Here is a 57,494-nt window from a genome sequence, read left to right as displayed (position 1 = left end):
CCCTTGATCTGCCGATCAGCCGAACAACTGACCCCCATCCCGACAGGCAGGCTGCCACCATGGCGTGGTAATCGGATCACGCGCACATCATGGCAGAAATACTTGCCCCCGAATTGTGCCCCCAGGGACATATTGCGGGTCAGGTCCAGAATCTGCGCCTCAAGTTCAATATCCCGAAAGGCGCGGCCATCCGGGCTGCCGGTCGTCGGCAGGTCATCCAGTTCGCGCGCCGAGGCCTGTTTCACTGTCTTCAGACATTGCTCGGCCGACAAGCCGCCAACAACAATGGCCAGGTGGTAGGGCGGGCAAGCGGTGGTGCCCAAAGTCCTGATCTTTTCATCAAAAAAATCCAAAATACGCTCAGGTTCCAGCAACCTGCGAGTTTCCTGAAACAAGAAGGTCTTATTGGCCGATCCGCCGCCCTTGGCCATGAACAGGAAATCAAGGGCGTCGCCGGTATGGGCCTCAATGTCGATTTGTGCGGGTAGATTGGTGCCGGTGTTCTGCTCCTCGAACATAGTCAACGGCGCCATCTGAGAGAACCGCAGATTGCGGGTCTCCCAAGTGTCTCGTACACCTTCACGCACGGCCTCGTGCAGATCGCCCTGAACCAACACGTTCTGCCCCTTCTTGCCATGGATGATGGCCGTGCCCGTGTCCTGACAGCTGGGAAATTCCCTTTCTGCTGAAATCACGGCGTTTTTGAGTAACTCCAATGCCACATACTGATCGTTGGCCGAGGCTTCGGCGTCCTCCAGAATGTCTGCCAACTGCGCAAGGTGACTGGCGCGAAATAGGTGTGACACTTCCGCGAATGCGGTAGACGTAAGCGTTCTGACGCCCTCAGGTGAAACCTTCAGAAAAGCCTGGCCCTCGAAATGAACCGTCTCCAGTCCCTCTGATCCAAGGTATTTGTAACGCGTGTTGGCGATTGTTTTTGAAAGCTGAGTCATGGTGCGAGATTTAGCAGCAACAGTAAAAATGATCAACGATATCTAATGAATGGCATTTTTTGATAACTTTTAATTATTATTTTACTATGTGACTGCGAAGAAAGCGGACGGACTTTCCATCACCTGTTCTTTGGCTGCGGCAATGTTAGTCGAAAGGCCCGGCCACGCGGTCACCGTTTTGGCTTGGCTAACTCTGGTTGAGCACAGACAAACGATCGAGCGCTTTACACGAGGATTTATGAAACGCATTTTGCATATATGAAAAATGCGTCATCACAGTCATTCATTGCGCGTGTGCGCGCCAGTTTGCCAGAGCTTCACCCAAGCGAGCGGAGGTTGGCAGAAGCGATACTTAGTTTTCCGGGCGACTTGGCGGGTTATTCAGCTTCCGAAATCGCCGGTTTGGCAAGCGTTTCGAATGCCACAGTATCCCGGTTCGTCCGCAAGATCGGGTACGCATCCTATGAAGACGCGCGTAAGGCGGTTCGTAATGAAGGACAAACCGGTGCCGCATTGCATCGGCTGGCGGCGGGAGGCACGTCGGAGGGGAATGCTATAGCGCCTCATCTGGAGCAATCTCGACGCAACCTGGAAAAGACGTTCGAAGCATTGGACGATCAGGCCCTGAACGATCTTGTCGAAGCCATGTACGCCGCACCGCGCCTTTGGGTCGCTGGATTTCGGTCCGGTTATCCGTTGGCGAATTACCTTTCGTGGCAAACCTGCCAAGTGCTGCCGCAGGTCAGCCTTGTCCCTAACCCGGGCGAAACTCTGGCCGAAACCGCCGCAAGTTTTGGCCCCCAAGACGTGCTGATGCTGATTGGATTGCGCCGGGCGCCAAGCAACGCGGCGACTCTCGCTGCGGCAGCGCTTGATGCAGGAACCAGAACAGCATTTATTGGCGACGCCCCTGCAATAGAAGCACTTCCGGTGACGTGGCGGTTCACCTGCGTTACCGCATCGAACGGGCCCCTGCTTGATCACACGGGCGTACTGGCGGTTTGTAATTTGATCGCGGCGCGAGCCTTGGAGCGTTCCGGCACCGAGGGCCGAAACCGACTTGCCAAGATCGAAGACATCCACGGTCGGTTCGCCGAACTCTAAACACGCATATCCGGATAGATTGTTTTTCGGTTGTCCAAAAACACTCTCCAACAGGCCTTGCCTGCTCAGTTGAAGCAAATCGCGTGTCATGATGTGAAAATACTATTTCACAATTCACATTATGTGAAAAATTTTTTTCATACTATCAATACGAATCTTCACTGTCTCTCACGAGGAGCCCGACCGATGACACGATACTTTGTAATGACAACAGTTGCTGCTGTTTTCCCATTTTCCGTCGCCGCTGAGGCTGTCCTTCAGATCAATTCGTCTCTTCCGGAGGGCTCTTTTGCGCATGTCTTCCTGCAAGAATACGAACGGCGTGTCGAAGAAGCTGCACCCGGAGAAATCGACGTACAGATCTTCATGTCAAACACGCTTGGCAAGGAAGAAGACGTGCTGCAGGGCCTGTCACTAGGCACGCACCACACCTCATTGTCTGCCTCTGCTGTGAGCCAGATCAATTCGCGCACAGCGATTTTCGATCTGCCATATCTTTTTGAAGACCGTTCCGCCGTGCAAGTTTTTGCGGCGAGCCCCGCTGGTGAAATGCTTGCCGATGGGTTCGATGGTAGCGGCATGGTGCTTGCTGCGATGTGGGACAATGGCTTTCGTCAGATCACCAATAAGGTGCGCCCGATTGTGACGCCCGATGATCTGGAAGGGTTGAAAATCCGCACCCCCACAAACAAGCAACGCGTTGAAATGTTCAACACGCTTGGCGCAAATGCAACACCGCTTTCGTTTGGCGAAGTTTATTCGGCGCTTGATCAGGGCACCATCGACGGACAGGAAAATCCGGCAAACGTGGTAGACACGGCTAAGCTGTACGAAGTGCAAGGCTATATGTCGCTATCAAACCACGTCTACCTGCCGACATTCCTTGTCTTTGGCGAACCCTATCTGGCCAGCCTCGATCCCGCGTTAAAAGAAACGCTGATGACAGTGGCAAATGAAGTTGCATCCTGGACGTTCGAATGGGGTGAAAAAACGGATACCGAAACCATCGCTGCATTGTCGGACAAGCTGGAAGTGAATGAGATCGACTTTTCTGCATTCCAAGCCGCAGCCGCGCCGCTTTATGAAAGCCCTACGTTTGTTGACGTGATTGGCGCGGACATGATCGAAGCGACCAAGACTGCTCTGGGTATCGAGTAGGCTCATGAACCACTTGGCCACGCTTATCCAAATTGGTGACAGATGGATCACCGCAGCGCTCGACGCGCTGGTCGTAGCCATGGCGGGTTTATTGCTTTTGCTTCTGAACTGGGCGGTCTTTGCCCGGTTCATCCTGAACGACAGTGTGTCCTGGGGTGAAGAGCTTCCGGCACACATGTTGGCGGCTCTGACCTTTATCGGCGCGGCCTATCTAACCCGGACAAACGAACATTTGGGCTTTGACGCCGTATTACGCGTTTTTCCAGAAGCCTTGAAACGTGTGGTTACCATGGCCAACCTGATCCTTATGGGCGGCTTCGGAGCACTGCTGGCCTGGTATGGCGGGATTGCCGCAGAGAGTTTTGCGGGCCGGTCGCTGATCTCTATTGATCTGCCAATGATCCTGTTTCGCGGCACAATGGCGGTCGGGGGGGTGCTCATCGTGATCTTTTGCGCCGTACGCCTTGTCGGCATCATGACCGGCAGTATCCACCCTGACGATCTATTACCCGAAAGCGACGCCTGATGTTTCTTGACCCTGGCTGGATCATCCTGATTCTCCTCGTCACCCTTCTGATTGCCGGATTGCCAATCGCTTTCGTGCTTGGCGTCACGGCGGCAACCATGATCTTGCTTGATCCTGCAGTTGCACCGCAGATCATCGGGCTGATCCCCTTTGGAGGGGCCAACAACTATCTGCTGGTGGCAGCGCTGCTTTTCATGATTGCAGGCGAGATTATGAATCAGGGCAAGATCGCCGAGAAACTGATCGCCTTTGCATCGTCCCTTGTCGGACACATCCGGGGCGGGTTGGCACACGTCAATATTCTGACATCGCTCTTCTTTTCAGAAATCTCCGGCACCGCCACCTCAGATGCTGCGGCGATTGGGTCGGTAATGATCCCGCAGATGCGCAAGCGAGGATATCCGGCGGCTTTTGCTGCGGCTGTCACCTCCACATCAGCGACCATGGCGATCATAGTGCCACCATAACTGAACCTCATTCTATATGCTTATGTGGCCAATACATCGATTGCGGAACTGTTCGCTGCGGGCATTGTGCCAGGTTTGCTCGTCTGTGCGCTGCTGATGGGCACAACCTATATGTTGGCAGTCCGGCGCAACTATCCAACGGAAGGTGCGTTTTCCTTCTCACGCGTTGCAGAGACCGGTAAGGACGCGCTCATTCCGCTGACGCTGCCCGTGCTGGTCCTCGTTGGTATTCTGGGCGGGATCTTTACCGCCACCGAGGCCGGCGCCATTGCCGCGTTCTGGTCAATCGTTCTGGCCGCAGTGTTTTACCGGACAGTTCGGATCGGCACGTTGATCGACACGCTGCGAGTCGCGGGCAAACGGTCAGCAATGCTCATGTTTATCGTGGCAACCTCGACACTTCTGGGATGGTATCTAACCAACCAGCGTATTCCGCAGGATATCGCTCATGCTATTTTGGGTATTTCCGAGAATTACTGGGTGGTTCTGGCCGCTATTAACATCTTCTTCCTGCTGGCAGGCACCATCATCCACGGAACACCAGCGATCCTGATGCTGGTCCCGATTTTTCTGCCGCTTGCCGATCAGCTTGGAATCGACAGGGTGCATTTCGGTTTGATCCTCACGATTAACCTAGGGATTGGCCAGCAGACTCCCCCCGTCGCATCGGTCGTGCTGATCACCTGCGCCATTGCGAAGATTTCCATCGCGAAGATCATCCCCTCGATGCTCTGGTTCATTGGCGCGATGATCATTGCCTTGATCCTGATTAACCTATTTCCCTTCATTTCTCTCTGGCTACCGTCGGTGATCCTCTGATGCGGCTGCTGATTGTAAATCCGAATACGTCAGAAGGCGTCACCGCCAAGATCAAAGAGGCCGCAGATGCCGTGGCGTCGCCAGGTGATGTCTTCACAACTATGCCAGCTGCGTTCGGTCCGGAACTCATCGTGACGGATGCCGATACCCGCCTGGCGGTTGATGGCGTGAAAGCCGCCGTTGACGCTCATGATCAGCCATGCGACGGGATCATTCTGGCCTCTTTCGGCGATACAGGCGCCCAAGACATCCGACGCCTTCGACCCAATACGCCAGTCATTGGTATCGCCAGCGCTGCCTTCACCGCTGCCCACGCTTTAGGCGGCAATTTTGGGATCGTAACCTTCGGTGACAGAGTCGCCCCACCGCTTATTCAAAAAGTCAAAGAACTGGGCCTTACCGACGCGCTGATAGGCATCGCGTCCGTCACTGGTGGTGATCAAGGTGATCCCGGAACGGTGCAATCCCGCTTGCATGACGCCTTGAGCGCAAAATGCCGACACCTTGCCGCCCAAGGTGCGTCTTCTATCGTTCTCGGAGGAGGTCCATTGGCCGGTTTCGCCCGCAAAATCGGCCCTTCTGTTCCTGTACCTCTGATAGATGGCACACAAGCTGCAGTAGGATTAATGCGCGCCGTCACTAGCCAAACAGAAAATACGACCGTTCGCGCTTGACGTTAAAGTGCGGCAATTCTTGCACGACTATGCCGAGAACCCGTTCTATTACGCGGTCCACTCAAAATGATGCCCGCAAATGGCGAGCCCGGCGACATAGGTTGCAACGCATTATTCGAAGCTAGCGTCGTCGGCCATATGCCGTGGCTCCGGAATCTGAATCTATATCCAGCCAAGCGCTAATGGTTGAGTTTTTCACTTGCGCTTTTAAGCCGTGATGCGGTCGGTTCGAGCATGAAAATAGAACCGTTGACGTATAGTTTATATTTCGATATTTCGCGAAATATGGTAGAAGTAGTATCGAATCAACTCTCAGCTCTTGGCCACCCGCAGCGCCTGTCAGTGTTTCGCATGCTAATGCGACGTTTTCCTGACAAGGTACCTGCAGGCGAGTTGGCGTCTGAACTCGGCATCAAGGCCAGTACTCTGTCGAGCTATCTCAATGCGCTCCTAAGGGCCGGATTGGTGGCCCAGGAACGTGTCGGCACTTCTCTGCTCTATTCAGTTGATATGAAGAACGTGCAGCACATGCTCGGCTTTTTGCTGAACGATTGCTGCCGCGGTCGCCCTGATATCTGCATGCCCCTGAAGCAAGGAAAAGGCACAATGACGGATCGGAAGTTCAACGTACTTTTCATCTGCGTCGGCAACTCGGCGCGGTCTATTTTTGCCGAGTCGCTGCTGCGAGATATCGCCGGAGACAGGTTCAACGTCTATTCTGCAGGAACACGTCCCTTTTCGGAACTAAACCCGTTTGCGGTGCAGGTCCTGAAAGACAAAGGGCACAACACTGACGTGCTGCGATCCAAGAACGTGGCTGAGTTTTCCGGCCCAGACGCACCCCAGTTGGATTTTGTCTTCACTGTTTGCAACAAGGCTGCAAACGAGGAATGCCCTGCCTGGGACGGTCAGCCAATTAGCGGTCATTGGGGTATGGAAGATCCGGTGAAAGCCGAAGGCACTGATGCTGAAAAAAGCCTCGCATTCCAGAACGCTTACGGTGCGCTCAAGCGGCGTATTCAGGCTTTTACCTCTTTGCCGGTCGAAAGCCTTGACCGGATCGCATTGCAATCCGCCGTGGATGACATCGGCAGGACGCAACTTGAGGACGCGGAATGACGACTTACGCGGTAAACGGTCTGGGCCGGATGGGGAAACTGGCCCTGAAGCCATTGCTTGAAAAAGGTGCAAACATCGCCTGGATCAATGATGCGGTCGGTGATCCCGAAATGCATGCGCATCTGCTGGAGTTCGACACGGTGCATGGTCGCTGGGATGCAGAGTTCGCGCATGACGACAGTAGTGTGTCGATCAATGGCACACGCCTGCCCTTCGTTGGCACCAAGGATCTGACCAATCTTCCATTCGACGGCGTCGATGTCGTTATTGACTGTACCGGCGTCTTTAAGACCGAGGCGAAGCTGACTCCTTATTTCGAAGCGGGTGTAAAAAAGGTTGTTGTCTCAGCCCCGGTCAAGGATGACACCGCCGCCAATATTGTCATGGGCGTCAATGAGGACACTTATGACCCCGACACGCATCATATCGTGACGGCAGCGTCCTGCACTACCAACTGCTTGGCGCCGGTGGTTAAGGTGATCCACGAGAACCTTGGTATTCGTCACGGTTCGATGACTACGATCCATGACGTGACCAACACGCAAACTATCGTTGATCGCCCCGCAAAAGATTTGCGCCGCGCGCGATCGGCGCTGAATTCATTGATCCCCACCACCACAGGTTCAGCAACGGCAATCACGCTTATCTATCCCGAACTGAAAGGCAGGCTGAACGGCCATGCAGTCCGGATTCCCTTGCTGAATGCCTCGCTGACCGATTGCGTGTTTGAGGTTGAGCGTGAAACCACTGTTGAAGAGGTCAACGCTTTCTTCAAAGCCGCCGCCGAAGGCGAGCTGAAGGGTATTCTGGGCTATGAAACCCGGCCTTTGGTATCCACCGATTACACCAATGACGCGCGGTCTTCGATCATTGATGCGCCCTCGACCATGGTGGTGAACGGAACTCAGGTGAAGATCTATGCGTGGTACGATAACGAGATGGGTTATGCTTATCGTCTGGTCGATGTTGCGCTGATGGTTGGGTCCTCGCTGTGACCGAACGGCCAGAGGGACTGTCAGCCTATATCGCAGTCACCGCGGCCTATTGGGCCTTTATGCTGACGGATGGCGCACTGCGGATGCTGGTGCTGTTGCACTTTCATACGCTGGGCTTCTCGCCGATACAGCTGGCTTATCTGTTTGTCCTTTATGAAATCGCAGGGATGGTGACGAACCTTGCGGCGGGCTGGATCGCGGCGCGCTTCGGGCTGACATCGACGCTTTATGCGGGGCTTGGGTTGCAAGTGTTGGCGCTTCTGGCTCTGACACAACTAAACCCCGACTGGGCGGTTGGTGCGTCTGTCGCCTTTGTCATGATCGTGCAAGGGGCGAGCGGAGTGGCCAAAGACCTGGCCAAGATGTCTTCGAAATCCGCTGTAAAACTGCTTGCGCCCGCAGAAGGCGGCGGGTTGTTCCGCTGGGTGGCCGTGCTGACGGGATCCAAGAACGCAGTCAAGGGTCTGGGTTTCTTGCTGGGCGCTGTCATGTTGGCCACGCTTGGATTTCAGGCGGCCATCCTGGTCATGGCGGCCGTGCTTGCGGTAATCCTGTTCGCCGTCGTTCGATTTATGCCGCCGGGCCTGCCCAAAGGGCGTAAGGGCGCGAAGTTTTCCGAGGTGTTCTCAAAATCTGCCAATGTGAACTGGTTGTCGACCGCGCGTGTCTTTCTGTTCGGTGCGCGGGATGTGTGGTTCGTCGTCGGAATCCCGATTTATTTCTACGCGGTCTTGTCCGACGGCACCGAAGTGGGCAACCGCAGCGCGTTTTTCATGATCAGCACATTCATGGCATTCTGGATCATCCTTTACGGAACAGTTCAGGCCAGCGCACCCAAAATCCTGCGCGCCACGAACCGTTCCGAAGAAGACCTGATCCGCGCTGCGCGTAACTGGGCCGTAGCACTGTTCTGCGTTCTTGCGGCTTTGACGCTGGCTGCCTGGCTGTCATCTGGTCCTGAGACCTGGCTGACGATCACGCTGGTCGTTGGTCTGCTGGTGTTCGGGGCGATCTTCGCCGTCAACTCTTCACTGCATTCCTACCTGATCCTCGCCTTCACCAAGTCCGAGCGGGTCACAATGGATGTAGGCTTTTACTATATGGCCAACGCGACAGGCCGCCTTGTCGGAACCGTCCTGTCTGGCTTCACCTATCAGATCGGTGGGCTGCCCCTTGTGCTGGGCACGGCGGCTGTAATGGTTGCCTTAGCTGCGCTCACGTCCGGCAAGTTGCAAGACCAGACTAACGAGGCATATTCATGAGCATCTTCGAACGTTACTTAACCGTCTGGGTCGCCCTCGCCATGGTCGCAGGTGTGCTGATCGGTCTGGCTGCACCCGGTTTGGTCGGGCTTGTGGCTTCAGCCGAGATTGCCAGTGTAAATCTTGTCGTGGCCGTTTTGATTTGGGCCATGGTTTATCCCATGATGGTCGGGGTCGATTTCGGCGCGGTCGCAGGTGTTGCACGCCAGCCGAAAGGCCTAATCGTCACACTAACGGTCAACTGGCTGATCAAACCGTTCACCATGGCCCTTCTGGCAGTATTATTCTTCGACTATGTCTTTGCGCCATGGATTGAGCCCGAAGACGCCGCGCAATATACCGCTGGCTTGATCCTGTTAGGTGCCGCGCCTTGCACCGCAATGGTCTTCGTCTGGTCGCAGCTGACCAAAGGCGACGCCACCTATACGCTGGTTCAGGTTTCGGTCAACGACCTGATCATGGTTGTCGCATTCGCGCCTATCGTCGCCTTTTTGCTGGGGGTCACCGATATCTCGGTCCCGTGGCAGACACTGGTTCTGGCCACCGTGTTATACGTCATCCTTCCCTTGATCGCCGGTCTGGTCACCCGTAAGCGGCTAGGATCGTCAGAGGCCATCGACAGCTTCTCGGCCCGAGTCAAACCTTGGTCCGTAATGGGGCTGATTGCGACGGTGGTGATCCTGTTCGGTCTTCAGGGCCAGACGATTCTGTCCAAACCGATGGTCATCGTCCTGATCGCCGTCCCGATTCTGATACAAAGCTATGGGATCTTTGCCCTGGCATACGGGGCGGCCTATGCGCTGAAGGTCCCGCACCGTATCGCGGCTCCTTGCGCGATGATTGGTACCTCCAACTTTTTTGAACTGGCCGTTGCCGTCGCCATAAGCCTGTTTGGGCTGAATTCAGGCGCAGCTCTGGCGACGGTTGTAGGCGTTCTGGTTGAAGTCCCCGTAATGCTCTCGCTGGTCGCCTTCGCCAACCGAACGCGTGATCGTTTCCAACCTGCCTAAAGTCGCGATCCCTTTGGTATTCACACCTTGAAGTAAATCCGCCGCTTCTGGTCGGACTTAGGTCTTATTGACAAAAGGGGTTCACCGCCAAGAGGTATGATTCAAGCTGCCCCGGTGCCGCAACAAATCAACTGTCACGAAGTTCTTCGTCCAAATGATGGTGAAGGTGACACCTATGCGTTGTTACTCCGCACAACATGCAATACAAATTTCGCACGCAGGGGAGTCCCACCAAGGGGACTGAGAGGCTGACGGGGCATTGCCCGGCGACGCGACCCTTTGAACCTGACCCAGTTGACACTGGCGTAGGAAGCTAGGGTGCGCAGGCCGGAAACCGGGCAGGCGCTCTCCGAACAAGGGGGCTCCACGCCCTCTCGTTTCCCCAAGCCACGACTCATCTGGTGTCTTTTTGAGTTGAATTGCTTGAGGAGCACCATAATGAACGTCCCCAATCCCAAGATCACCACGGGTGAATTACCAGCGTCGCGCAAGATTTACGTGAGTGGCACGCGGCACCCTGATGTGCGCGTCACGATGCGCGAAATCTCGGTCCATCCAACGGCCGGTGAACCGCCGCTGCCGGTCTATGACAGCTCGGGTCCCTACACTGATCCGAATGTGATTACTGATATTCGACAAGGTCTGGCCCCGTTGCGCCGAAAGTGGATCGAGGCGCGCAGCGATGTCGAGGAGTATGACGGGCGCGAGATCAAACCCGAGGATAATGGCTTTGTCGACGGGGATCGGCTGACCCCGGAATTCCCGGTCCGTCCGCGCCCGCTGCGCGCCACGGATGGCAAGGCAGTGACGCAACTGGCCTATGCCCGCGCCGGGATTATCACCCCGGAGATGGAATTTATCGCCATCCGCGAAAACCAACTGCGCGAGGCTGTGGCCGAGCAACGCGAAGGCAATGACTGGGGTGCCAACATACCAGATTATGTGACCCCGGAATTCGTGCGGGACGAGGTTGCCGCAGGCCGCGCGATCATCCCGGCCAACATCAATCATCCCGAAAGCGAACCGATGATCATCGGGCGCAATTTTCTGGTCAAGATCAACGCCAATATGGGTACTTCGGCTGTGACCTCCTCGATGGAAGAGGAGGTGGACAAGATGGTCTGGTCAATCCGTTGGGGCGCGGACACGGTGATGGACCTGTCCACCGGGCGCAACATTCACAATACCCGCGAATGGATCATCCGCAATTCACCCGTCCCGATCGGTACTGTTCCGCTCTATCAGGCGCTGGAAAAGGTGAATGGCATCGCCGAGGACCTGACCTGGGAGGTATTCCGCGACACGCTGATCGAACAGGCGGAACAGGGGGTGGACTATTTCACCATCCATGCGGGCGTTCGGCTCCATATGGTGCCGATGACTGTAAACCGCGTCACCGGTATCGTGTCCCGCGGCGGCTCGATCATGGCCAAGTGGTGCCTGCATCATCACAAGGAAAGCTTCCTCTATGAACATTTCGAAGAGATCTGCGACATCTGCCGTGCCTACGACGTATCATTCAGCCTCGGTGACGGCCTGCGGCCCGGTTCTATTGCAGACGCAAATGACGAGGCACAGTTTGCCGAACTTGAGACGCTGGGCGAACTAACCAGGATCGCTTGGGCCAAGGATTGTCAGGTGATGATCGAAGGCCCCGGCCACGTGGCCATGCACAAGATCAAGGAAAACATGGACAAGCAGTTGGAGTGCTGCCGCGAAGCGCCCTTTTATACGCTTGGCCCCCTGACTACAGACATCGCGCCGGGCTATGATCACATCACCAGCGGCATTGGCGCGGCGATGATCGGCTGGTTCGGCTGCGCGATGCTCTGCTATGTCACGCCCAAGGAGCATCTGGGCCTGCCCGACCGGGATGACGTGAAAACCGGCGTGATCACCTATAAGATTGCCGCCCATGCGGCCGATCTGGCCAAAGGCCTGCCGGGTGCGCAACGTCGCGACGATGCCCTGTCCCGCGCCCGGTTCGAGTTCCGCTGGGAGGATCAGTTCAACCTGTCGCTGGACCCGGACACCGCACGTGAATTCCACGATCAAACCCTGCCCAAACAGGCGCACAAGGTGGCGCATTTCTGTTCCATGTGCGGGCCGAAATTTTGCTCAATGCGGATCAGCCACGACATTCGGTCTGAGGCGCAGAAGGAAGGAATGGAGGCAATGGCCGCGCGGTTCCGTGAAGGTGGTGACCTCTACATACCTGTGGAACCCAAACAGAGCTGACAAATGTCACCGGAGCTGAATTCCGGCTCCGGTGATACCTGCACGATTGCAGCGTATTTTGCTCATGTCGTGCAAACAGACGTTTTCTCACTTATCTCAGCACGGGGTACTTCGCTTGATTGTCGGGCCTATAAGACCTGTTCGCCCTAACCACGGTTGACGCATGTGCGTGATGATATGGCTCCACCAGGTATCTACGGCTGCGATCTTGTGCCCTGTCAGATCAGAAACGTGGACAAACTTGGAAAATAGCTCAGCAGAACTAGAACTGCGGCCACTGCGATCAAAAACGGCCAGAGCGATTTCAGAATCGCACCTGGCGTGGTTCCGCTCATGGAAGATGCAATATAAAGACCTATGCCGACAGGCGGCGTCAAAAGCCCGAGCACGAGGTTCAGGCAGGCTACGACCCCGAACTGATAGGGGCTGATGTCATAAGAGCCGGTCGCGATGGGCAGCAGGATGGGCGTGATCAGGATGATCGCGGCGATACCGTCGATGACCATGCCGATCAACAGAAGCGCCACGTTGACGATCAAAAGGAACATGAAGGGATCCGAAGTGATCGATGTGATCAGATCAGCCAGTTTCTGCGGCAATTCTTCATAGATGATGACCCAACCAAAGACGCTGGCCGCTGCGATCATGAACAGGATCATCGACGCATTTGAGGCTGTCCGCCTGAACATCTCGCCCAATTTTTGCGGGTCAAGATCACGGTAGACCAGCCAGCCGATAAGAAAGGCTATAAGCGAAGCAACGGCGGCGGATTCCGTTGGTGTTGCGATGCCCAGCAGGATGCCCCCGATGATGGACACCGGTACCAGCATCGCTGGCAGAGCCTGAAGCAATGCGCGTACGGCTTCGCTGCGCGACATCCACTCGCCTTTTGGAAACTGCTGCGACCAGCCGATTAGCGTTATCACCAGCGCAAAGCACAGTGCCAGCAGAAGCCCGGGAATGATTCCGGCAATAAACATTTGCCCGATGGGGATCTGGGCCAGAACGCCAAAGATGACAAACATCATCGAAGGCGGAATGACGGGGGCCAGAAGCCCCCCTGCCGCCGTTGTTGCTGCGGCAAACCCCTCATCATAGCCTTCGTCTTTCATGGCGGGCACCATTGCGCGCGACATCACCGCGATCTGAGCAGTGGCCGAGCCGATGATCGCAGCCATGAACATATTGGCCAGCAGGTTGATATAGGCCAACCCTCCGCGAAACCCGCCAACAAAGACACGTGCCAGCGCGACAAGGCGGCGGGTCATGCCACCTTCGTTCATCAATTCACCGGTCAGCATAAACAGCGGAATGGCCAGCAGGCCATAATTTTCCAGCCCTCCGAACATCTTCTGGGCAAAGCTGTCGAAAAGAACCGTGTTGCCGCTTTCCCAGACATACCAGACCGCGGTGATTGCAAGCACAATGGCAACGGGCACGGACAGCAGCAACGCTACCAGAAAAAGTACAGCGCTCATGCTGCGTCCTCTGTCTGTGCCGCTGACAAAAGATGCGTCGTTGAATGCAGCGTCGCGCCAAGGGCAAAGAGCCACATTACCAGCCAAAACAGATATTTCGGCAAGCCTAGCGTCAGCGTTGGTTCAGCATAGATGAAGTTGAAAGTGCTGCCCTGAAACTTCACCGTGTCGAATCCGGCACTGGCAAGATCGGCGGGCAGAAACCATCGCCAGCAGAACCACAGCATCGCCAGCGAAAAGGCGAAGACGATGACATCGACACATTTGCGGATCACACGACGCCATCGATGGGACGCGACATCGGACAGGATCGTAATCGAAACCGAGCTGCGATAGTGCAACGCGGCCGAGGCGCCAAGAAAAGTCATCCAGACCATGGCATAGATCGCCAGTTCGTCGACCCAGAACAACGCTTGCCCAACATTGCGGGTAGCAACATTCAGAAGGATCAATAGCGTCACGCAGACCGCCAGCAAAGCTGCGGCCTGCAACTCGATCCGCGCCCAAGCGGCTGACACACGATACAACATGGCCCCTTCCCCACGAAAAAAGGGCGCGAGCGTACTCGCGCCCAGTTCACTGCCTGTATTGAACCTTACTCGGTTTCTGCTGCCGTTGCGCGCAAAGCTTCAAGCGACGAGGTTTTTTCGGACCAGGTGGCATTCCATTCGTCAATCGCATCGCCAAAGAACGAGGCATCCACTTTGGTGTAGGTCTTGCCCGTGCCTGCGATCTGCTCCAGCCAGCCTGCTTCGTTGGCGACATAGCTGTCGATGGTGCTGTCCACATGTTTGGCCATCAGATCGCCGATCATGGCGCGATCCTCATCTGATAGCCCGGCCCAGACCTTGGCGGACACAAGGCCGACCATCGGGAACATCATATGATCCGACTGCACGATGGTATCAGCGTGATCATAGTATTTCAGGACCCAGATCAGTTCCGCATCCATGTCAATGGCATCGACCTGACCATTGGCCAGTGCATCATAGACTGCGGGAAGGGGCATCGGGGTCGGCGCGGCACCAACAGCGTTGTAGAAATCCAGAATCGGCGTGAAAGGCGTGATTCGCAATTTCAGCCCGGCAAGATCCTCCGCAGAGCCGATTTCCCCACGACTGACGATCTGGCGCAGACCTGCCATGCCATAGCCGACACCGACGACCCCCACCTGCCCGGGCAGCGGTTCAAGCATGGATTTGGCCGTGTCTGAGCGAAGAATGCGGCCCGCATGGCCGATATCATTGGCTAGGTAGGGTGCATAAAACGCTCCAAGCTCGGGCGCCCGGTTCGAAACCTCGGCGACCGTCATGAAGGCCATATCAAGCGCACCGGTTTGCAACTGCTGCAGCATCTCGGCCTCATTGCCCAACTGGCGGGCCGGAAAGACGGAAACACTGTGTGCACCACCCGAGGTGTCGGCCAGCTCAGCGCCGAAGGCTTCGGCGGCCTTGGTCCAGATATGTGGGGGCGGAGTGATCAGCCCCAGTCGAAATTCTTCGGCCTTCACGGCAACGGATGACGCGGCCACGAGGGCTGCCGAGGTAATAATCTTGGCGAAGTGTTTCATCGTTTTCCCTGTCTTTTTTCTGACCTATTATAGCTTTACCCAGCCTTCAGGAGGTTCCTTGCCCGGATGCACGGTACCACAATTCGGGCAGGTTCGGTCCTCTTCCGACGCATAGAATTTCTCGTAAACCGGTGGCAGGTCCTTGACGATGGACTGCAGCTGAAACTCGGCTCGGAATACTTTGTGCTGACATTCAAAGCAGTACCATTCGATTGCATCGAACTGCCCTTGCTGACGCTTAGGTTCGATCACCAGCCCCACCGAGCCCTCCTGCGGACGCTGCGGCGAATGGCGCACATGCGGCGGCAGCAGGAAAATCTCACCCTCGCGGATCGGCACATCATAGAATTCTTCGCCATCATAGAGCTTGAGTAGCATATCACCCTCAAGCTGATAAAAGAACTCCTCGACCGGATCGTCGTGATAGTCGGTGCGCTTGTTGGGGCCACCTACAACCGTGACCATCATGTCAGAGTCTTCGAAAACCATCTTGTTGCCCACCGGGGGCTTAAGCAGATGACGGTGTTCATCAATCCAGGTCTTGAAGTTGAACGCGGACAGTTTTGACATGACCTTCTCCCATCGCGAAAAATTCTGTGTGACAATCTCCATAGCTGCAAAGAAATTGTCCGTAAGTAGGTATCTGATTTACTTATATCAAAGCTTCAGTCCGCATTCGTTGAACCCGTTGCGGATAAGCTCTTTCTCTGCCTCGGTCAGCTCTAACATAGGTGCCCGGACACGCCCGCCATGCTGCCCCAGAAGTTCTTGCCAGTATTTGCCAAAAGCGGTGGGTTTGCTGGCCGGTTTGGTGCGCTTCATCGCATCCCGCACTGGGTTGAGGCTGTCAAAGACGCGCCGCGCCTCTTCTGCTTTGCCTTCAAATGCCAGCCGCGTGTATTCATTCATGCGCTGATCATTGGCCGTCTGCAACTGATAGGGCGGGGATGAACACAGATAGAGCTTCCAATCGAGCTCCAGAATGTTGTCCAGCCATTCGTGTTCAGCTGATGTCGAGACATGGATCTTATCACCAACCATATGGCTCAGGCGCACATACATCTCGCGCGGAACCGAGTATTTGATCGCGACAATGTTGGGTAAATCCGCGATCCGCGCGCATTCCTCGGGCTGCATTAGATAGCCGCTGTCAGGATGGCTCCACATGGCGATGCCGATGTCCAGTTCATCGCAGAAGCGTTTATAATACTGATAGAGCAGCTCCCCACGTTCCTGACAAAAGCTGAGCATCGGCGCATGAACCACAACATAATCCGCGCCACAATCCTGCGCGTGGCGGCCAAGCTCCAGCGCCGTATTTAGGTTCTGATCCGAGATCGACATGATCGTCCCGGCCTGTCCGGCGCACTCCTCAACCGCGATGGTCATATTGCGCTTGCGCTCCTCCAGGCTCATCGCCCAGAATTCCCCCTGCTTGCCCGCGATAAACAGGCCCTGAATGCCAAGGTCGTCGATCCAATGCCGGATATTGGCGCGCAGGCCTTCCTCATCCAGCGAGAGGTCTTCTCTGAACGGGTTCAGAGCGGCCGCCCAGATGCCCGTCATGTTCTCGCGGGCATAAGCCTTCGCTTCGTGTTTTGTATATTGCATGAGCCGCTACCTGTAGAATGTGCTGCCGCTAACAAACTGCATTGCGCGGGCGGCGTCCAAGGTGAAGCCGGTAAGTGGGTATCGAAAAAATGAATATCTGACGCTTTTCAATTCCAGTGCAATTTGGATTAACCTATGACAATGGAATGAAGGTTGGATTGATCGGAAAAGGCGCCATTGCGCGATATGTCCGCGCGGCCCTTGCGGATCGCGGACATGAACTTACCGCCATTTTGCTGCGGCCTGAGCGAGTGGCGCCCGACGCAACACTGGAGGTTGCAACGGTCGAAGCGTTGCCAGATGATCTGGATCTGATGATTGATTGCGCAGGGCACGCGGCGCTGGCGGAGCATGGTCCCCGCATTCTGGCGCGCGGTATCAACATGCTCACAGTATCGCTCGGGGCGCTTGCAGACGCGGCTATCCAATCCGCGCTTACGCAGGCAGCCAAGGAAGGAAATTCAAGACTGTATCTGGCGAGCGGAGCTATCGGTGCTCTGGATTGCCTGAGCGCGGCGAATGTCGGCGGGCTGAGCACTGTAACCTATACCAGTCGCAAGCCACCGCAGGGGTGGCGTGGCTCTCCGGCGGAAGACAAGCTGGATCTTGATGGTTTATCAGAAGGGGCACAGGTGCATTTCGAAGGAAGTGCCCGCGCCGCGGCGCTGGATTACCCCAAGAATGCAAATGTAGCGGCTGCCGTCGCATTGTCCGGGCTTGGCTTTGATGAGACGCATGTTCGCCTGATCGCGGATGCGTCAATTACGCAGAACACTCATGAAGTTACCGCAAAGGGCACGTTTGGAGAGTTTCATTTTCAAATCCATGGCAATTCCCTGCCCGACAACCCCCGGTCTTCGGCCTTGGCCGCGATGAGCGTAGTGGCAAAGCTTGACCAGATCGACCTAAGGATCACCTTGTGATGGAACGCCATGCCCGCATCGTTGAGCGCGCGCTGACTCGGCTTAAGCTACGGCAGTTGCGTTTACTGGTGGCGGTTGGAACGCACGGAAACATCCAGAATGCCGCCCGGTCGCTGGGGATATCTCAGCCCGCCGCCACCAAGATGATCCAGGATCTGGAACTGGATTTCGAGGTCAAACTGTTCGACCGCACTAATCGCGGTGTCGGGCCGACTGTTTTTGGCGAAACTTTGATCCGGCATGGCAAGCTGATTTTCGCGCAGATATCGCAAGCGGCTCAGGAACTTGATGATCTGAGCGAAGGAAATGCCGGCCGCGTAGTCGTTGGTACTCTGCTGGCAGCCTCTGCCAGTCTGTTGCCATCAGCTATTGAAGTTCTTTTGACCGAACGTCCAAAGGTTGCGATCAAAGTGGTGGAAGGCACCAATGAGGTGCTGATGCCGGGATTGCTGTCAGGAGAAATCGATATGGTGGTCGGGCGCCTTCCATCGCACCGTCATCGCGACAAGATCAGGCAGGAAAAACTTTTTGATGATCGCATTCTGGCCGTAGTCGGGCCAACGCATCCTCTGGCGGGCAATGCTGAGGTCAGCTTTGCCCAGACCAAGCCTTTTGGCTGGGTCCTGCCGCCGCTGGAAACCACATTGCGGCGGCAGGTCGATCACTTCTTTACCGGGCAGCAGCAATATGTGCCTACAGTCTCGATCGAAAGCGTGTCTTACCTGACCAACCGCACCCTGTTACAGTCGCGCGATCTGATCGGGCTGATGCCAGCCGAAGTTGTCGCCCACGACATCGAAAATGGTCATTTGGTAGAGCTGGACTGGACAGTCCCCTTCGGTCATGGACCAATCGGCGTTTCGTTGCGTGCCGATGATGACCTGTCCCCGGCGGGGCGGGCGTTCAAGGCGGCGCTCCATCTGGCGGCGCAAATGAGGCAGGGCTGATATTCCTCATTCTGATATCAGTATTCATCCAATTCACTTGAGGCGAATGCCCATGGCGGGTGATCTAATGTTCAGTCAATCAAAAGGCGGCTGTCCATGTATCCAGAAATGAAGCTGTTCATCGCAGGCGAGTGGCGCAAGACACGCTCTGACATACCGGTGGTCAATCCGGCTACCGAAGAGGAAATCGGCCGCCTTCCCTGCGCCGGGCAGAGCGATCTCGACGATGCCCTGGATGCCGCAGCTAAAGGTTTCGCGCTCTGGAGCCGCACGTCGCCACGGGACCGCGCTGATACGATCCTGCGTGCTGCCGCCCTGATGCGAGAACGGCAGGAAGAGATCGCCACCTCGATCACACTGGAGCATGGCAAACCGTTGCAACAGGCTCGACTAGAGGTGATCCGCGGCGCGGAATTCTTCGAATGGGATGCGGGAGAGGCAATGCGGACCTATGGCCGCGTGATCCCCGCCGCCCGTGGTCACAAGTTTTCCGTGCATCACCAACCCGTTGGCGTCGTTGCCGCGTTTTCTCCGTGGAACTTTCCTATGAGCCAGCCTGCACGCAAGATCGCGGGCGCGTTGGCTTCGGGGTGCTCCGTAATTCTGAAGGCTGCCGAGGAAACGCCCGCAGGCGCCATTCACATTGCCAGGGCCTTTGAAGATGCAGGATTGCCGCCCGGTGTATTGAACCTTGTCTTCGGGAATCCGGCCGACATCTCGGGTTACCTGATCCCGCAGGAGCCTGTTCGGCTCGTCGCTTTCACCGGTTCAACCTCTGTGGGCCGCCATCTGACCACGCTGGCCGCGCAGAATGACACTCGGGTGCTGATGGAGCTGGGCGGCCACGCGCCGGTCATCGTCTGCGAGGACACCGATGTGCAAACGGCAGCGACCTCCAGCGCTGTGCGCAAGATGCGCAATGCCGGTCAGGTCTGTACATCTCCCACTCGATTCTTTGCTCATGAGAGCATTTTCGACGACTACGCCGCTGCTTTTGTGAAGCGCGCCCAGGCTACCGTCGTCGGTAATGGCATGGACGATGGAGTGGAAATGGGGCCGACCGCCAACGACCGCCGTATCCCTGCACTGACCGAACTTGTCGAAGACGCCCGCGCAAAAGGGGCCACAATCGCCACAGGTGGCGCGCGTCATGGCGACAAAGGATACTTCTTTCAACCCACCGTGCTGCTGAACGTGCCGGACAATGCCCGCATCATGCAAGAAGAACCCTTTGGCCCCGTCGCAGTTGTCAACCCCGTCAGCTCGTTGGATCACGCCATCGAACAAGCAAACGCGGTTCCCTATGGTCTTGCCGGCTACGCCTTCACCAATCGCGCCGATTATGTCGACCGGCTGGTGGATGAGGTCGAGGTCGGCAACCTTTCAATCAACACGCTGGAGGCCTCCATGCCGGAAACACCCTTCGGTGGCGTCAAGTCCAGTGGGTATGGCCGAGAAGGCGGAACCGAAGGCCTGGACAATTACATGTCGGTCAAAAATATCTGGCACGCAACTTCGATTTGCTAGCCTAGGTTCGGGGCACATATCCAATAGACAACGGCTGGGGCCAGAAAGACCTTCGGACATCTGTCATATCTGGATGCCATACGCTGCCAATCTTTGAGCCTGCCAAACATAATCTCGACGCTTGTCAAGGCGGACAGTTGCCTTACCCTGCTTCCGCCTTCTCTCAACCAATCGGCGTCATGACCGCGGTCTTCAAGCAGACGTTTACCTTGGGCAGACTGATATGAAATGTCTGCACAGGCTAAGCCTCCCCTTCTGAACTGGTCCATCGCTAGGTTTTGGAAACGGAAGACCAAGAATAGCGAACAAGCGACCAAAGTCCGAAGAGATAGTCTCGAAGTTACTGCAGCTTGCCGTCAGGTGCGAGGTGGTACGGCGGGCAATGTGCATCGCGTTGATCGTCGGTACTTTGCTGGCTTCGATTAACCATGGCGATCGGTTGTTTTCAGCGGATGTCGATCCAACCATGGCCCTGAAAATTATGATGACTTACTGCGTGCCCTATTCGGTGTCTACCTATTCTTCGGTACTGGCCATCCGCGAAAACAGTCTCACTAAACAGGTTTGACGCTCAATCCAAGCGCCGAGAATTGTGCTCCAGGCTCAACACGTCGCGGCGGCTATAGTGGCCAGCGGGGTCCAGTTTCAGGCGCGCGCCTAAAATGGCCTCGGCAGAAATATCGGCATAGAGGATCTGCTCTTCGCCGACCACCGGCCCTGCAATCAACGCACCATCCGGCCTGGCAATCATTGAGCCGCCATCGTTGATCACATCCCGCCCTTTTATGACTTGATCGCGTAGAGGAAAACTGTCGGGAATGTCCTGAACCCGCAGCAGGCCCGAGACCGAGACGCAATACACCCGCCCCTCGAGCGCAATGAACTGCGTGATATTCTCAGTCACGTCCAGATCTCCTGGCCAAGTGGCGATATGCACTTGTTCGCCCTGATCGTACAGCGCCTGACGCGCCAGCGGCTGCCAGTTCTCATAGCAGTTCAAACCTCCGAATTTCAGCCCTTGCCAATCATGCACTTGCAGCCCATGCCCATCTCCATCGGCCCAGATCAGCCGTTCATGGAAGGTTGGTTTGAGCTTGCGATGCACACTGACGACGCCCTGTTCGGGATGGATTGCCACCAGTGCAGCATAGACCGAGCCGCCCGAGCCGGTCCGTTCAACGATACCCACATAAACGAACACACCCAATCGCCGGGCTGCGTCCACGAGGGACGTGACTTCGGGGCCGTCGGTCGAAATGGCGGATTTCAGATAGGCAACATGACCGATTTTCAGAAGCGCGTCGTTATGGGCCACCTCAGGCGCGCGCAGCCACACCGGGTAGCCCGACAGGAAAACCTCGGGGAAGACGACGGTCTTCGCCCCGTTCGAAGCGGCCTCTTGCAGCAGGGCAAGCGCCTTTTGGGTGGTGGCGGCCGGGTCCAGAAAGACCGGTGCGGCCTGAACTGCTGCAAGTTTCAAGGTGTTTTTCCTTTTATTTGCCTTAAGCATCGAAGATGGCCATCGTTATAACCGCCTTCGATCACTATAGGGTCAGCCGGGATTTTTCGCGACCTGCGGCAGCGCATCATCCAGCACCGACCATGTCTGAGACGAGTCGCACCAGATCTGAACTGTAGGCTGCACCCACGAACTGTCGTTCAACGTTCCCGCCTTGATCGCAGACAGGTGGTCGAACGCGTCCAGTTCGGTGGACAGAGGCGATCCGTAATTGGTGCAGAAATTACGCCGCACTGGCGAACCCGAGGCCCCATCCACCACATATTGCCCAAGCGACGACCCGCTGAGCGCCACTGAACTGGTCGGCACCAGAACATTCACAGAGAAACCTGTACCAGTCTGTTTTTGGCAATCGGGGCAATGACAAATTGCTGTCATTTTCGGCTCGGACTCAGTGGACCTATAGCTGACTTGCCCGCAGAGGCAGCTTCCTGAAATTTCTGGCATATCTTCGTCTCCATGTTGGGTGTCCCTCGGTCGGTCAAGGCGCATTTGGTGGCCCTGTTTTGTGTCAGGTCGGAGTCTGGTCTTGCGACCGTCGCAGATGGTCTGCCGACTGGTTGAACAGAACCGAATTGTTGGTCGCGTTGGCTGCTTCGGAAAATTGTGCGTCTTTGTGCAGGTCGATCACAGCGCGCACAGCGGGGCGCTGCTTGATGCGGTGACGCCAGGCCGCCACATTGGGGAACTGGTCCAAGGACACCCCTAACGGTTTGGCGATGAAGGCCCAGGGAAACGTCATCATGTCCGCGATGGAATAATCCGACAGGATGAAGTCGCGCCCTTCCAGGCGGTTTTCGAGCACCGCGAGCGAGCGTTCGTATTCACCTTTGTAGCGGTTGTGGGAATAGTCCTGCCCATCTGGCGCGTAGTTTACAAAATGGCTTAGCTGACCTGCCATCGGCCCTTGATTGGCGGCCTGCCAGAACATCCACTCGGTCAGTTCCTTCTGCTCAACCCGGTTACGGGCCCCGAACAGGCCGGTCTTGTCCGACAGGTACAACAAGATAGCCCCGCTTTCGAACACTGGTAGAGAGCGTTCTGCAGTATGATCGACAATCGCCGGAATTCTGCCATTGGGACTGATAGCCAGAAAGTCGGTCCGCAACTTATCGCCTTGCGGCAGCCGCATCAGGATGGTGTTATGCGCCAGCCCAACTTCTGCCAGCATAATGGCGACCTTCCAGCCGTTCGGTGTTGGGGCGTAATAGAAATCAATCATGACGAGCGCGCCATCCGATCCGGCATCAGCGGCACCAGCACCTCATCCGTATGTGCACCCAGTTCTGGTGCCGGGCGGATATTGCTGGCCGGAGTACCGTGGAACACTGCAGGGTTACGCGCTTGGCGCAAACGCCCCGCAGTGGGGTGGTCGTATTCAAACAGCGTGCCGTTCGCCTGTAGTTGAGGATGGGTCCGCATTTCCTTCCGAGTCAGTACCGGGGCGCAAGGCACTCCGGCGGCTTCTAGAGCGGTCAGCAGCATGTCGCGCTCTGCCTGGCTGACGATGGATTGTGTCAGCTCCAGCCGCGCGGAGCGATGAACCTCGCGACTTTCGGCCGTTTTGAAGCGCTCGTCCGTTAGGATTTCCGGATGGCCGGTGGCCTGAGCCAGCGCTTCCCAATGCTTGTCCTGCATGATGGAGATGCTCAGATAGCCGTCCTTCACCTGATAGATCAGATCGTGAAAAGACTGGCTTTCCTCTTTCTCCATCTCGTCTCCCACGAACGTATGCCCGTTCATGTCCGAGGCCCACAGGAACGCAGTCACCGTATCCAGCATTGACAGCGTCACCTTCTGCCCCTTGCCGATCCGCTCTCGCGCCAACAGCGCGGCAGTTATGGCCTGACTGGCCTGCACAGCGGTCAGCTTGTCGGGCAAAATGGTGCGCACCAGACGCGGACGTTCCTCGTCCGAACCCGCCTGCACTGTGGTCAGGGCCGAGACCGCTTGTATCAGTGGATCATACACTGGCTTCCCGGCCAATGGCCCATCAAAGCCAAATCCCGCGATGGACATATGCACCAGCCTGGGGTTTTTTGCGCTCAGCGCCTCGTATCCTAGCCCAAGCCGGTCAGCAACGCCGGGCCGAAAGTTCTGAATGAACACATCTGCCGTTGCCACCAACTGTTTCACCGCCTCCAAATCCGAGGGGTTCTTGAGATCGACAACGATTGAGCGTTTGTTACGATTGTTATTCAGGAATGAGGCTGCGTGCCCGCCGCGTCGCGTCGCCAGTTGCCGGGTATAATCGCCGTCGGCGCGTTCCACCTTGATGACATCCGCGCCCTGATCTGCCAGCATCATCGTAGCCATCGGTCCGGAAATGACGGTGGTCAGATCAATGATGCGTATCCCGGCCAAAGGGCCGCTGAACTGTTGTGTCTCGGCCTGCGCCATGGCGGACTCCGTGATTGTTGCCAGCGTCAGACTAGGCAGCACGGCGCATTCGAGGTACTGCAAACAATTCAGAAGGATATGAATAAAATTCACATGACCTGCGACAACAGCCAGTCCTGCAGGCGCTTGACGTCAGAACTCAACGCCGTGTCGCGATGCACGATGTAATATGCGCTGTCGCTGATCTCGGGCGTTTGGAAAGGTTGTACAAGCGCACCCGTTTCCAGCAACGGATCAACCAAAGGCCTGCGTCCCAAGGCTATTCCCAGCCCGTCTTGTGCCGCCTGAATAGTCAGTTCATAGGTTTCCAGATCATAGAACCGCTCCGGGTCTGGTGGCGTCAGATCCCGCGTGGCGCACCATGTATCCCACTCGCCCTCGACCGTGGTATTGACCAGTATCCGTGCCTTCTGAAAAGCTTCTGAAAGCGTTTCACATTGTAGTGAGTCCCAAAGCACGGGGGACATAACCGGAACGATGGCCTCGGCCAGCAACGGTTTGACGATGTATCCGTCCCACACGCCTGATCCGCGCCGGATTGCCAGATCGATATTTTCCCGCAGCAGATCGACAACGCGCGTGGTGGTGATCAGGTTGATCTCAAGATCCGGGTGTTTTCTATCCAGATCCAGCAGCCGAGGCATCAGCCATCCGGCGGCAAACGAAGGTGTCAGGGTCAGCGACACCCGCTTGCGCCCGGGGGCGGAACGAACCGCTTCGGTCGCGCGCAGAATCTCAAGCATCGGCTGCTTGATCCGGTCGAAATAACGGACCCCTTCAGCCAGCAGATACAGCTTACCCTTGCGGTTTTCGATCAGCCGTACGCCCAGCTCTGCCTCCAACGCCTTGAGCTGATGGCTGATCGACGAAGGCGATATACCTAGGCGTTCGGCTGCGCGCACGGTGTTGCCCACCAATGCCACCTCAAAAAACGCCTTGAGTCCACCAAATGGTGGAAAGCGATCACGGTCGACGGATTTTCGGTCATCAGACATGGTGGTTGCACCCCCTCCTACTGCCCAGCCGTAGCGCAGGACCGGCCCGAAAGATGAGCGCAGGCGCTCAGAACGTCCAGGTTTCGGAATAAGGACGCAACTCGATCTCATTGCTCCAGGCGGAGCGTGGCTGCAGATATGTGTGCCAATAGCTGAGCGCCACGTCATCCGGCTGTGCCAGCTTCTCGGGGTCATAGCGGTCGCCATAGCGTTCATGCATCACCGGTACATCCAGATCACAGTCCAGACGCACATGTACGATATGAATACCGTCCTTGGCATAGGCGCGTGCCAGACTTTGCGACAGCGCCCGTAAACCGAATTTTCCGATTGCATAAAGCGGCATCTTGCCTGATCCCCGGAACGCGGCGGTCGAGCTTGAGAAAAACACGCTGCCCTGGCCCCGCTCCCGCATCGCGGGCATGACCGTTTTTGCCGCTGCAAAAGCACCGACAACTTCAAGCCGCAAGGTTGCCTCTAGCGCCTCATAGGTCATGTCCAGCGGGTCAATGGCGGTAAAGGCATCCCGCACGTTGTAGATCAGCAGATCAATCCGACCCAATTCGCTGGCAGCGACGAACAAGGCATATTCCAATGTCGTGGGGTCAGTGGCGTCAGCGCAGTAATACTTCACCTGCGCCTCGGGCCGCGCTGCCAGAGCGGCGGCTTTGGCAGCGGCGCTTCCCTCTTCGGTGCGCGATATCAGCGCGATATCCATTCCTTCACTACAGAATTTGCGCGCCAAAGCTGTACCCAGACCCTCTCCGGCACCAACGATTGCACAGACAGTCGACATAGCATCTCTCAATTCGCGGTTTTTCGGGGGTTATACATCGTAGAGAACAGCACAGCGGACCTCGATGCTCCAACGGTCCGGGGCGTCGTCTCCGACCGACGGATCGGCAAAGGCACTGTGGAAGCTGAACGTTGAGCCGCCATCCTGTCGAGAGCTATCGGCCCGGGCCCCTTTAGAACGCGACAGTTCCCCCGCTGAATCCCATTGTTTGATCAACAGCGCCTCATCCCGCGTCATTTCGGGATAGAACAGCCATTGGTGCTGATCCGAATATTTGGCATAGTAGTTTTCGCCGATCCGGTCCGCATAGTTGATTTCAAACACCACCAGATCCTCGGGGCAGACCAATGCCGCGTCGCACAACGCCAGTGGGTTGGTCATCACTGGCTCACTGGCGATGCTACGCCACAGATTGATGATGGCGTACCGTCCTGCGCCAATCGCCTGATCCACTGCATCCTTGTCGAGCAACGCCGCCCCGTCCGCCAGCGTGAAGCGGTAGGTATCATTGCTGGTCGGTGGTCGGGTCAGATCACACAACCGTTGCGGGGCGCTGGTCATGGTGTAATCGCCATGAACCATATGTAGCGGCGGCTGCACCTGCTGGCCGCCTGTGATACGTTGCTTGCTGCGATTACCTGAAACCGAACGGACATTGTGATCAAAGGCGGCCACGATCCGTGCGCCAGTGGACTGACGGATGACCTCCTGACACTGCGGATAATAGCGCTCTACCACTTGCTGATTATCCAGAAAATCAAACTCGGGGCCGTCCAGCGGCTGCTGCAACAGCTCAAAACCATTGGGGCCCAGCCGGTGCTGCCCTGCCCCATCAAATGCGCGGGCGTCATGTACGGGTATCTTGCGTTTATCGAAGGTGACACCAACCCAATGATCATCTGATCCGCTGTTGTCGCGCCGCGTGTACACCTTGCCATTTCGCAGCAAGGACGTCTCGGTCGCAGCATCGAGATAAGTGAATTCTCCGATCCGCTCAGTTTGTACAATCACATTCATCCGTCTGTCCCCGCATTTCCCATCCGGCCGCGCCGGAATTTTGTGCGGTAATCGGTGATCTCAGCGGGCAAGGTTTGTCCTAACTATGATCGTCCGCACTTGTGCAGGATAAGAAATCTAGGGTCCGAGAGTCAATCAATGCATAACAAAATTACGCATTGTATATCTGTGAAAGCCCCATATTGCGAAAACAGGGTTCCAAAATCATGCGTGCAAAAGCACAGCTTTCTGGCCGCGCCCGACCAAAGCCCGTGCGCAAAGAAGCTGGCAATGTCATCTGTTCCTGCCGCAACACCTGCGCCTAACCTTTCGATATCCGGCGCAGGAATTAACCATCGAAACTTCTGTTAACAGCTATGCAAGATGATCGACAAACGATCTGACAAAGCCCTAACCGTAAACTAGATTTGGCAACCAGGTCACCACCCATGGGAATAGCATGCAGATCACCAGACCGACGATCTGCAAGAACAGGAAGGGCAGCGCAGCTTTGAAGATATCTGTCATCGGAATCGATGGCGGCGCAACTCCACGCAAGTAGAACAGTGCATAACCGAAGGGCGGAGACAGAAAGCTCATCTGCATGTTCACGAGGTAGAGAACCCCGAACCACAAAACCAGATCATTCGGGTCATCAAAACCAAAGGCTGCGGCACCCAGCGCCTTGATGATCGGCACGAAGATCGGCACGCACAGCAGCAGAATACCAACCCAGTCCAAGAACATGCCCAGCACGACCAGCAATATCTGCATGACGATCAGAATGCCCCACGGACCCAGACCAGCGTTCTGCATCGTCTCCTGCACAAATTGCTGACCACCTTCCAGCACGTAAAGCCCCACAAAGATGGTCGCGCCAAACATGATCCAGATCACCATGGCCGAAGCTTTGAGCGTAGTTACACAGGCCTCACGCACCGTGGGCCAGTCCAGTTTGTTGTGGATCGCAGCTACGATAAAAGCACCGAATGTGCCGATGCCCGCGGCCTCAACCGGCGTGGCAACGCCCGAGAAAATCACCCCCAATACGATGACGATCAATGCGATTGGAGCTGACATCTTGCTTAGCAGGCGCAGTTTTTCGCGATTTGAGATCCGCTCATCTTCGGGGATCGGCGGTCCCAGCACCGGATTGATATAGGACCGGACCACAACATAGAGGATATACATCCCCGAGAGCATCAGCCCGGGCACCACCGCGCCGATGAACAGCTCGCCTACAGATTGCTCAGCAACAACTGCATAGATGATGGCAAGGATCGATGGCGGGATCAAAATGCCCAGAGTGCCCCCAGCCATGATCGAACCCATAGCGATCTTTGGGTCATAGTTGCGCTTCAACATTGCTGGCAGCGCGATGATTCCCATCGTTACAACCGCCGCACCGATCACGCCGACCATCGCCGCCAGCACGGTCGAGGCCAGAATGGTCGCCGCCGCCAGTCCGCCCTTGAGCCCGCCGAGAACCTTGTAGATCACATCGAACATGTCGTTGATGATCCCTGCCCTTTCCAGCATCGCAGCCATGAAGATGAATAGCGGGATCGCCGACAGCTGATAATTCGTCATCAGCGGGAAGATCCGGCTGGGCACGATATTCAGGGCTCGTGCGTCTCCCAAAAGGAACAAGAAGACGCAAGCCAGCCCCCCGGTCACAAAGGCCAGCGGCAAACCGGCCATCAGCAGGGCCAGCAACGACCCGAACATTACGAGCGTCAGCAGCTCGATGGACATTTCCAGACCCATCGGTCAGAACCCCCGTGCAATAGTTCGGATGTCTTTGGACAGTTTCGACACCCCTTGCAAAATCAACAGGATCGCGCCCACAACCATCATCCACTTCATCGGCCAGAGAGGGATTTCCCATTCGTTGAAGCTGATCTCACCCCAGCGGACATTCGGATCCGTCCAGTCGCCAAAAGTCAGCGCCCCGAACATCTCGAAGAAGCCGAGATTGCCGCGCGCCCATTCCGAGACAACTGAATTGCCGGTAGGCACTGCGATTGCGTCCATCGCAAAGATGTACGACGTCACCAGCAACGTGCCGGCAAAGATGAAGAAGAAGATCGATGTGAACAGATCGGCCCAGGCTTTTCTGGGCTTGGACAGCGGCGCATAGAAGATGTCGACACGCACGTGGCTTTCGGTCAGCATCGCATATGAGCCCGCGATCAGGTACTGCATGCCGAACATCAGATACATGGATTCATGCGCCCAGTTGGTCGGTGCATTGAACACATAGCGGACGATCACTTCGTAGTAGTAGACAAAGACCGCAATCACCGCCCAATAGCTGACAAATTCACCTGCATATAAGGACAGTCGATCAATCCAGTTTTCGGCATATTCATGATCGGCCTTCCGCGCACCGGGGTCCATCTCGGCTGCCCGGGCGGCGGTTTCCTCGTCGATTTCCAGCTCTGGTTCGTCGGGGTCCACTGCAGCTTTCTCCCGCGCGCGATTGACAAGCCGGGGAAGCAACAGGGCGTCCACAACGAGGAAAGCCAGAATTGTGTAAAAGGCGTAGCGCGCAACCGAACTCCACATCGCGCGGGTCGCGCCGGCGGTTTCGGCAAGCGGTTGCGCCTCTTGCAAATCGGCGTTTGCTTCGTCCAAACGCTCGCGGCCGGTACTGATAGCTTTTTCCGCCCGGTCCAGCGCCCGCTCGGCACGTCGTTTCTGCAAAGCGGTGCCGTCTTGCGCGGCTTCAGCGGCAGCCCTTAGCTCATCCAGCTCAGCCTCGGCAGTCTCAACCCGGCCAGCTTCACGTTCGATCACACGTTCGGCCTGGCGCACCACGTTTATTGCATTGGAGAATTCGTTCCGCGCCTCACGCTCCTGTCCGTTGGCGTAGAGGATCATGAGGAAGACCGGCAGATAGACGAGCCCCAGCAGATTGCGCAAATAAAAGCGATGCAGACCCAGCATCCCACCAGTCACCAGGATCAAATACCCTAGTGGCAGCCCATAGGTGCGGGTCTGAGGTTGCGTGCGGCGCGCCAGCACCATGGCCAAAGCGGGAAAGGCGACCAAACCCACCCAATACAGCCAGTGCGGCAGCGTAAAATCGACGCTTGGCATGTTACGTTCCGAAGTCCAAAGGAAAGTTAGGTCCGCGCAGAACCTGCGCGGACCGAAGGGTACGTGGCCCGAGAATTACAGGTCCAGAGTCTGACCTTCGATCATCTCCGGTGTCACATAGCCCAGCGAACCGGACATCATGTAATCGAGCTGGATCTTGAACACCCGCGCCGCGTCTTTGTCGCGGTTGGCGTATTTGAACCAGATCGGCACGGCGATCTCGGTCATTAGCTCGACATCGTCCTGCGACAGGCGGGTGATCTCGGTGCCTTCGGCCTCGAATTTTTTCCAGGCTTCCTGATCGGCGGCCTGAATCGCGGCGTGGTGCAGATCGGAATAGACATGGGTTTCCATCTCGACAAATTCCTGCATCTGCGGGCTTAGCTTGTCCCATGCGGCCTTGCCGACGGTGATATCCATGAGGTCGACCGGCTGGTACACCGACATAAAGCCCGGCGGTCCCATTACGATGTAATCGGTCACTTGGCTGAAACCCAATGCATGGTTCACTGCAGGACCAACAAAGTCGGCCACGTCGATGGTGCCCTTTTCCAGTGCCGGGAAAATCTCCGACCCCGGTAGAACCGTGGTTTCAGCACCAAGTTCCGAGAATACTTCGGCAACCATGCCGCCGGGCAGTCGCATCTTGCGGCCTTCGAAATCATCGATCGAACGGATCGGAACTTTCGAGTGGATGATGTTCGGTCCATGATGCACCGGACCGACAAAATGCAGCCCCTGTGCGCCCAGCAATTCGCGAGCAATGTCGATGCCACCGAGGCCATAGTAGAATGTGTCATACTCATGCGGCTGACGCAGCCCCAGCGGGTAAGAGCTGAGGAACACTGCCGCGGGGATGATGCCTTGATAATAGATGGTGAACGGATTGATGGCGTCCAAAACGCCATTTTTCACCGCATCGGCCAGCTGGAAATCACCCACAACATCATTGGCACCAAAGGCTTGAAAAGCAAGTTCCCCGCCGGTTTTTTCTTCGATTGTGGCGCACCAGTCTTTGAAGGTCTGTAGCCCGATCCCCCCGGGCCAAGATGTCTGGATCTTCCAAGTGGTTCCTTCTCCTGCAGCCGTCGCAATGTGAGGGGCCGCCAGAGACGCCGCGCCTGCACCAGCAATCGTCTTGAATGCGCTGCGGCGTGTAATGAGCTTCTTGGTCATGTGTTCCTCCCTTTGATCATCGTCATGCCCGTGCGAGGCCATGCCGATGCAGGCGCAAGATAGTCTGAGTTTTTTAAATTGGTAATATTTTTTTTCCAATTGTTGATTTCCTCACCTTTCCGTGAATTTCCACGTCGCTGCACATTTACCCATGGGACCACAGCCAGCTGTGTCGGAGGCCCCGAAAGAACCCCTAACAACTTCATGCAGAGCGTACCGTTCCAAAGCACGGGGCTGATTTGCGAAAATGGAAAATCTTCAGTTGCGTCGCAATCTCTTGGTTCAGATTAACGCGGTTGCCCGTTGTAGCATTTGCTTAGAATAAATAGTTTCGGACGGGTCATAGTTTCGTTTTTTTAAAGGCTGCCACTTTCAATAGGATTTAGTTTTGTATGCCATGTTCTTCTATCTTCGGCACGCGGTGTCCTATCACGACTCGGAAGAGATCATGTCCGAACGCGGCGTGCGGGTCGACCACGCCACCTTTAATACGAGGATGACGAAGTATTCGCGGCTGATCGCAGTGCGAGCGCAATAGAAGAAGCTATCAACGCTGAAATCTTGGAGTATGAATGAAACCTTGCTACGGCGAATAGATGTATCTCTACTGCGCCATCGTCACGGCGGAACACTATGGCCTGATATTAGGAGACCGGGTCACGAGATCTGTTGCGTATCCTCGTCACACGCACATTGGGTGTCCGGTGCCACACTGACTGTGCTCGACTTTTTGGTGTACTTTAAGCTCTCAAGCTGAACCAAGCCTCGTATTGAGACAGGAAGATTTGACCATTTAGAACCTCAGGGAAATGCGTGCGGTTCAATCTGTCCATGACGGGTCCCTTGACTTCGGACAAGTGTAGACCGACCCCCATGTCGGTCAGCCGATGGTTTATCGCCTCAAGGCTTTCGAGGGCAGAAAAATCGACCTCATTCACTGCAGAAAACATCAGCACCACGTTCCGAACGGCACCACCATCGGTCACGCGGTTCTGAACGAAGGTCTCCAGAAAACGTGCATTTACAAAATACAGGCTTTCATCAACGCGCAGCGTTACAAGCGAAGGCACGGTTTCCACATCATGACGCTGGATGTTCCTGAAATGTTGGGTTCCGGGGACAAGACCGACTTCGGCCACATGCGGGCGGGAGGTTTTGTAAAGGTGCAGCAAAACCGAGATCGCCACTCCGGACGCCACTCCGACTTCAACGCCCAAGCCCAACGTCAGAAGAATAGTTGCGGAAACTGCCGTGAAATCGGCGCAGGAGTAATCCCAAGTCTTTTTCAGGATCGATAGATCCACAAGACTGAGCACGGCAACGATAATCGTCGCCGCCAGTGTGGCTTTGGGCAGGTAGTAGACCAAAGGGGTTAGCGCAACCGCAGCGATGGCAAGGCCGATGGCGGTAAAGGCCCCCGCAGCCGGGGTTTCAGCCCCTGCATCGAAGTTGACCACCGAACGCGCAAAGCCACCCGTAACCGGATACCCTCCGGTGAACGCGGCCCCGAGGTTGGCTGCACCCAAACCGATCAGTTCCTGATCCGGGTCAATACGTTGACGCTTTTTCGCCGCCAGCGTCTGTGCGACTGAGACACTTTCGACAAAGCCGATGATAGAGATGAGGATCGCTGGAATCACAAGCGCTTCGATCAGATCTGATGAAAAGCTGGGCAATGTCAGCGGAGGTAAGCTTTGCGGCACAGCCCCCACAATCTGCACACCCTGCGCGTTCAGATCAAAGCCCCAAACGGCAACCGTTGTAGCAACTACGGCAGCCACGGGCCCGGCTTTAGTCAGAACGTCGGCCAGAACTGGCCCGGCTCCAAGGCGCTGCAGAGATGACTTAAGATGCCTGCGTACCCAGAACAGAAAACCGGTCGTAATCACGCCAATTGCCAATGTAATCCAATTGATCTGGGGCAGATGCGCAAATATTGACCCGACCATTTCAGGCAGCGTGTGCCCATGTGCGTTGACACCCAGTATGTGTTTCACCTGACTGGTCGCGATCAATACCCCCGAGGCCGTGATGAATCCGGCAATCACCGGATGGCTGAGGAAGTTGGCTAGAAAACCCAGACGCAGAACACCCATCAACACAAGAAAAGCGCCGGACAAGAAGGCCAGTGTCAGGGCTGCGACTGCATAGCCTGCCGTGCCCTGTTCAGCGACCTGCCCAATGGCCGTGGCCGTCAACAGCGACACCACCGCCACCGGCCCGACGGCCAGCGCGCGGCTAGTGCCAAAGATGGAGTAAAGCACAATTGGCAGAATGGACGCATAGATGCCGGCTTCGGGAGGCAGCCCCGCCAACAGAGCATAGGCCAGCGATTGCGGAATCAACATGATCGTCACGATCAGCGCCGCGATCAGATCGTTTGAAAACGCGCCGCGCGTATAGCTGCGCGCCCAGCCCAGAACAGGGACATATCGGCGAAGTCGATCTTTCATCTTGCTCTTTCAATCTGGATGGCGGGCGACGCCCACGGCGCCGCCCGCGCGTCGCTACGCATTGAAACGGGGGAAATTACGCAGACAGACCCATCGATTATTCCGTTGCAACATTCAGCTTTTCCGGCCGCGCCATCCATTCCTTGCCGCGCAGCATTGCCTTCCAATAGATCGGCGGCAGCAGGCTTTCTTTCAGAAACCACGCCATGCGAGTGGGCTTTGTCCCGTCGATCAAGAAACGCGGAAAGCTGGGTTTCAAAGCACCACCATAGCCGAACTCGGCCAACACGATCTTTCCACGTTCCACCGTCAGCGGGCATGACCCATAGCCATCGTATTGCGCCACTGCCGAGCGACCCGCGATGTCAGCGACGATATTGCCTGCAACCGTCGGCGCCTGTTTTCGCGCCGCTGCAGCGGTCTTGGCATTCGGAGCGTTCATCACATCACCCAGCGACCAGATGTTGTCATAGCTCTTGTGGCGCAGTGTAGCCTGATCGACATCGACCCAGCCCGCCGCATCCGCCAGTAGTGAGACCCGCACAAAATCAGGTGCGGTCTGTGGCGGGCAGACATGGATCATGTCGAATTCGACCTCGATCGTGCTTGCGTCGCTGTCCGGTCTGGCCACCTCGAACACCGCCTTTTTGGCCGGTCCGTCGATCGCCATCAGATTGTGGAAGAAGTTGAGCGTGGCGTCGTATTTCTCCACGTATTGCTCTAGCGCCGGAACATAGTCCTTGACCCCGAACAGCACCCCGCCCGCGTTCATGAACTGGATGTCAATATCCCCAAGTACACCGCGACGAAACCAGGCGTCGCCTGATAGATACATCGCTTTCTGCGGCGCTCCCGCGCATTTGATCGGCATCGGCGGTTGGGTGAAAATGGCACGGCCCTGTTTCATGTCCTGCACCAGCTGCCAGGTATAGGGCGCAAGATCATAACGATAGTTCGAGGTCACGCCATTGCGCCCCAGTGTGTCCTCAAGACCTTCCACCTTGCCCCAATCCAGCTTCAGACCCGGACAAACTACGAGCCGGTCGTATTTCACCACCCGGCAACCATCGAGCACAACCGCGTTGTTCTGCGGTTCAAACGCGGCGACCGCAGCTTTGATCCAGTGGACGCCTTTTGGAATCAGACTGCCCATGGTTTTCGCCGTTGTCTGCGCATCAAAGATACCACCGCCAACCATGGTCCAGCCGGGTTGATAGTAGTGGATGTCCGCCGGATCGATGACCGCAATGTCCAGATCAGGCTGCCGCGCTTTCAGGCTGGCCGCGACCGAGATGCCACCGGCACCTGCACCCACAATCACAACCTGAAAATGGGCATCACCGGTATTGGTCGGCGTTTTGCCCCCATTGGCAATTCGACGGGCAACACCGTTCATGTCATACCCCGCCGCCTTGGCAGCCATCAGGATTTCCGAGATCGGACGCTTTTTGGCCTCATGAAACGACCACAAGGTGGCCGAGCGTGTCCCGGTCCGGCAATAGGCCAGAACCGGTCGCTGCAGGTCTTCGAGCGCATCGCCAAATGACTGAACGTCCTGATCCTTGACCATGCCCGATTGCACAGGAACATAACGCATCTCGATACCCGCGGCTTCGGCGGCGGCGGCAACCTCTTTGAAGGACGGCTGATCAACTCCTTCACCATCGGGACGGTTACAGATGATCGCGCGAAAGCCCTTCGCCGCGATTGTCTTGACGTCGTCAACGGTGATCTGCGGGCTGACCGCAAACTTGGGCGATATGGTTCGGAATTCCATGTCTTTCCTCCCTCTGGCCGCTTAGAGCGTGTTGACCGGAACCTTGAGCATCGGATTGCCGTCCGAGTCCCTTGGAACTTCCCCGGCCCGCATGTTGACCTGCAGAGAAGGGATAATCAGGTTCGGCATCGCCAGCGTGGCGTCACGTTCGGTACGGAACCTGACGAACTCTTCTTTCGTCTTGCCGCCCCCGACATGGATATTGTGGGCTTTTTCTTCAGCCACGCTGGTTTCCCATGCAAGGTCGCGCCCGTTCGGACCATAGTCGTGGCACATGAACAAACGGGTTTCATCAGGCAGGGCCAGCACCTTTTGGATTGAGTCGTAAAGGACCCCTGCATCGCCCCCCGGAAAATCGGCGCGTGCTGAGCCGCCATCGGGCATGAACAGCGTGTCACCGACAAAAGCGGCGTTGCCCATCACATGCACCATGCATGCCGGGGTATGACCGGGAGTATACATGGCAAAAGCCTGCATCGTCCCGATTGTGTACGTATCGCCATCCTCGAACAGGGCGTCGAATTGCGAGCCGTCGCGTTGAAACTCCGTGCCTTCGTTGAAGACCTTGCCGAACGTGTCCTGCACAACCGTGATATTGGATCCCACACCGATCTTGCCGCCCAGCTTCTGCTGGATATAGGGCGCGGCGGACAGGTGGTCGGCATGCACATGGGTCTCGATGATCCATTCCAGTTGCAGGCCTTTTTCAGTGACCACGCGGATCAGCTCATCCGCGTGGTCAAAAGTGATGCGCCCTGCGGCATAGTCGATGTCCATGACGCTGTCGACGATGGCACAGGCGTTGGAATTCGGATCTTTCACGATATAGCTGATCGTATTCGTCGCCGGATCAAAGAACGCAAAGACGTCAGGTTTTACGGTCATGTTGACGGGATAGGTGGTCATAACTTCTCTCCTCCGAAGGGTCGTCAATTGTTGATTTGCAGATCGGGCGTCAGCGCAGATTGCAGGAACTTGGCAACCGCGATGCCAACAATGAGAGCACCGACAAAGGTAAAGACCTCCCACCGGCCAGTCCCGAGCGCGGGCAGCGCGCCACCGGGGCAGAACCCTGCAATGCCCCAGCCGATGCCGAACAAAGCGGAGCCGCCGAGGAGCTTCGCATCGATCCCAGTGGCCGATGGCAGGTGGAACGCGGGATCAAGCATCGGTGCAGCCCGACCAAACACCAGCTTGTAGCCAATGAACGTCGTCACCAAGGCGCCCCCCATCACGAAGATCAGAGAGGGATCCCAGGCACCAAAAACATCAAAGAAATTTAGAACCTTAGCCGGGTTTGCCATGCCCGAAAGCGAGATGCCGACGCCGAAGATCAGACCCGTCACATAGATTGCGATCAGCTTCATGGCTTATCCTCCAATCACGTGGCGGATGATGAAAACCGTGACAAAGGTGAACAGCATGAACGTCCCCGTCGCGGCAATCGAGCGGAGGCTCAGCCGCGCCATGCCGCACACTCCGTGACCCGAGGTACAACCTGCACCGAAGGTCACGCCCAGCCCGACAATGATCCCTCCCAGAACCAGTGCTGTGGAGGATTCTGGAACCTGGACTGTCGGCATCTGGCCCGACGTCAGCCAGACCACCATCGGGCCGGTCACCATCCCTGCCAGCAATACAGCCCGCCATGCGAAGTCATCGCCTGAAGCGGGCCTCAGCAGCCCGGCGAGAATGCCTGTCGCACCCATCACGCGACCTATCAACAACATCAGCAGAACCGATGCCACGCCAATCAGAACGCCACCTGTCAGCGACATCCACGGGGTAAACATGGTTTCGATCATCAGCAGTCCCGACAGGTCTTGAGGCCAATTATGCTGTAGACCAGGCAGTTGCCCACAAATGCAGTAAGGGTGAAAATCGCGGCGACAATCAGTGCCAGCCAGAACAAAATACCTGCGCCCAACAGGTTTGTAGCCAAAGCTAAGTATGCCAGAGCTGCTGCGATCAGGATCCGCGCCGCCCGGTCGAATTTTCCCATATTGGTGGTCATGTCTCACTCCATCGAGAATCGATGGATGAACATTTGCACAGACCCTCTCAGAGCTTTGGTGACTTGGTCACCAACGGGAAACATGCTGTCCTTTGCAGGCGGGTCAATCTCCGGCATGCTTATCAGCGCGTTCCCAGAGTCCCGGTCAAAGGCTCATTCCGATGCCAGGCTTGCGAAGACCCACAGGAGCTCACGCATCAGATGCTGGGGCTGCGATAATGCGGCCCGGAGTAATCGCCGCAACGGAGGGCAGCGGCTGGCATCGCCGTTTGCGTGCTCAAGATCAACTTTGAAAAAGCATACCAATTTCTTTGGTAAAACGTCATTCAGCGCTATGCGCCTGAGGATTTCACCAGATGTTCCAGCCCTTCTCTTTCGATAAGCCTGACCTCACCTCTTGATTGCTCGACCCAACCACGCCGCTGAAACTCTGAAAGGGTGCGCGAAATAACCTCTCGGGCGGTTCCAAGTTCGGTTCCCAGCACTGCGTGTGTGGCGTGAACAGCATTCCTGTGGTCCGCAAGCTCAAGCAGGCGGGATGCCAGCCGTACATCCATCCGTTTAAATACGATATCGTCGATCAGCGTGAAAAGATCCGTGATCCGACGCGAATAAGCCGTGAACACAAACTCTCGGAACACCGGTGATTTTGCGACAAGATCGTCGAATGTCCTACGCGGGATTGCGACAGCTTTGACATCGGTCTCTGACATGCCCTCGGCAGCATAGTCTTCAAACGCCAGCATACACGCCGTCGTCAGCACGCAGCTTTCACCTGCATGAACTCGGTAAAGAAATACCTCTCTACCAGACTCGGATTTCTGTTGCACTTTGACAGTGCCATCAAGCAGCAACCAGAGGTTATCCGCAGTTTGCCCCGGAGCAAATATCTGAGTGCCCGCAGGTACCGAGATGATTTCACTACCCTCTTCAAGTTCGGCCCGGATATCAGCAGGCAGGCGACTGAGGCCCTTGAACTTGGTAATCCACGTGTCTTCCATATCCCTTTTCCTGTGTCTTTGTTTACGGAAGGCAAAACGCTCCGGTCGGAAAATCATTTCCTTTATGCCAAAATCTTCAGACATCCTTGCGTTTGCAGCATCGGCAGTTGCAGACGGAGGAACAACAACCGCCTCACCAGGCTGCCAATTCTCCGGGATCTCAATCTTTGTGGGCCTCGGACGTTTGAAGCGCCTTCACCAGACGAAGAAGCACATCGACCGAACGACCGTTGGTCATCGGATAGTGGAGCATTGCCCTCAGGACCCCATCGGGGTCAAGGACGAAAGTCGCCCCTACCGCTATATATCAGAGGCGCCGGGCTAGATCAGCCTAAAGCCTGTGCAACTTTCATGTCTAGGCTCAGGACCCATAGCTAGAAAATGACAAGGGCACGAGAGCTGATGGCGGATAGGGCCCCTGTCGTATCGAGTTCCAACACGCCTCCGATCTTTTAGCTTGCCGAACATGATCTCAATCCGGTTGTGCCCTTTGCACCTACGCTTGTCGCGCTTCTCCGGCGTTTTACGCTGTCTGCGACGAGGGATCACGCGCATATCCTATTGTCGTCCAACGCTTCTCTAAGCCAATCCGCATCATAGCCGCGATCTCCGAATAACCGTTCGACTTACGGCAGGCTGTTCAACAACGCCTATGCACCGATGTGATCGCTGATCTGTTCCGCAATCACGAACAGGTTGAGGGGACTTCTCGGGCTATCGCAGATGGCATGCAGCTTGGTATTCATGCCCCTTTTTGGCTCTGTTAATCAGGGGTCCACGCGGTCCCCGTTCGTCGGGAAATTGATCCCCCTGATCGGTTCATGATCCTCCATAATTGACGCTCAAACTGGGCTCAGCGCGGTGGGTTTTCAGATAGGTGGCGTCGATCATCGCGGCCTTCATCTCGTTGGAATCGGCAGATAGCCCCGCCATCATCTGAGCGGAGAAATCTTTATCACTCCAACGGCTCCAGCAGTTTTGTAGAAGCTTATGCAGATCGTATTCTTTGGGCGCACCCCACCAACACAAGCCATTGCGGTTGAAGAAGAAAATCCCGCTCAGAAATCTATGACCATCAACACTTGGTTTGCCGTGGCAACTTGGGGAAATAGGGCTCACGGCACGACATCTGCGCGTCGCCAAGCCAAAACAAGTTGCTCAACTCGCCTCCTGAAGTTCAGTAGCTTGAATTAGCCCGGAACAGAGACTGTAGCCATTTCAATGGGCACTAATCCTACGGGCCGATCATAAACGAGAGTGACTAACTTCACAGCACTGCAAAATGGTCTTTGTTAAACAAGCATGGACAGATTGAGCTTACTCCACGTAAAGTTATTATTGTATTATTATGGTTGAATTTAAAGGGGGAAACCCGTGATGGTCCGAGTATCACTATCGTTCATGATGTGCGGCACGTTAATTTTGGCAGGCTGCGATGGCCTTCCGATCGATAGCAGCCAGACAGAGCCGACTGTTGAGCCGCAACCGGCTGCAGCTGCTGCTCCGGCGGTTGCAACACCCGCAGCGCAATCACCTGCGTCCGCCCCTGTACAGACACCTTCACCCAGTTCTTCGCCCACTGGTGAGGATCGCGATGGCGGCGACGGAGGCGGTGGTGGCGGCGGCGGCGATGGTGGTGGCGCTGGAGGCGGCGGCGGAGGAAGCTGGGGCTGATACGGAGGAGCCACGCATGTTCTGGCGCGAAGTTGCAGGCCGAATACTAGGTGTAATGCTTCCTCTATGCCTGCTCGGCAACGCGACGCTGGCACAAACGCCGGGCGCACCGCGCATTGCGATCGTGATCGGCAATCAGGATTACACCCATGTCGGTGACCTCAGCAATGCACGCAAGGATGCTCAGGACATCGCGGCATTACTGCGCGAGTTCAACTTTAAGGTCTATGACGGGTATGATCTTGAAAAGCGTGAATTCGAAGAACTACTCCGTACCGCCGTCCTCAACATCCCGGATTCTGCCAATGTTCTGTTTTATTATGCCGGGCACGGAATCCAGATCGGGCGCAGGAATTACCTGCTGCCCGTGGATGCCAGGTTCGAAAGCATCTATGACGTTCCTCTTGCGACGATGACACTGGACCGGGTTATCGATACGCTATCCGCCCGTAGTTCCGCACATGTGGCCATCCTTGATTCCTGCCGGGACAATCCTTTCAGCGACATCCGACTGGCGGCCGATCTGGACGCCAACCTGTTCGAAACACGCACCGGCTTTGATGTATTCCGAACGCCGCTGAACTCACTCGTGGCCTATTCGACCTCACCCGGGGCGGTGGCAAGCGATGGAGCCTCGGGCCAGAACAGCCCCTATACAGCAGCCGTTCTGGAGACCGCGCGCGCCGCGCCGTTTGAAAACATTCAGGCTCTGTTTCCGGTCATTCGAGAACGTGTGCACAGTTCGACCAACGGGCAACAGATTCCATGGGAAAGCTCAACGCTGGTTAAACCTTTCTACCTGACGCAATCGCAATCCGAGGCGGTGTCGGAAACACCTCAGGCAGCAATATCTCGGTCGTTGGATCTGACCCAGCAATTCAACAAGAACGTGCCGCTGTCCCAGCTTCTGGAGCAGGCACTGGGCACCGATATTGACGAAGTTCAGTTGGTCGAGCGACCCGAACAGGGTGTTATTGCCATTGGCTCAGGACAGGATAATGGCGCAATCTCCTACGCTCCGGAAATTTCCGACATCCGCGCGGTGGATTTCGTCACACCCGACATCTCGGATACATTCTCGGTCGAGATAGTGACCTCGGGCCAGCAGCGCCAGCGGGTTGATGTATCGCTGAAACTGAACATGAACGCCTGTGATCTTGAGGCGGGCGATGCATTGGATCTGAACGGCGTGGGCGTGTTTCGTCTGCCCAATGAAATCAGAATTTCCGATGGGCTGAAGGCCTGTCAGACAGCTGTTGCGACCGACCCCGACAATGCGCGGTTTCGTTATCAACTTGGTCGCGTTCAGCAAGCCGCCGGTCAACTAAGCGAGGCTTATGCCAACATCTTGGCCGCTGCACAGGCCGGTCATATCCGCGCGAAATATGCCCTTGCAGTTTTGCTGGACTCTGAACGGATAGACCGTGCGGTTACCCGCATCCCCCGTGATCCGCAGATGGCGCTGGAGTTGTTGGAACAGGGTACTGCCGAACAAGATCCTTATGCGATGCATACGCTGGGCAAGAAGTTGCTGCGCGAAGGTACAACGCAAGCGGCCAAACAACGCGGCTTTGAATTGCTCGAACGTTCAGTCGAGCTGGGTCATACCTATTCGATGAACGAACTGGGGCTGTATTTCCTGCGTGAAAACTCCGACCATTATATCCCTGAACGCGGTATGCGTTATTTACGGGCGTCCGAATTGCGTAAGGACATTTACGGGTACGACAACCTCGCTTACGTGGCCCTGAACGGGCTGGGCGGCAATCCGGTGGATCACGACAAGGCGCTGGAGTATTTTCTGGCCGCCACCGAGGGAGGTCACCCAACAGCACCTGCCAGCGTGGCCCGCATGATCTTACGAGGTCAGCTTCCCGGTCGGACTAAAACAGAAGCACTGGGCTGGTATGACATGTCGCTGGCACGTGGCGATGCATGGGGCGGGGCAAACGGCGCTTATATCATTCTAGACGGGCAGGTCCCGGGTAAGGGGCCAGCGGACGCGGCCTTGCGTGCGGCCAAGGCTTCACTTCTGGCAGATACCGACGCCGCAGGACAGGCCAGCGATCAATTGGGGACTCTATCACGTACTGCGCTGGATCGGGGTTTGCAGTTGGCCTTGAATGAACTGGGGCAAAACGTGGCGGTCGATGGCCAGGTCGGACCGGCCACCAAAAAGGCCCTGGAAAACGTCGCAGTAGCACAGGGTGTTCCACTGTCCGCAGCAACATTGAATGATCCCAAAGAACGTCTGCTTTTGGCAGCGCGGGTGTATTGGGCCATCAACCCAGTGCGGTTCGATCTGTTCTAACCAGCCTCAGGGTCGGGCATCAATGATCCGGCTGGCAACGCCGATGATTTCCCCCTCTCGGCCTTCTAAGGCTCCGGCCAAAGCCTCAGCCACCGATGTCACGCTTTCATCGCGGGGGCGGCGGAGATCGAACAAGTCCGAGCGGCTCAGAATTGCGATCACTTCTGTTTTTCCATAGTCGCCTTCATTGATCCGGATCGCCAGGCGCGTATTGTCTTGCTTGAACTCTTCAATCGAATGGAGAACCCGCACCTGTCGTACCCCGTTCTGGATCTCTCCCAGAGAAGCCAGGTTATGTGCGGTCCGGTTCACATTCGGCAACACATGGAACACGGTTCCAGTATTGTCGACCACCATGACCCACAGCGACCCGTCCGAAATCGTTTCAGGCACATGCACTTCGACCATCGGGTTTTCGCCTGTCCGAAATACACCGCTGAGCGAGGGCGCGCCAGTGGCCCCATCTCCCAGCCAAATTGACAGGTTCGCGGAAGGCACATCCGGAAGCACTGCGCGAATAGCACAAAGCTGATCATTCAGGATCGTGGTGTCAAAACGCAGGTTTCTGTCACCCACTACTGGGCCCAGCGCACGCTGGATCGTATCCTGATCAGATCCGTTGGCCAGATCACCGGTGATGGTGATCGTGTCAAACAACGCATATGTGCCGTCAGCAGTGGCTGAGGCGCTAAGCGGCCCGCAATTTCCCAGTCGCGACAGTGACGATTGCAGTGCAGCGCGTGACAGAACGCGGGGACCTGCGACAATATCCCGTTCGACCTCAATGCCCGAGGCGCTGACGAACTGAGCCAGTTGAGCCTCAAGAGCACCCCGCGCCGAACCACTGGACGCGATACCACTCAGATTGGCGTGCGCGTCCGTCACCGACAGCTCCCAGCTTTCCAGATTGGCGGCAAGGCCCATCAATTGGTTCATCAACGTGGGCCACTCAGGGCTGGGCACTCCATCAGCCAGAGTGACGGCCTCTTGCGATGCTGACTGTCCGGTTGCGCGCTCGAATCCGGTTCGGATGACATCGGCCCCCGGCTGATCCGGCGCATGACTGGCCAAAACCATACTGCCGTCAACCAGAGTGGTTACAGTCAGCTCATAGGGGCTGGCGACTGGCAGTGGTGGTTTGAACAGGTCGTCAAAAACTCCACCTGCCCACAGCCCTCCGAGCACGGCAACCAAAGCAACAGGCAAACCAATAAACATGTTTCCACCGGTTCTTCCGCGACCCTTTGTGCCACGTTCAGAAGAAGCACTGGCCGGCTTCAATTTCCCACCAACCCATTCCAACGCTTCAGCCGCATCGCTGGGACGATCGTCAGGCGCGGGAGCAGACAACCAGTCAATCAGGTGCCGCAGGTTTTCACCAAGCCCGGATGTGTCCAATGGTTGTTGTTTGCGCCGGATGACCTCGCCCGGCGTGGCACCAAGAAACGGGATTTCCCCCCGCGCTGTAGCCAGAAGCGATGCCCCCAACGCATACAGATCCGTCCGACGCTCGGCCTGGCCTTCCAGTTGTTCGGGTGCGGCATATTCATATTTTCCTGCAAAATCGTTCCCAACGATTGTACGAGCACCTGTCGTTGTATCCTTGGCGATACCAAAGTCGATAATCGTCGCCCGCTCGGGGTCACCATCGCGCAGGATGATATTGTCCGGGCTCAGATCGCGATGCACGATCCCGTTGCGGTGCACCTGAACCAACCCTTCAAGCACGCGGTGCGCGACAATCAAAAGCTCCCGATCTTCGATCCGGCGCTTCACCATCAGGTCGTTCAGCGAGGTTCCGTCAACAAACTCCATCACCAGAAACACGTGGTTCTGATCTGACATCGAGCACTCGGAATAGCGCACCACTGCATCGTGCACGATAGTACGTATCTCTTCTTCGCGCTTCATTAGTTCGACATAGTCAGCATTGCCGGAGAACTGCGAATTAAGCGCCTTGATCGCCACCTTCCGGTCCACGACCCGGTTGCGGGCCAGGTAAACCTCGCCCGTACCACCCCGGCCGAGCACACCCAGAATTTCATAAGTGTTGTTCAGAACCTGGCCGGTCTGAAAAATATCACCTGGCATCGGATCAATCATCAACGCGCCCCGCTGGAATTAGCCCATTGTCAAAACTATCGATTCAATTCCGGAATTAGCTTATACTTTATGTACTATACCGGTTTGCTTTTTCAGAGAATTTAAATTTTTTCGCAATTGAGGGACAGTGTATGGCACCACGGGGGTCGCAGGAAACAGTGAAACGCAAAGAGCTTGTGGGCAAACTTAATCCGATTTGTTTCGCAGCTTTTTCAGGTGCCGCACAAGCCGCGAAAAGACGCGGTAATCCTTATGTCGAGCTTGTGCATTTCATAACCGAACTGGCAGATTCCGAGCGTTCAGATATGGACATCCTGCTGGATGCTGCGGGTGTTGATCGCCACAAACTGACCGGTGACATGCTGCGTGCAACCGATGCCCTGCCCCATGGTGCCGGATCAGTCGAAGAATTCTCGGATCATATTTTCCGGGCCATTCAAGAAGCATGGAACTTTGGATCGCTTGACTTTGGCGATGACACCGTTCGTTCAGCCTATATTTTGCTGGGCGCCCTGCAGGTTCCCGTGCTGGAGGGGTTGTTGTTCAAGATCAGTCTTGAGTTCGACAAGCTCGACCCGGCGGCGATGGCAGCGCAACTTGACGACCTTCTGGCGGCTTCGCTGGAACGCATTGAACCCGACGGTGCCGCAGAAGCCCCCCGTAAACCGGCGCGCGGTGGCGAGTCGTCGCTTGAAAAATATGCCACCAACCTGACACAGCGCGCCCGGGACGGGGCGATGGATCCGGTTGTCGGGCGTGACGCCGAGATCCGTCAGATCATCGATATTCTGATGCGTCGCAAGCAGAACAACCCGATCCTGACGGGTGAAGCAGGTGTGGGTAAAACCGCCGTGGTCGAAGGATTTGCCCAACGTCTGGCACGGGGCGATGTTCCGCCTCAGTTGCGCAACGTGGACCTGCATATGCTGGACATCGGGTTGATGCAGGCCGGGGCATCGGTCAAAGGCGAATTCGAAAAGCGCCTGAAAGCCGTGATCGACGAAGTTCAAAGCTCAGACACACCCATCATCCTTTTCATAGACGAAGCTCATACGTTGATCGGCGCAGGGGGTGCGGCTGGAACAGGCGATGCTGCCAATTTGCTGAAACCTGCACTGGCAAGGGGAGAACTGCGGACCGTCGCGGCGACAACATGGGCTGAATACAAACAGCATATCGAACCCGACCCCGCCCTGACCCGGCGCTTTCAGGTCGTCAAAATCGATGAACCGTCCGAAGACAAGGCCATATTGATGTGCCGTGGCGTCACCGGAGTGCTGGAGAAGCACCATCAGGTCGAGGTTCTGGACGAAGCGATAGAAGCTTCGGTCAAACTCTCGCACCGTTATATTCCAAGCCGTCAGTTGCCGGACAAGGCGATCTCATTGCTGGATACCGCCTGCGCCCGGGTCGCCGTGTCGCAACATGCCACACCTGCCGAAGTTGACGATGTCGAACGACGTCTGGCCGCGCTGGAGATCGAAGCTGGAATCATCGACCGGGAGGGCGAGATCGGCATCGACATCGACGAGCGCAAGACCGATGTCGATGCCGCAATCGCAGCGGCCAAAAGCCAGCTGGAGGCCGCCAATGCCCGTTGGGAAGCGGAGCAGGCCTTGGTCAAAGACATCCTCGAGCTGCGCGGCCAGTTGCGCGCCTCTGGCGCAGTTCTGGATGAAACCGGCGCCGAAATTGAGGCTGGTGCGGATGAACAAGATAGTGATCCAACCAATCCTGAAACCGAACCCTTTGATCGCGATGCCGCGCTATCTGAACTGCGCCAGAAAATGACCCAGCTAACCGAGGCGCAGGGTGAGACTCCGCTGATCCTGCCATCAGTTGATAAGCAAGCCGTCGCCGCCATTGTTCAGGACTGGACCGGCATTCCCATGGGGCGGATGCTGTCCAGCCAGAGCGAACGAGCGCTGGCGCTGGCAACGACCATGGCGGAACGGGTTGTTGGACAAAACCATGCGATGGAGATGATCGCTAATCGTATTCAGACCGCCACTGCGGGTCTTGGCGCACCGGAAAAGCCGGTCGGCGTTTTCATGCTGTGCGGCCCTTCGGGCGTCGGCAAGACAGAAACCGCGCTGGCACTGGCTGATCTGATGTATGGCGGCGAAGGAAACCTGATCTCGATCAACATGAGCGAATTTCAGGAGGCGCACACTGTCTCGACGCTGAAAGGGGCACCTCCGGGCTATGTTGGCTATGGCAAAGGCGGCATTCTGACCGAAGCCGTGCGCCGCCGCCCATACTCGGTCATTCTACTGGATGAGGTCGAGAAAGCTCATTCGGACGTGCACGAGATTTTCTTTCAGGTCTTTGACAAAGGCATGATGGATGACAGCGAAGGGCGCCGGATCGATTTCAAGAACACGCTAATCCTGCTGACCTCGAATGTTGGCTCGGAAGAGATCATGGCGATGACGGAAGACGGCAGCAAAACGGCCGATATGGAGGAGTTGACCGCGGCGCTGCGCGCTCCGCTGCTGAATGTCTTTCCCGCCGCTTTGCTGGGGCGAGTGGTGACGATCCCCTATTATCCATTGTCAGATTCAATGATCGAGGCCATCGCCGGGCACAAGCTGCGCGGTATCGCCAGACGGCTGGAAGAAGGATACGGCGCTGAGCTGACTGTTGACGCAAGTGCGATGCAGCTCATCAAAGATCGGTGCACTGAAATTGAAAGCGGCGGCCGGATGATCGATGCGATCCTGACGAATACGCTTTTGCCCGAGCTCAGCCGCCAGATCCTGAACTATTCGCTGGAAGGGGCTGAGCTGACTTCGGTAGTTGTTTCCGGTGGCCCGGACGGGTTCGCCTACAAATTTGCATAGGCCCAGCAGATGCAGGTTTTCAATAAAACTAATTTCGCCTATGGCATCACGATGGGAATGGATGTGGCCGGGCGCGAATACTTGTCGCTGGTGGTCAAGGGCACCTTCGGATTTCCCGACCACCCGGATCAGCCACCGCTGCCAATGCCACAGCAGGCTCCGTTGGTGATGGCCGATGAATACAGTGGCGAACCGGGGTATTCGGCAACCACATGGGAAACCGATTTTGCGTTTCGCAAAGGCAAATGTGACGTCGTCCTGAACGGAGCCGCCTATGCGCCGGGCGGTAAACCCGCCCAAAAGGTTCAAGTCGGTTTGAAAGTTGGCGCCATGGCCAAGACGTTCAACGTCATCGGTCATCGGGAATGGCGTGTGATCGGCCCAGCGATCACGACGACTGACCCTATTCCCTTTTCCCGGGCGGCGTTCAGCTATGATACTGCTTTTGGCGGAGCCTGCATGCTGGACCCGGAAGACAAGCTTCCACCCGTCTACCTGCCCAACCCGATAGGACAGGGATTTGCCAGCCTCAAAAACCAGTCACGCCTGAGCGGGCTTCCCCTTCCAAACACCGAAGAAATCGGAGTGCCTGTTACTTCGCCCTATGAAGATTACAAACCAATGGCGCTGGGGCCAATATCGCGCGTTTCACCCGAACGGCAGCGATTTGCCGGAACTTACGACGATAACTGGAAGGACAATGTCTTTCCGTTTTTGCCCGCAGATTTCGATGAACGCTATTATCAGCAGACCGCGACCGATCAGCAGATCGACTATCCTGCCGGCGGCACTCAGGTGGTACTTGTCAACTTGACGCCGCGCGGGAAAGAAGCATTTTACCTGCCCGATACCAGATTGCCGCTGACCATCTGGCGCGATTGGGAAGAAGCACTGGAACAAACTGCCCTACCTGACACGCTGCTGATTGACGCCGAGAAAAGGGTTTTCTCGCTCACCTGGCGTGTCGAGGTGGCTATTCGCCGGGTGATCACCGAATTTACCGAGTTCTGGATTGGACCGCCTACGCGCGCGCAGGTGCGCGCCAAGCAGAAAGGCAAAGTCTACAGGCCAGCCCTTTCCTTGCGCATACCTGAACAGGTTGCGTTATGACCGGCGGCGTCAACATCCTGTCCGCAGGAATGGTCACGGCCGTCGGCTTGAATCGCGCGGCATCTGCGGCGGCCATGCGTGGCGGGCTGGACGGGTTTCAGGAAACCGATTTTCTGGCTGCCGATGGTGAATGGCAATTGGGGGCTCCGGTCCCCCTGCCCCGAAATTGGGTCGGTGAAAAACGTGTCGCACATCTGGCAGCTGGTGCTGTGGTCGACGCGCTTGACGGCTTCCGCGCACAGATCGAAAACCTGACCGTCATTCTCTGTCTGGCCGAAGAAACCAGACGCGGCGCGCCCGTGCGCGACCCCGACAGTTTCGCCCGCAAGCTGATCGAATTTTCGGGCCTGTCGCAACAGACCAGTTTCGAAACCGTGGAATATGGCCGGCCCTCGGGCTTTGCCGCACTGGAACGCGCCAGTCGCATACTCCGTCAGAACCCGGATGATCACGTACTGATTGTCGGCGCAGACAGCCTTTTGACGGGTCCCGCCGTCGCCAGTTTCATCCAAGCCGGTCGTCTTCTCGACGGGAACAATGCCAATGGTTTCATTCCTGGCGAGGCAGCCGCCGCGCTGCTATGTACCGGCGGGGCGCCGACACAGCTTGCGATGACAGGTCTCGGCTTGAACCGCGAATTGGCCTATTTGTACAACGATGAAGAACTGCCGCTCCGCGCCGATGGCATGACCAGCGCCTATCGTCAGGCGCTTGAGAACTCGGGCATTACATTCGACCGGATTGATTATCGCATTTCTGATCTGACCGGTGAGGCTTATTTCTTCAAACAAACCGCGTTGTCGATGCAACGGCTTTTGCGTGAACACCGGGAGTTACAGGAACTTTGGACTCCGACCGAATGCATCGGGAACGTGGGCGCCGCAGCGGTTCCGATAATGATCGCATGGGCGCTGGAAGCTTCGATCAAGCGCTACGCGCCAGGTAATCCGGTGCTCATAGAAGCCTCGGGGGATGATGGAACCTGCGGCGCGGCAGTGTTCTTCGCACCCGAGATTTCAGACAAGGCTAGCGCCGCATGACCGTCTTCGCCAATAATCTGGAAGTGTCCTGCAAGAAGCAATCCAACCAAGTGATTGCCGCGTTTCCCGATGTTTGTTTCACGCCGCCGCAAGCCCCGCCAACACCGCCGGGCGTTCCGATCCCCTATCCTTCCTTCGGGATGGACAGTAATACGGACAAAGGCACCGGAACCGTCAAAATCGGTGACGAAACGATCAACTTGAAAAACAACTCACATTTCACAAAAACCACCGGCACTGAGGCCGGAAGTGCGAGTAAAAAGGGCATCGTCAGTTCAAAGAACACCGGCAAGGCCAAATCGCAGGCCTATTCGATGAATGTGAAAGCCGAGGGCAAGAATATATGCCGGTTCTCGGATATCGAGACCAACAATCATGGCTCACCGCCCAACGCGCCACCCTGGCCGAAGATTGGGCAACCTTGGGTGGTTGACCCGACAAATCCCTGCGCCAAAGATATCCAAAAGATGCAGGAAGGCTGCAAAGACTACAAGAATCTTGATGAAGCTTGCAAAGCAGCGGGACTAAGCCTTTCCCCCGGTGTGGACAACACTACCCGGAGTTCGGACGATACAATTTCACATAAAGCCGGCGGCGCGGTCTTCGTTGGTCTAAAGGCGTCAAAAGATCTGGCGTCAGACGAAAACCGCGTAAACAAAGAACGTATGCGTGACTCTGGTGCGGCGCGCAAAAACCCTTGTCTTGCAGCAATGAAATGCAAACTTGTGGCAAAAAAGGACGCCGACAAGGGAGAATGCTGTGGCAAGCAAACAGGCCACCACCTAGTACCCGAATCCAGTTTTTCGGTGGACGGAACCGCACTGCCTGGAGTCAGCTACAATGAGAAGGCAGCACCATGTGTTTGTGCCGAAGGGGCAACACATAACAAGGGAAGCCATGGATTGATGCATAACGACATGTATTGCGAGATCCTTGACAATGCATTGTCACCAAGTGATCCAAAGAACCCATTGAATTGCCATTCGCTTACTTATGGCCAGATGCGTGATAAATCGATTTCATCAATGAAAAAGGTTTTTCCGGAATCTGATTGTAGCCCCGCCTGCATCAAAGCGCAGCTTGACGCATTTCACGAAGAAGCAGGGGTCACAGAGAATACACCGTTGCGCGCAGACAAAAATCCGGGCCGACCGGCAGTCGAAGCAAGGCGCATGATCGACAATATCCAGTCTTATCTCGACAAGGCAATGAAAATGGCCGGCGGTTGAGGAAGCCACATATGCAACCTATTCTTAACGATTTCTCACTGACTTGTGGAGCTGCCAAGGATGATATCACGCTGGCTTTTTCATGCGTCATTGACGAATTGGCTGGCGATAAGAACGAACCGCACGCAGCCTTGCTGGAAATGCATAACGGTACGGTCAAACCCATCGGAAATCGCGATCACAGCATTGTTTCTGCTTGTTACAGTGAAGGTCACCAATCAGGCCCAGCCTTTTTAGGAGACTGGGGTAAGTTCATTCATTTTGTTAATGGTGAAACAATCGAAGAAGACATCGCTGTCAAACGTGGGCCGTTGCGTAAACTTGCCTGGATCGATGGCAGGTTTTATGCCGCTGGAACATCTATGCAAGTTTTCCGGCGCGACGGCGCCAACAAATGGACCGATATCAGCCCATCCGAAACACTACGCAAAGAATTTGATCAGCAGAACTTCGAATCCATTGATGGTTTTGGTGCTCACGAGCTCTACGCAGCGGGGGAATTTGGTGTGGTCTGGCGTTTTGACGGAACAGATTGGCATCCGGTTCAAAGTCAGACAAACGCTTGTTTCTACGCTGTCTTATGTACGAAGGGTGGGCAGGTTTATACGGCCGGTCAGTACGGGACTGTATTGCGTGGTAGACAGGATGACTTCGAACTTCTTTGCAGCGAACCCGGGATAATCGATATATGGAGCGTAGCGGAGTATCACGGAGACATTTATTTGGCCGGGTTCACTGCGTTGTTCATTCTCGATGTTGAAGATGAACTCACGCTTATTCCGGAACCCCTAAAAATTGCTAACAGTTTTTCAGAGCTTGTTGTTGGCGGAGACACATTGTGGTCGCTAGGTATGAAAGACGTTCTGATATTCGACGAGGAATATTGGTTAAAATTTGATCAGGTGACTATGGCCTAACCCGCTAACTTCTCTGCCAAATACGCCCGCACCCCATCCAGATCCAAATCGGCGACCCAGACATCGGCGGCGTTGGGTTGCAGCATCCTCAAAACGAACAGCTCACCTGGTTCAGGATATTCATCGAACCGTTCCTGCGCCACGCGTAACCCTTCCTCACCTGCAACGCGGAGCCCGTCGATATGAGCGTTCAGACGTTCCACGACCCGGTCGATGCGCTCTTCATCCATATCAGGGTTTTCATCGGGATTGAGCAACGCGTAGTCGTAGATATTCCACAGATGCGCCGCCTCTTCTGCGTGTTGTCGCACTATGTTTTCAAGGATCAGGCTTGTCACCAGTCACCTGTTCAGTTGATGTTGACCGAACCGCCGCGGATACGGTTGGACGCCGTTGCATGGTTGACCAGATAGCTGCCCCTTATGGTGATATGACCATCCGCTTCCATGATGATTGATGCCTTGCCGCAGCGCAGTTCAATCCGCTCCTGACCGGTGACGCACACGCGGTCTCCATCCCGGACAATCTCGGCACCATCGCCCGGCGCAATGATCCGTCCAAGGATCAACGGGCAATCAACCTGCCCTTGTTCGAATTGGAGCGCCACCTCGCATCCGGTGTGATTGTCGTCCAACATCACCAGACTGCGCGCAGCGACCGGGTGATCCAGCGGATTGGCCGGATATGCGACCAAAGGCACGCCGTCCTCGAACCCCTGAAGGACACCGATCATAATTCCATCGATCCGTTCTGTAACACGCATGCAACCCTCCGGCGTAGTTGCTGTTCAGTATCACATGAAGCTGCACCCTTCACCAAAAGCAAATTCGATTTCATGACCCGTCATCCACGATGGCCAAGGCTGCAGACATCTTCTGGTATCTAGTTCACACAAATAATGCCAAATATCGAGATATAGTGATTTTATTGCAAGAATCAGATTGTTTTGCGAGACTTTGAACATTGTTGAACGCAAATTTTAGGCTGCTGTATGGATTTTGGGATCCTTCTTGAGCCGTTGGAAGGTGACAACCCTTCCGGGGTGGAACTGAGGAACGAACCGCGTTTCCACGCGATAGAACGTTTGCTTGAAACAGCGACGAAGACTAATCGTGTGCTGCCCGACGGGACACTCAACCCCTCTGCTGCACCGATCGACTGGTCGTCTATTGAACGCGACGGATTAGACCTGGCCCAGACGGGTCGCGATCTGCGGATGTTGAATATTCTCATCCGTGCCGGTGTCGCCACTGACAGTTTCGAGGGGCTGGCAGCTGGCCTTAAGATGCTGGACGCAACGCTGGAAACCTATTGGGACACTCTGAACCCGGCGCTGCGGGACCGCGATACGCCACAAGCCTGTGTTCAGCCCAGGCAGAATGCAATCAAACAGTTGGAGAATGACGACAATGGGCTTCTGGGTGACTTGAAGTTTTCAGTCGCACTCAGCCCCCGTGGCATCGGCCCCCTGACCGGAGAGGATTTGGCGGCCGCCACGTTGAGCGCGTTTGACGCGCAAGCCAAATATGCCGGTGCAACCGAAGAAGAACTGGCAGGGATCGCGGCCAAGCACGAAGCCCGCGTCGGGCGCGTCAAGGCGGGAACACGTGCGCTGGCGGCAGAAGAACCGGATCGCGCCGAAGCACTGGTTGCAGCCTTGAATCAGGCACAGGAGGCACTTGGCTCCATTTGCGTACGTTTCAACACTCAGGCCGGTTACGAAAAGGATCCGGGGCTGAACCTGAACGAACTAGGGGAATTTCTGGGACAGGTACGAACTACGCTGGAGGTGGCAATGTCAGACATCCGTCAGTCTGACGGCGAACAGGAAATCGTATCCGAGCAACCGCAGGCTGCTCCGGCAACCGCCACGCCCGCCAGCTCTGCGGCACCCGGCGTCGTGAATTCCCGTGCGGATGTCGAACGGTGCCTGGACAGCATTATCGCCTTTTACGAGCGCACTGAACCGTCAAGCCCGATTCCTCATCTGGCCCGACGGCTAAGGCGCATGGTCCCGATGGATTTCATGGACCTGATGGAGGAAGTCGCCCCATCCGGCCTGAAAGAGTTTCGCAACGTTGCAGGCGTGGAGGACGCCAAGGGGAGAAAGTCTTAAAATTTCGAAGGAGTTTTAAATGTCCGAAAGTAAGCAGAAGGTCATTGAGCGTAATCGCGCCCCGAGGGTGCAAATTGCTTATGACGTTGAACATTATGGCAGTCCCACGACGATTGAATTGCCATTTGTGATGGGCGTAATGGCCGATCTGGCGGGGAAATCCGAGACACCTGAAGCCAAAAAACCCGTAGGTGAACGCAACTTTGTCGAAACCGATGCGGGTCGTTTCAACAAATTCATGGAAGCCCTTGGTCCGCGTGTGAAGACCCGTGTTCCAAATACATTGCCATCTGCAGATGGCGGGGAAGCCGACGAAGAACTTTTCGTGGATCTGACCTTTTCCAGCATGGGTGACTTTGCCCCTGACAAGATGGCGGCGCAGGTTCCGGCCCTCAACGAGTTGCTGAAGATGCGCAACCAGCTTGAGGAATTGCTGGGATACATGGACGGCAAGGTCGATGCGGAAAAGCGCATCGCCCAACTTCTGAACAACGAACCGCTTCTGGCGCAGGCCGCCGAAGAAGCCCTGAAAAACGCTGAAAGCGAGGAGGGTTAAGCATGGCTGAGAAAGAAGCACAGGCCGCCGGAGGCGCCGCCGAGGCCGAAGAACTGGATCTGGGTGAATTTTCCGACCTGCTGGAAAAAGATTTCCGCATAAAAGACAGTGAGAGTGACAAGCTCAAGGGGCTGGTTGCCAATCTGGCGATTGCTGCCAAGGATCGCTCAGGTTCGGCCACAATCTCGGGCAATGCGATCAAATCCATCAAGTCACTGATTGCCGGCATCGATGGTCTTCTGACCACACAGATGAATGAAATCCTGCACAATGACGAAGTACGCCAGATGGAAGGTACCTGGCGTGGTCTGCACTATCTGGTGAACAACACCGAGACAGATCAGAAGCTCAAGATCCGGGTGATGAACATCAAGAAAGAGGATCTGGGCGAAACGCTGCAGGACTTCGAAGGCCAGATGTGGGACCAGTCCCCGATCTACAAAAGCATCTATCAGGCCGAGTATTCGCAATTCGGCGGCGAGCCCTTCGGGGCGATCATCGGTGCTTATGAGTTCTCACACAATCCGCAGGACGTCAGTCTGTTGCGCGAGATGTCGGGGATATGTGCCTCGGCCCACGCACCGTTCATTGCCGCCGCTGCGCCGCAGCTGTTCAAGATGGAAAGCTGGCAGGAATTGCCCAACCCGCAGGATCTCGAAGGCATCGTGTCGTCTCCGGATTATGCCAGCTGGCAATCGCTGCGCGAAAGCGAGGATGCACGATACATCGGGTTGACCATGCCACGCGTGCTGGGCCGCCTGCCCTATGGCGCGGACACCATTCCGGTCAAGGGTTTCGATTTCGAAGAAGCCATTGACGGCAAGCATGATCACTATGTCTGGATGAATGCCGCCTTTGCGATGGGCGTGAATATCAACCGCAGCCACAAGCTGTATGGGTGGGGAACCCAGATCCGGGGCGTGGAATCCGGTGGAACCGTGACCAATCTACCGGTTCACAGCTTCCCGACCGACGATGGCTCGATTGCAATGAAATGCCCGACCGAGATCGCCATCGATGACCGGCGCGAGGCTGAACTGGCCAAGCTGGGCATGATGCCGGTACTGCATCGCAAGAACACCGATCTGGCTGCCTTTATCGGGGCTCATTCGCTGCAGGATGACGAAACCCGGGCCGGACGTTTGGTCGATCCGGATGCGCAGGCCAATGAACGGCTGTCTGCCAACCTGCCCTATCTGTTCCCGGTCAGTCGGTTCGCGCATTACCTCAAGGCCATTGCACGCGACAAGGTGGGCACGTTCAAAGAGCGGTCCGATATGCAGGTTTGGCTAAGCGAATGGATCAACCGCTATGTGTTGGCCAATCCGTCCATGGCTGATGACAAAGCCAAGGCCAAACGTCCACTTGCTGCGGCAGAGGTTGAGGTGGACAGTGTCGAAGGACGCCCTGGCTACTACAATGCGCGGTTTTTCCTCAGACCTCATTACCAACTGGAAGGCATCAACGCGAGCTTGAGGCTCGTGTCCGAGCTGCCCTCCGTCAAATCGTAGTTCATTAAGTTAAAGGAGTAATTCCATGTTAACCGGATATATGCTGATCGACGACGTCCCTGGCGAAAGCGTGCGCGCTGATCACGAAGACGAGATCGATGTCCACTCCATCGACTGGATCATCCAGCAGGGCGCAACTGCACAGGTCGGCAGCGGTCGGTCGCTTGCCCGCGCCCAGGTTGGGGCCGTCAAAGTCAACAAGTTCTATGACGCCTCCTCACCCTATCTTGCGCTGGCCTGCATGCAGGGCAAGGACTTCCCAGAGGTGACAATCGCAGTTCGCAAGGATTCCGGCGAAGCGCATCTGGATTATCTGGTGATCAAAATGGAGAATGTCGTAGTTTCAGGTTATGAAATTCTTCCAACACCTCAGGACAGTCTGGTGATTGAAGAACATGTGAGCCTGACATGTGAGAAGATCTCGATCCTCTACACCGTTCAGGCCGACGACCACAGCGCCGGAGATGAGCACGAGATTGAATACGATATCTCAGCCGGTGCGTGACCCAAAAAGGGCCGACTGAACTTATGTCAAACCAAAGGTCTGGGCTGTCTGCCCGTCAAGAACGCGTCCAGCCGTCCCTGTGGGACCGGCTGGTCGATGAATTGCCGGGTGTTCTGGCTGAAACCGACAGTATGCGCCTGGAACTTAGCAAAGAGCTGGGACGCAATGTCGACTTGGAGCAGGTCGTTTTGGGCGGTGCGCGCGCGGTTGAGCAGCTAGTAGACCTTGGCGACGAACAGCGACAGAAACTGCACGTCTACGTTGCCAAGATGCACCAGCGTCAAAGGTTGGAAGACAGCGGCATTGTGGTTGATGCCGACACTCTGCGCGAAGCGGTGCGTCGTGATATCGAGATGCTGTTCAACATCGAACGGATGGAGGCCGATTTTCTGCTGACCGAACTGGAACAGATGACCACACAGACCACCGCCGAAGAACTGACGGATTTTCCGCAGGTCCGAAGCTCGGTGCTGAACTATGGTGTGCCATCATTCTCGGGGCGTCGCGGATCCGATTTTGACAAAGACGCTTTAGAGCGTGAGATCAGGCAGGTCCTGCACATCTATGAGCCACGGCTGAAGAAAAACACCGTTCGAGTAAAGGTCGATTTCAATGACAAGACTGGTATGCGGATCACCATCGACGGCGTTCTTTTGCTGTCTCCGGTGCCAGAACGGCTGCGCTTGTCCACAGCGATCGACCTCGACAACGGAGAAGCCGCAACAACGTTGGTAGAGCTCTGATGGATCGCGCGTTCCTGGCATATTACGAAGAGGAACTGACCCATATCCGCGAATTGGCCGGAGAGTTTGCTGCAATTCATCCGAATGTGGCACGCAACCTTTCGATTGAAAGCACACCTTGCCCCGATCCCTATGTTGAACGCCTGCTCGAAGGCGTCGCATTTCTGGGCGCTCGTACCCGATTAAAGGTAGATGGTGAGGCCAGCCGCTATGTACGCAACCTGCT

General features: G+C 56.1%; 53 protein-coding genes and 2 pseudogenes (2 of these 55 cut by a window edge). 28 read left to right on the top strand and 27 right to left on the bottom strand.

Translation table 11 applies throughout. From position 1 onward, the window contains the following. Positions 1-953: the 5' portion of a FumA C-terminus/TtdB family hydratase beta subunit gene (locus tag ACR0NF_RS14660; RefSeq protein ID WP_480472098.1), read on the bottom strand. 643 nt of this gene lie to the left of the window's left edge; the window shows 953 of its 1,596 coding nt (coding positions 1-953); its start codon is at positions 951-953; its stop codon lies beyond the left edge, outside the window. A 258-nt stretch (positions 954-1,211) separates the two neighbouring features. Here ACR0NF_RS14660 and ACR0NF_RS14655 point away from each other — a divergent pair, with 258 nt between their 5' ends. The 10 genes and pseudogenes from ACR0NF_RS14655 to thiC all read left to right on the top strand — a co-directional run bounded on the left by ACR0NF_RS14655 (position 1,212) and on the right by thiC (position 12,325). Beyond that, positions 1,212-2,057, top strand: coding sequence for a MurR/RpiR family transcriptional regulator (locus ACR0NF_RS14655; protein WP_480472099.1), 846 nt, complete (start codon positions 1,212-1,214; stop codon positions 2,055-2,057). Positions 2,058-2,114: 57 nt separating this feature from the next. Next, on the top strand, positions 2,115-3,215 hold the full coding sequence (locus ACR0NF_RS14650) for a TRAP transporter substrate-binding protein (protein WP_480667698.1): 1,101 nt from the start codon (positions 2,115-2,117) through the stop codon (positions 3,213-3,215). 4 nt (positions 3,216-3,219) lie between these two features. Then, positions 3,220-3,741 (top strand): TRAP transporter small permease, encoded by a 522-nt coding sequence (locus ACR0NF_RS14645; RefSeq protein WP_480667697.1) that lies wholly within the window; start codon positions 3,220-3,222, stop codon positions 3,739-3,741. After that, positions 3,741-5,027: pseudogene (locus ACR0NF_RS14640) on the top strand (TRAP transporter large permease). The gene ACR0NF_RS14645 and the pseudogene ACR0NF_RS14640 overlap by 1 nt, the downstream one beginning before the upstream one ends. Beyond that, a complete protein-coding gene (locus tag ACR0NF_RS14635) occupies positions 5,027-5,701 on the top strand; it encodes an aspartate/glutamate racemase family protein (protein ID WP_480472102.1) in 675 nt (224 codons plus the stop codon). Before ACR0NF_RS14640 ends, ACR0NF_RS14635 begins: the two are co-directional and overlap by 1 nt. Positions 5,702-5,986: 285 nt before the next feature. Then, positions 5,987-6,820 carry an arsenate reductase/protein-tyrosine-phosphatase family protein gene (locus ACR0NF_RS14630; RefSeq protein ID WP_480778495.1) on the top strand — a complete coding sequence of 278 codons (834 nt, stop codon included), beginning with the start codon at positions 5,987-5,989 and terminating at the stop codon, positions 6,818-6,820. Continuing rightward, positions 6,817-7,815 carry an ArsJ-associated glyceraldehyde-3-phosphate dehydrogenase gene (locus tag ACR0NF_RS14625; RefSeq protein ID WP_480778487.1) on the top strand — a complete coding sequence of 333 codons (999 nt, stop codon included), beginning with the start codon at positions 6,817-6,819 and terminating at the stop codon, positions 7,813-7,815. Before ACR0NF_RS14630 ends, ACR0NF_RS14625 begins: the two co-directional genes overlap by 4 nt. Further along, the gene (arsJ, locus tag ACR0NF_RS14620; RefSeq protein WP_480778486.1) at positions 7,812-9,077 is read left to right on the top strand and encodes an organoarsenical effux MFS transporter ArsJ; all 1,266 of its coding nucleotides are present in this window, start codon (positions 7,812-7,814) and stop codon (positions 9,075-9,077) included. Before ACR0NF_RS14625 ends, arsJ begins: the two co-directional genes overlap by 4 nt. After that, positions 9,074-10,087, top strand: a complete 1,014-nt coding sequence (gene arsB / locus ACR0NF_RS14615) for an ACR3 family arsenite efflux transporter (RefSeq protein ID WP_480778485.1) — start codon at positions 9,074-9,076, stop codon at positions 10,085-10,087. Before arsJ ends, arsB begins: the two co-directional genes overlap by 4 nt. 438 nt (positions 10,088-10,525) lie before the next feature. Continuing rightward, a complete protein-coding gene (thiC, locus tag ACR0NF_RS14610) occupies positions 10,526-12,325 on the top strand; it encodes a phosphomethylpyrimidine synthase ThiC (RefSeq protein WP_480778484.1) in 1,800 nt (599 codons plus the stop codon). Positions 12,326-12,543: 218 nt separating this feature from the next. On the opposite strand, the gene ACR0NF_RS14605 is transcribed toward thiC, so the two are convergent. The 5 genes from ACR0NF_RS14605 to ACR0NF_RS14585 all read right to left on the bottom strand — a co-directional run bounded on the left by ACR0NF_RS14605 (position 12,544) and on the right by ACR0NF_RS14585 (position 16,984). Further along, positions 12,544-13,803, bottom strand: coding sequence for a TRAP transporter large permease (locus ACR0NF_RS14605; protein ID WP_480667693.1), 1,260 nt, complete (start codon positions 13,801-13,803; stop codon positions 12,544-12,546). Next, a complete protein-coding gene (locus ACR0NF_RS14600) occupies positions 13,800-14,333 on the bottom strand; it encodes a TRAP transporter small permease (protein ID WP_480472108.1) in 534 nt (177 codons plus the stop codon). The genes ACR0NF_RS14605 and ACR0NF_RS14600 overlap by 4 nt, the downstream gene beginning before the upstream one ends. 65 nt (positions 14,334-14,398) lie before the next feature. Then, positions 14,399-15,373: a TRAP transporter substrate-binding protein gene (locus tag ACR0NF_RS14595; protein ID WP_480472109.1), complete on the bottom strand. Its 975-nt coding sequence runs from the start codon at positions 15,371-15,373 to the stop codon at positions 14,399-14,401. A gap of 27 nt (positions 15,374-15,400) precedes the next feature. Next, a complete protein-coding gene (locus tag ACR0NF_RS14590) occupies positions 15,401-15,943 on the bottom strand; it encodes a 3-hydroxyanthranilate 3,4-dioxygenase (protein WP_480472110.1) in 543 nt (180 codons plus the stop codon). Positions 15,944-16,030: 87 nt separating this feature from the next. Further along, positions 16,031-16,984 carry a dihydrodipicolinate synthase family protein gene (locus ACR0NF_RS14585; RefSeq protein WP_480472111.1) on the bottom strand — a complete coding sequence of 318 codons (954 nt, stop codon included), beginning with the start codon at positions 16,982-16,984 and terminating at the stop codon, positions 16,031-16,033. Positions 16,985-17,130: 146 nt separating this feature from the next. Here ACR0NF_RS14585 and ACR0NF_RS14580 point away from each other — a divergent pair, with 146 nt between their 5' ends. The 4 genes from ACR0NF_RS14580 to nrtS all read left to right on the top strand — a co-directional run bounded on the left by ACR0NF_RS14580 (position 17,131) and on the right by nrtS (position 20,949). Then, positions 17,131-17,907, top strand: a complete 777-nt coding sequence (locus ACR0NF_RS14580; protein WP_480667691.1) for an aspartate dehydrogenase — start codon at positions 17,131-17,133, stop codon at positions 17,905-17,907. Continuing rightward, positions 17,907-18,854 (top strand): LysR substrate-binding domain-containing protein, encoded by a 948-nt coding sequence (locus ACR0NF_RS14575; RefSeq protein ID WP_480778483.1) that lies wholly within the window; start codon positions 17,907-17,909, stop codon positions 18,852-18,854. Before ACR0NF_RS14580 ends, ACR0NF_RS14575 begins: the two co-directional genes overlap by 1 nt. Before the next feature lie 96 nt (positions 18,855-18,950). After that, positions 18,951-20,381 (top strand): NAD-dependent succinate-semialdehyde dehydrogenase, encoded by a 1,431-nt coding sequence (locus ACR0NF_RS14570; RefSeq protein ID WP_480778482.1) that lies wholly within the window; start codon positions 18,951-18,953, stop codon positions 20,379-20,381. Positions 20,382-20,763: 382 nt separating this feature from the next. Then, positions 20,764-20,949 (top strand): nitrate/nitrite transporter NrtS, encoded by a 186-nt coding sequence (gene nrtS / locus ACR0NF_RS14565; protein WP_480667690.1) that lies wholly within the window; start codon positions 20,764-20,766, stop codon positions 20,947-20,949. A 3-nt stretch (positions 20,950-20,952) separates the two neighbouring features. On the opposite strand, the gene ACR0NF_RS14560 is transcribed toward nrtS, so the two are convergent. The 10 genes from ACR0NF_RS14560 to dctP form a co-directional block, all read right to left on the bottom strand. After that, entirely contained in the window at positions 20,953-21,861 is a 909-nt protein-coding gene (locus ACR0NF_RS14560) for a carbon-nitrogen hydrolase family protein (RefSeq protein WP_480472116.1), read from the bottom strand. 72 nt (positions 21,862-21,933) lie between these two features. Next, positions 21,934-22,347 (bottom strand): GFA family protein, encoded by a 414-nt coding sequence (locus ACR0NF_RS14555; protein ID WP_480778481.1) that lies wholly within the window; start codon positions 22,345-22,347, stop codon positions 21,934-21,936. A gap of 64 nt (positions 22,348-22,411) precedes the next feature. Next, complete coding sequence (locus tag ACR0NF_RS14550) at positions 22,412-23,122, bottom strand: glutathione S-transferase family protein (RefSeq protein WP_480778480.1); 711 nt, start codon at positions 23,120-23,122, stop codon at positions 22,412-22,414. Further along, positions 23,119-24,300, bottom strand: coding sequence for a CaiB/BaiF CoA transferase family protein (locus tag ACR0NF_RS14545; RefSeq protein WP_480472119.1), 1,182 nt, complete (start codon positions 24,298-24,300; stop codon positions 23,119-23,121). Before ACR0NF_RS14545 ends, ACR0NF_RS14550 begins: the two co-directional genes overlap by 4 nt. Before the next feature lie 89 nt (positions 24,301-24,389). Then, positions 24,390-25,295 carry a LysR substrate-binding domain-containing protein gene (locus ACR0NF_RS14540; RefSeq protein ID WP_480472120.1) on the bottom strand — a complete coding sequence of 302 codons (906 nt, stop codon included), beginning with the start codon at positions 25,293-25,295 and terminating at the stop codon, positions 24,390-24,392. A 67-nt stretch (positions 25,296-25,362) separates the two neighbouring features. After that, complete coding sequence (locus ACR0NF_RS14535) at positions 25,363-26,091, bottom strand: SDR family NAD(P)-dependent oxidoreductase (RefSeq protein WP_480472121.1); 729 nt, start codon at positions 26,089-26,091, stop codon at positions 25,363-25,365. 30 nt (positions 26,092-26,121) lie between these two features. Continuing rightward, on the bottom strand, positions 26,122-27,108 hold the full coding sequence (locus tag ACR0NF_RS14530; RefSeq protein ID WP_480778479.1) for a CmcJ/NvfI family oxidoreductase: 987 nt from the start codon (positions 27,106-27,108) through the stop codon (positions 26,122-26,124). A gap of 390 nt (positions 27,109-27,498) precedes the next feature. Next, entirely contained in the window at positions 27,499-28,842 is a 1,344-nt protein-coding gene (locus tag ACR0NF_RS14525; RefSeq protein ID WP_480778478.1) for a TRAP transporter large permease, read from the bottom strand. Positions 28,843-28,857: 15 nt separating this feature from the next. After that, the gene (locus tag ACR0NF_RS14520; RefSeq protein ID WP_480667686.1) at positions 28,858-30,189 is read right to left on the bottom strand and encodes a TRAP transporter small permease subunit; all 1,332 of its coding nucleotides are present in this window, start codon (positions 30,187-30,189) and stop codon (positions 28,858-28,860) included. Between the two features lie 75 nt (positions 30,190-30,264). Further along, the gene (gene dctP / locus ACR0NF_RS14515) at positions 30,265-31,365 is read right to left on the bottom strand and encodes a TRAP transporter substrate-binding protein DctP (protein ID WP_480472125.1); all 1,101 of its coding nucleotides are present in this window, start codon (positions 31,363-31,365) and stop codon (positions 30,265-30,267) included. A 397-nt stretch (positions 31,366-31,762) separates the two neighbouring features. Between dctP and ACR0NF_RS14510 the strand changes: the two genes are divergently transcribed. Further along, positions 31,763-31,903, top strand: coding sequence for a hypothetical protein (locus ACR0NF_RS14510; RefSeq protein ID WP_480778477.1), 141 nt, complete (start codon positions 31,763-31,765; stop codon positions 31,901-31,903). Positions 31,904-32,105: 202 nt separating this feature from the next. On the opposite strand, the gene ACR0NF_RS14505 is transcribed toward ACR0NF_RS14510, so the two are convergent. From ACR0NF_RS14505 to ACR0NF_RS14470, 8 genes and pseudogenes are all read right to left on the bottom strand, one after another. After that, positions 32,106-33,818 carry a SulP family inorganic anion transporter gene (locus ACR0NF_RS14505; protein WP_480472127.1) on the bottom strand — a complete coding sequence of 571 codons (1,713 nt, stop codon included), beginning with the start codon at positions 33,816-33,818 and terminating at the stop codon, positions 32,106-32,108. 97 nt (positions 33,819-33,915) lie between these two features. Continuing rightward, positions 33,916-35,595: a bifunctional protein tyrosine phosphatase family protein/NAD(P)/FAD-dependent oxidoreductase gene (locus tag ACR0NF_RS14500; RefSeq protein WP_480778476.1), complete on the bottom strand. Its 1,680-nt coding sequence runs from the start codon at positions 35,593-35,595 to the stop codon at positions 33,916-33,918. A 21-nt stretch (positions 35,596-35,616) separates the two neighbouring features. Further along, positions 35,617-36,501, bottom strand: coding sequence for an MBL fold metallo-hydrolase (locus ACR0NF_RS14495; RefSeq protein WP_480778475.1), 885 nt, complete (start codon positions 36,499-36,501; stop codon positions 35,617-35,619). Positions 36,502-36,524: 23 nt separating this feature from the next. Continuing rightward, a complete protein-coding gene (locus tag ACR0NF_RS14490) occupies positions 36,525-36,962 on the bottom strand; it encodes a DUF6691 family protein (RefSeq protein ID WP_480472130.1) in 438 nt (145 codons plus the stop codon). Between the two features lie 3 nt (positions 36,963-36,965). After that, positions 36,966-37,400: a YeeE/YedE family protein gene (locus ACR0NF_RS14485; RefSeq protein ID WP_480472131.1), complete on the bottom strand. Its 435-nt coding sequence runs from the start codon at positions 37,398-37,400 to the stop codon at positions 36,966-36,968. Further along, complete coding sequence (locus ACR0NF_RS14480; protein WP_480778474.1) at positions 37,400-37,609, bottom strand: YgaP family membrane protein; 210 nt, start codon at positions 37,607-37,609, stop codon at positions 37,400-37,402. The genes ACR0NF_RS14485 and ACR0NF_RS14480 overlap by 1 nt, the downstream gene beginning before the upstream one ends. A 332-nt stretch (positions 37,610-37,941) precedes the next feature. Further along, positions 37,942-38,610, bottom strand: a complete 669-nt coding sequence (locus ACR0NF_RS14475; protein ID WP_480472133.1) for a Crp/Fnr family transcriptional regulator — start codon at positions 38,608-38,610, stop codon at positions 37,942-37,944. Between the two features lie 321 nt (positions 38,611-38,931). Further along, positions 38,932-39,772: pseudogene (locus ACR0NF_RS14470) on the bottom strand (IS5 family transposase). Positions 39,773-39,987: 215 nt separating this feature from the next. On the opposite strand from ACR0NF_RS14470, the gene ACR0NF_RS14465 reads away from it, so the two are divergent. Together ACR0NF_RS14465 and ACR0NF_RS14460 are read left to right on the top strand one after the other, a co-directional pair. Further along, a complete protein-coding gene (locus ACR0NF_RS14465; RefSeq protein ID WP_480472134.1) occupies positions 39,988-40,284 on the top strand; it encodes a hypothetical protein in 297 nt (98 codons plus the stop codon). Further along, positions 40,205-42,595: a caspase family protein gene (locus ACR0NF_RS14460; protein WP_480667683.1), complete on the top strand. Its 2,391-nt coding sequence runs from the start codon at positions 40,205-40,207 to the stop codon at positions 42,593-42,595. Before ACR0NF_RS14465 ends, ACR0NF_RS14460 begins: the two co-directional genes overlap by 80 nt. Before the next feature lie 6 nt (positions 42,596-42,601). On the opposite strand, the gene ACR0NF_RS14455 is transcribed toward ACR0NF_RS14460, so the two are convergent. After that, positions 42,602-44,698, bottom strand: a complete 2,097-nt coding sequence (locus ACR0NF_RS14455) for a serine/threonine protein kinase (protein WP_480472136.1) — start codon at positions 44,696-44,698, stop codon at positions 42,602-42,604. 131 nt (positions 44,699-44,829) lie between these two features. Here ACR0NF_RS14455 and tssH point away from each other — a divergent pair, with 131 nt between their 5' ends. Genes tssH through ACR0NF_RS14430 form a run of 5 tightly spaced genes read left to right on the top strand, consistent with a single transcriptional unit; the run spans position 44,830 to position 51,837 of the window. After that, positions 44,830-47,541 carry a type VI secretion system ATPase TssH gene (gene tssH / locus ACR0NF_RS14450; RefSeq protein ID WP_480778473.1) on the top strand — a complete coding sequence of 904 codons (2,712 nt, stop codon included), beginning with the start codon at positions 44,830-44,832 and terminating at the stop codon, positions 47,539-47,541. 9 nt (positions 47,542-47,550) lie between these two features. Then, the gene (locus tag ACR0NF_RS14445; protein WP_480778472.1) at positions 47,551-48,651 is read left to right on the top strand and encodes a DUF2169 family type VI secretion system accessory protein; all 1,101 of its coding nucleotides are present in this window, start codon (positions 47,551-47,553) and stop codon (positions 48,649-48,651) included. Then, the gene (locus tag ACR0NF_RS14440; protein ID WP_480778471.1) at positions 48,648-49,691 is read left to right on the top strand and encodes a 3-oxoacyl-ACP synthase; all 1,044 of its coding nucleotides are present in this window, start codon (positions 48,648-48,650) and stop codon (positions 49,689-49,691) included. The genes ACR0NF_RS14445 and ACR0NF_RS14440 overlap by 4 nt, the downstream gene beginning before the upstream one ends. Next, positions 49,688-50,920 carry a PAAR-like domain-containing protein gene (locus ACR0NF_RS14435; protein ID WP_480472140.1) on the top strand — a complete coding sequence of 411 codons (1,233 nt, stop codon included), beginning with the start codon at positions 49,688-49,690 and terminating at the stop codon, positions 50,918-50,920. Before ACR0NF_RS14440 ends, ACR0NF_RS14435 begins: the two co-directional genes overlap by 4 nt. An 11-nt stretch (positions 50,921-50,931) precedes the next feature. Beyond that, positions 50,932-51,837 carry a beta propeller repeat protein gene (locus ACR0NF_RS14430; protein WP_480659473.1) on the top strand — a complete coding sequence of 302 codons (906 nt, stop codon included), beginning with the start codon at positions 50,932-50,934 and terminating at the stop codon, positions 51,835-51,837. On the opposite strand, the gene ACR0NF_RS14425 is transcribed toward ACR0NF_RS14430, so the two are convergent. Both ACR0NF_RS14425 and ACR0NF_RS14420 read right to left on the bottom strand, forming a co-directional pair. After that, complete coding sequence (locus ACR0NF_RS14425) at positions 51,834-52,148, bottom strand: hypothetical protein (RefSeq protein WP_480778470.1); 315 nt, start codon at positions 52,146-52,148, stop codon at positions 51,834-51,836. The genes ACR0NF_RS14430 and ACR0NF_RS14425 overlap by 4 nt on opposite strands. Before the next feature lie 38 nt (positions 52,149-52,186). Next, on the bottom strand, positions 52,187-52,600 hold the full coding sequence (locus tag ACR0NF_RS14420) for a DUF6484 domain-containing protein (RefSeq protein WP_480659472.1): 414 nt from the start codon (positions 52,598-52,600) through the stop codon (positions 52,187-52,189). A 228-nt stretch (positions 52,601-52,828) separates the two neighbouring features. Here ACR0NF_RS14420 and ACR0NF_RS14415 point away from each other — a divergent pair, with 228 nt between their 5' ends. The 6 genes in view from ACR0NF_RS14415 to tssF are tightly spaced (at most 25 nt apart) and all read left to right on the top strand, a layout consistent with a single transcriptional unit that may run on beyond the window. Beyond that, on the top strand, positions 52,829-53,953 hold the full coding sequence (locus ACR0NF_RS14415; RefSeq protein WP_480778469.1) for a type VI secretion system protein TssA: 1,125 nt from the start codon (positions 52,829-52,831) through the stop codon (positions 53,951-53,953). A 19-nt stretch (positions 53,954-53,972) separates the two neighbouring features. Then, positions 53,973-54,509 (top strand): type VI secretion system contractile sheath small subunit, encoded by a 537-nt coding sequence (gene tssB / locus ACR0NF_RS14410; RefSeq protein ID WP_480472145.1) that lies wholly within the window; start codon positions 53,973-53,975, stop codon positions 54,507-54,509. Between the two features lie 2 nt (positions 54,510-54,511). Beyond that, positions 54,512-56,020, top strand: coding sequence for a type VI secretion system contractile sheath large subunit (tssC, locus tag ACR0NF_RS14405; protein ID WP_480472146.1), 1,509 nt, complete (start codon positions 54,512-54,514; stop codon positions 56,018-56,020). A gap of 25 nt (positions 56,021-56,045) precedes the next feature. Beyond that, entirely contained in the window at positions 56,046-56,525 is a 480-nt protein-coding gene (locus ACR0NF_RS14400; RefSeq protein ID WP_480472147.1) for an Hcp family type VI secretion system effector, read from the top strand. Positions 56,526-56,548: 23 nt separating this feature from the next. Beyond that, positions 56,549-57,268 (top strand): type VI secretion system baseplate subunit TssE, encoded by a 720-nt coding sequence (gene tssE, locus ACR0NF_RS14395; RefSeq protein WP_480472148.1) that lies wholly within the window; start codon positions 56,549-56,551, stop codon positions 57,266-57,268. After that, a protein-coding gene (gene tssF / locus ACR0NF_RS14390; RefSeq protein WP_480778468.1) for a type VI secretion system baseplate subunit TssF crosses the window boundary here: on the top strand, positions 57,268-57,494 show its beginning. The gene runs 1,651 nt beyond the window's last position; the window shows 227 of its 1,878 coding nt (coding positions 1-227); it begins with the start codon at positions 57,268-57,270; its stop codon lies beyond the right edge, outside the window. The genes tssE and tssF overlap by 1 nt, the downstream gene beginning before the upstream one ends.

Source organism: Ruegeria sp. CF4 (assembly GCF_056537345.1).
The sequence above is the reverse complement of the archived record's forward strand: the minus strand, read 5'-3'. Positions and strand labels throughout refer to the sequence as shown.

Excerpts from the sequence above, each read along its gene's own strand:
- ACR0NF_RS14480 (WP_480778474.1), bottom strand. The coding sequence starts at position 37,609 with ATGACCACCAATATGGGAAAATTCGACCGGGCGGCGCGGATCCTGATC.
- ACR0NF_RS14430 (WP_480659473.1), top strand. The coding sequence starts at position 50,932 with ATGCAACCTATTCTTAACGATTTCTCACTGACTTGTGGAGCTGCCAAG.
- arsB (WP_480778485.1), top strand. The coding sequence starts at position 9,074 with ATGAGCATCTTCGAACGTTACTTAACCGTCTGGGTCGCCCTCGCCATG.
- ACR0NF_RS14415 (WP_480778469.1), top strand. The coding sequence starts at position 52,829 with ATGGATTTTGGGATCCTTCTTGAGCCGTTGGAAGGTGACAACCCTTCC.
- ACR0NF_RS14575 (WP_480778483.1), top strand. The coding sequence starts at position 17,907 with ATGGAACGCCATGCCCGCATCGTTGAGCGCGCGCTGACTCGGCTTAAG.
- ACR0NF_RS14570 (WP_480778482.1), top strand. The coding sequence starts at position 18,951 with ATGTATCCAGAAATGAAGCTGTTCATCGCAGGCGAGTGGCGCAAGACA.
- tssE (WP_480472148.1), top strand. The coding sequence starts at position 56,549 with ATGTCAAACCAAAGGTCTGGGCTGTCTGCCCGTCAAGAACGCGTCCAG.
- ACR0NF_RS14510 (WP_480778477.1), top strand. The coding sequence starts at position 31,763 with ATGTTCTTCTATCTTCGGCACGCGGTGTCCTATCACGACTCGGAAGAG.
- ACR0NF_RS14635 (WP_480472102.1), top strand. The coding sequence starts at position 5,027 with ATGCGGCTGCTGATTGTAAATCCGAATACGTCAGAAGGCGTCACCGCC.
- ACR0NF_RS14535 (WP_480472121.1), bottom strand. The coding sequence starts at position 26,091 with ATGTCGACTGTCTGTGCAATCGTTGGTGCCGGAGAGGGTCTGGGTACA.
- dctP (WP_480472125.1), bottom strand. The coding sequence starts at position 31,365 with ATGACCAAGAAGCTCATTACACGCCGCAGCGCATTCAAGACGATTGCT.
- thiC (WP_480778484.1), top strand. The coding sequence starts at position 10,526 with ATGAACGTCCCCAATCCCAAGATCACCACGGGTGAATTACCAGCGTCG.
- ACR0NF_RS14440 (WP_480778471.1), top strand. The coding sequence starts at position 48,648 with ATGACCGGCGGCGTCAACATCCTGTCCGCAGGAATGGTCACGGCCGTC.
- nrtS (WP_480667690.1), top strand. The coding sequence starts at position 20,764 with ATGTGCATCGCGTTGATCGTCGGTACTTTGCTGGCTTCGATTAACCAT.
- ACR0NF_RS14525 (WP_480778478.1), bottom strand. The coding sequence starts at position 28,842 with ATGTCCATCGAGCTGCTGACGCTCGTAATGTTCGGGTCGTTGCTGGCC.
- ACR0NF_RS14420 (WP_480659472.1), bottom strand. The coding sequence starts at position 52,600 with ATGCGTGTTACAGAACGGATCGATGGAATTATGATCGGTGTCCTTCAG.
- ACR0NF_RS14460 (WP_480667683.1), top strand. The coding sequence starts at position 40,205 with ATGGCGGCGACGGAGGCGGTGGTGGCGGCGGCGGCGATGGTGGTGGCG.
- ACR0NF_RS14495 (WP_480778475.1), bottom strand. The coding sequence starts at position 36,501 with ATGACCACCTATCCCGTCAACATGACCGTAAAACCTGACGTCTTTGCG.
- ACR0NF_RS14545 (WP_480472119.1), bottom strand. The coding sequence starts at position 24,300 with ATGGCGCAGGCCGAGACACAACAGTTCAGCGGCCCTTTGGCCGGGATA.
- ACR0NF_RS14485 (WP_480472131.1), bottom strand. The coding sequence starts at position 37,400 with ATGATCGAAACCATGTTTACCCCGTGGATGTCGCTGACAGGTGGCGTT.
- ACR0NF_RS14585 (WP_480472111.1), bottom strand. The coding sequence starts at position 16,984 with ATGCAATATACAAAACACGAAGCGAAGGCTTATGCCCGCGAGAACATG.
- ACR0NF_RS14465 (WP_480472134.1), top strand. The coding sequence starts at position 39,988 with ATGGTCCGAGTATCACTATCGTTCATGATGTGCGGCACGTTAATTTTG.
- tssB (WP_480472145.1), top strand. The coding sequence starts at position 53,973 with ATGTCCGAAAGTAAGCAGAAGGTCATTGAGCGTAATCGCGCCCCGAGG.
- ACR0NF_RS14445 (WP_480778472.1), top strand. The coding sequence starts at position 47,551 with ATGCAGGTTTTCAATAAAACTAATTTCGCCTATGGCATCACGATGGGA.
- ACR0NF_RS14590 (WP_480472110.1), bottom strand. The coding sequence starts at position 15,943 with ATGTCAAAACTGTCCGCGTTCAACTTCAAGACCTGGATTGATGAACAC.
- ACR0NF_RS14630 (WP_480778495.1), top strand. The coding sequence starts at position 5,987 with ATGGTAGAAGTAGTATCGAATCAACTCTCAGCTCTTGGCCACCCGCAG.
- ACR0NF_RS14550 (WP_480778480.1), bottom strand. The coding sequence starts at position 23,122 with ATGATTGATTTCTATTACGCCCCAACACCGAACGGCTGGAAGGTCGCC.
- ACR0NF_RS14555 (WP_480778481.1), bottom strand. The coding sequence starts at position 22,347 with ATGCCAGAAATTTCAGGAAGCTGCCTCTGCGGGCAAGTCAGCTATAGG.
- ACR0NF_RS14580 (WP_480667691.1), top strand. The coding sequence starts at position 17,131 with ATGAAGGTTGGATTGATCGGAAAAGGCGCCATTGCGCGATATGTCCGC.
- ACR0NF_RS14605 (WP_480667693.1), bottom strand. The coding sequence starts at position 13,803 with ATGAGCGCTGTACTTTTTCTGGTAGCGTTGCTGCTGTCCGTGCCCGTT.
- ACR0NF_RS14500 (WP_480778476.1), bottom strand. The coding sequence starts at position 35,595 with ATGGAATTCCGAACCATATCGCCCAAGTTTGCGGTCAGCCCGCAGATC.
- ACR0NF_RS14490 (WP_480472130.1), bottom strand. The coding sequence starts at position 36,962 with ATGAAGCTGATCGCAATCTATGTGACGGGTCTGATCTTCGGCGTCGGC.
- ACR0NF_RS14655 (WP_480472099.1), top strand. The coding sequence starts at position 1,212 with ATGAAAAATGCGTCATCACAGTCATTCATTGCGCGTGTGCGCGCCAGT.
- ACR0NF_RS14505 (WP_480472127.1), bottom strand. The coding sequence starts at position 33,818 with ATGAAAGATCGACTTCGCCGATATGTCCCTGTTCTGGGCTGGGCGCGC.
- ACR0NF_RS14455 (WP_480472136.1), bottom strand. The coding sequence starts at position 44,698 with ATGATTGATCCGATGCCAGGTGATATTTTTCAGACCGGCCAGGTTCTG.
- ACR0NF_RS14540 (WP_480472120.1), bottom strand. The coding sequence starts at position 25,295 with ATGTCTGATGACCGAAAATCCGTCGACCGTGATCGCTTTCCACCATTT.
- ACR0NF_RS14600 (WP_480472108.1), bottom strand. The coding sequence starts at position 14,333 with ATGTTGTATCGTGTGTCAGCCGCTTGGGCGCGGATCGAGTTGCAGGCC.
- ACR0NF_RS14645 (WP_480667697.1), top strand. The coding sequence starts at position 3,220 with ATGAACCACTTGGCCACGCTTATCCAAATTGGTGACAGATGGATCACC.
- ACR0NF_RS14475 (WP_480472133.1), bottom strand. The coding sequence starts at position 38,610 with ATGGAAGACACGTGGATTACCAAGTTCAAGGGCCTCAGTCGCCTGCCT.
- ACR0NF_RS14530 (WP_480778479.1), bottom strand. The coding sequence starts at position 27,108 with ATGAATGTGATTGTACAAACTGAGCGGATCGGAGAATTCACTTATCTC.
- ACR0NF_RS14400 (WP_480472147.1), top strand. The coding sequence starts at position 56,046 with ATGTTAACCGGATATATGCTGATCGACGACGTCCCTGGCGAAAGCGTG.
- ACR0NF_RS14625 (WP_480778487.1), top strand. The coding sequence starts at position 6,817 with ATGACGACTTACGCGGTAAACGGTCTGGGCCGGATGGGGAAACTGGCC.
- ACR0NF_RS14435 (WP_480472140.1), top strand. The coding sequence starts at position 49,688 with ATGACCGTCTTCGCCAATAATCTGGAAGTGTCCTGCAAGAAGCAATCC.
- ACR0NF_RS14595 (WP_480472109.1), bottom strand. The coding sequence starts at position 15,373 with ATGAAACACTTCGCCAAGATTATTACCTCGGCAGCCCTCGTGGCCGCG.
- ACR0NF_RS14520 (WP_480667686.1), bottom strand. The coding sequence starts at position 30,189 with ATGCCAAGCGTCGATTTTACGCTGCCGCACTGGCTGTATTGGGTGGGT.
- tssH (WP_480778473.1), top strand. The coding sequence starts at position 44,830 with ATGGCACCACGGGGGTCGCAGGAAACAGTGAAACGCAAAGAGCTTGTG.
- tssC (WP_480472146.1), top strand. The coding sequence starts at position 54,512 with ATGGCTGAGAAAGAAGCACAGGCCGCCGGAGGCGCCGCCGAGGCCGAA.